We start from the raw sequence: 57,671 nt of genomic DNA, 5'->3' as shown, positions 1-57,671 counted from the left end.
ACCATCGAGCAGCTGCTGGTGGGACTGGATGAAAAAGTGCCGGTAGGCACGGCGCTCGCACTCTACCGCGGTGAGCACGAAAGCGCGGTCGAAGAATTTGCGCGGGAATGTGTACAACGCCCGAAAAAAAATGACAGCACCGAACCGTCCGCATTAACCGCGAAAACAAAGCACCCGCCACTTGAAGCACCCGCGCGCAAGCGCGTTTCGCCCGCGGCGCGCCAGCGCGCCCGCGAACTGGGTGTGAACCCGGATACCCTACACGGCAGCGGTCCCGGCGGTGCGGTGACACTGGAAGACGTTATCGCCAGCGCCGGACCGGCCGCGCCCGTTTCCAGTACCACGACAAATGCCGATGCTTCCGCAAGCGGTATGCGCCAGGCCATCGCCGCCGCGATGGCGCGCTCGAAGCGCGAGATCCCCCATTACTATCTTTCCACCACCATCGACATGACCCGCGCACTGGATTGGCTGCAGGCACAAAATGCCGAGCGCCCACTGCCCGAGCGCATGGTCTACGCCATCCTGCTGCTGAAAGCGGTGGCACGAGCGGTGAAAAAAATTCCGGAAGTGAACGGCTTTTTTGTCGACGGCCAGGCGCAATTAAGCGTACCGGTGCACATCGGCGTCGCCGTCTCCCTGCGCACCGGTGGACTTGTGGTACCGGCCTTGCATGACGTCAATGAACAAGCACTGGATCAGCTGATGCCGGAATTTTTCGACCTGGTGGACCGCGCCCGCAGTGGTCACCTGCGCGGTTCGGAACTGCAGGACGGCACCATCACCGTCACCAGCCTCGGTGAACAGGGAGTGGAAACGGTATTGCCGATCATTTTCCCTCCACAGCTGGCGATTGTCGGATTTGGCTCCGTGATCGAGCGTGTGTTGCCGGTCGCGGGCAAACCGGCCGTGCGTCGTGTCATCAACGCCAGCCTCGCTGCCGATCACCGGGTTAGCGATGGGCACCGCGGCGGTCTGTTTCTCGCTGAAATCGATCGCCTGTTACAGGAGCCGGAATCCCTATGAGTGCCGACGAAATCAGATCCGTAGTGCTGGAAAAGCTGCTACAGGTGGCGCCGGACATCGATCCTGTGCAACTGGATGCGCAAATGCCGATTCGCGATCAGTACGATTTTGATTCGATGGATTTCATGCACTTTGCCATCGCTATCGGACGTGAATTCCAGATCGATATTCCCGAGCAGGACTACACAAAGTTGCAGAGTCTCGATAGCACGGTCGACTATCTGGTGAGAAATTCCAGTGCCAGAACAAATGCAATCGGCAAGTAAGCCAGCAGAGCGCGATTTAGCCTACCTTACACGCCACCTGCACAAATCCCTCGCGGTCATCATCGCCCTGTTGCTCGTTGCGGGCGGCGTGGCCCGACTGCTGGACGCATCGCCTTCCCTGCCGTGGATTGTTGCCATCGCGCTCATGCTTGCGGTTGCCAGTGTGGAAAGTCTCCACGCCCTCGCCCAGCGCCGGGCCGGCGTCGATGTGCTGGCACTGTTGACCATGGTCGGCGCCCTGCTACTGCAACAGTACCTCGCGGGGGCGGTAATCGCGTTTATGTTCGCCAGTGGTCGCGCGCTGGAAGAATACTCGAGCGGGCGGGCGCGGCAGGCGTTGTCGGCGCTGCTTGAGCGCAGCCCGCGCATCGCGCATCGCCGCGTGAGCTCCGGGATTGAGGAGATACCGGCGGAGCAGGTGCAGATCGGCGATCAGCTGATCGTCAAATCCGGCGAAGCGGTTCCGGTGGATGGATTGCTGCTATCCGCAACCGCCGAGCTGGACGAATCCGCGGTAACCGGCGAATCGCTGCCGCGCCGACGCATGCGCGGGGATCAGCTGATGAGCGGCGTGATCAACGCCGGAGGCCCGCTGGATTTACAGGCACTGAAAACGGCGCAGCAAAGTACCTACGCCGGTATTGTGCGCATGGTGACCGAAGCCCAGGCCGCCAAGGCGCCCTTCACCCGTCTCGCCGATCGCTATGCGCTGTGGTTCATACCGGCGGCCCTGCTCGTTGCCGGACTGGCCTGGGCAATTTCCGGCGATGTATTGCGTGCACTGGCGGTACTGGTGGTCGCCACCCCCTGCCCGCTTATTCTCGCGGCACCAGTGGCAATCATCGCCAGCATTTCCCTCGCCGCCAAGCGCGGCATCCTGATCAAGAATGGCACCGCGCTGGAACAGCTTGCCAACGCAAAAAACCTGGTGTTCGACAAAACCGGTACCCTGACCACCGGGCGCCAGCAGCTGGTGGGGATCGAGACACCCCCCGGGTTCCAACCGGACGAGGTATTGCGGCTCGCGGCGTCACTGGATCAGGTTTCCCAACACAATACCGCCCAGTCCCTGGTCGCTGAGGCGCAGCGCCGCGACTTGGCGCTCTCGATTCCTGTGCAGGCTCAGGAAACCCCCGGCGAGGGTTTGCGCGGTCAGGTGGAGGGAAAAACCGTAGCTGTGGGCAGCCTGCCACTGGTATTGGATGGTGCTTCCGTAGACCACTGGTCTGAGACCCGCTTGCGCTACATGGCGTTGCGAGGCCTGTCCGGTGCGTTCGTCGCGATCGATGGCCAGATGGCGGGCGTGCTGTTGCTGGCAGACCAGCTCCGTCTGGATACCCCCCGGGCACTGCGGGAATTGCACCGCGCTGGCGTCGAGCGCACCGTCATGCTGAGTGGTGATCGCCAGGATGTGGCGGAAACGGTGGCGCTGGCTCTGGGTTTTGACGCGGTGCTCGCCGAGCGCACACCGGCGGACAAGGTGGCGGCGGTCAAAGCCGAGTGCGCGAGCGGCACCACCGCCATGGTCGGCGACGGCATCAATGATGCGCCGGCGCTGGCGGCTGCCGACGTGGGTATTGCCATGGGTGCTCGCGGTGCCGGTGCCTCCGCCGAGGCTGCCGATGTGGTATTGCTGGTGGATCGGCTCGACCGGTTGCCGGAGGGGTTACATATTTCCCGGCGCGGTCGCCACATCGCATTGCAGAGTGTGATCGCAGGTATGGGGTTGTCCGCGCTCGCGATGCTGATTGCCGCACTCGGATACCTGCCTCCTGTGATCGGTGCGCTGGTGCAGGAAGGTATCGACGTGGCAGTGATTTTCAACGCGCTGCGGGCACTACGCCCACCGCGACAACACCGCGCGGAAGCGGCCATGCCGGTAGAACTGGCGGATCGGTTGCGAATGCAACACAGTGAACTACAGCCAGTGCTGGATCGCCTGGAGCAAGCGTGCACCACACTCAATGGCGGATTGCACCCATCTACTTCCGATGAAATCAACGCGGTAAGCAGAGTGATACGGGAACAACTGTTGCCCCACGAGCGCGAAGACGAGGAACAGCTCTACCCGGCACTGGCGCCCATGGTACGGGGGTTCGATCCGATGGGTGCCATGAGCCATACCCACCGGGAAATTTTTCGCCTCGCACGCCGCTATGAGCAACTCGCCGACAACCTCGCGGGTGTGCAACCGGACGAACTTCAGCTCCAGGAACTGCGACGGCTGCTGTTCAGCCTTATCGCCATAGTACGCTTGCACTTTGCCCAGGAAGAAGAACTCTACTTTACGTTGAGTGATTCCCAGCCGTGACTCGCATTGGTCTTTACTCAAGGGTAAATGTGTAGAACCCAGTACCAATGACACACCATGACCCAGCGTAAAAGGCCAATCGGCCAATATCGTTCCCCGCCAATAGCGCATTCGCCGCTCTCGGTATTCCTGCGCACCATTGCGCCTTTCCTGCTGATGTTCCTGTTCGTGTCATTGGCCGCGGATGTAATAGCGGAAAAGCCATCTCAATCACCGCAGGTGCTCATCGTCTACGTGCGCGATGGCTGTCCCCACTGTGCGGACGCCAAGCAATATCTGCGCAAACTGGCCCGGGAAAAACCCAACCTGCGTATCGTGTACCGGGCCATCGACAAAGATCCCGCAGCGAGAGACGAGCTGGAGCGCTACTCCCGCGAGGCCGGTGAGTGGCCGCCCGGTGTGCCCACCTTTGTCGTGAACGGTCGCGTACATGTGGGCTTTATCAGTGCGGAAGAAACCGGACCCATATTGCACCGGCTTATCGATGGCGGGAGCGCACCGCCGGGAAAGCCTGAAGAGGCCGGGTTCGGCCGGTTGAATGCCACCGAACTCGGCCTCCCACTCTTCACCCTTGCCCTGGGATTGATCGATGGTTTCAATCCTTGCGCCATGTGGGTACTGCTATTTCTGCTTTCGATACTGGTGCGACTGCAGGACCGGCGCCGCATGGCGCTGATCGCCGGAACCTTCGTGCTGGTGAGCGGCGCCATCTACTACGCCTTCATGGCCGCGTGGCTCAATCTGTTTCTGGTGGTGGGTATTTCAAACTGGCTGCGGTGGCTGTTGGCGGCCATCGCCATCGCCATCGGTCTGGTGAACCTGCGCGACTTCTTCAACCAGCGTCGCGATTACACGCTGTCGATTCCAGAGTCGGCGAAACCCGGCCTTTACGCCCGCATTCGCAAGCTCATGCACAACAACAGCCTGCTCACCTCCCTGGTGGGCGTCGCGGCACTGGCGGTACTAGTGAATTTTATTGAATTGCTGTGCACCGCCGGGCTGCCGGCAATCTACACCGCCGTGCTGTCACAGCACGAATTGAGCAAGCCCGCCTATTACGGCTATCTCGGTCTTTACATTCTCGCCTATATTGCCGACGACGCGCTGATGGTCACCCTCGCGGTAGTCGCGCTCGGCAGCCGCAAACTGTCACAAAGCACGGGACGCTGGCTCAAATTCATCAGTGGTCTGGTGATGCTGCTGCTCGGTGTGGCGATGCTGCTGTTTCCAGGATTACTCATATAGCGGCTCTCAAAAAGACATCAGCCAGTACCGGAACCTCCTGATGCGGCGCTGTCCGCATTGAGCAAAATCACCTCGATTTCCTCGATGATCTCCTCCTGCCGCAGTTGGTTTTCCCGGGTTTTGAGACTGTTGAGGCGTTTGTCCAGGTGGCGCACCGCGCCCTCGAGGTGCTGCATGCGGCGATGATTTTCTGCCATCAGGGACACGTAGAGTATTTCGTGGATCGCCGCGAACAGGTACTGGTCGACGAGATCCTGCATCAGCTGTGGCGGGGTGACGTTCAGCTGTGGGGGATAGGCAAATTGCGCTGGCTGGTCCTGCAGTTCTGCAAATGGCGGTAATAGCGGTCGCGCAATCACGCTCTCATCCGGACCGCCGTGATAAATCACGATCAGCGGGGCATCCCCTTTAAGCAGTCCGGCCAAACCATTGGCCAGACGGATCAGGGTGTCTTCCACTTCATCCAGCACCGTGGCGCCTTCAAAGGTTGCCTTCAGTTGCGGGTGGGTTTCCAGGTGTCCGCTCAGCTTGCGGCCACACGCCACCACGCCGGCGTTTTTGCCTCCGGTTTCAGCGAGGCACTGTTGCAGGGTCTGCAGCAGTGGATCATTGAAGTCTCCACAGAATCCGCGCTCCGATCCGAGCACCAGATACAGCGGGCTTTCCGCTTGCGCCACTGGCAGCAGTTCGCGGTGAAAGCCGAGCAGATCCTGCGCGGCGCGGTAAAGCCCGGCTACCACCTTCTGCTGGATCTCCATTACCTTGCGCAGGCGACGCACTTCGATAAACGCCAGCGACTGCATGGCGCCGATAATCTGGCGCGCCTCCGCCAGCTGGCTTTGGTGATGCAGCAGTTCGTGGCGGCGGCTCACCGCAGTTCGCCCTGTTTGTCCGCTTCGTGTTCACCGGTCCAGTCCCGTGCCAGTGCGGCCCACTGGTCCCGCCCGTCGTCCAGGGTCAGTCCGCTGGCGGCCACCTGCATTTCCAATTGCGCCAACATCTCCGGCAGTGCGCGCGGTTCGCGCTCGTCCAGCAGACCGTCGTTGAACGCAACCATCCACGCCAGTTGAAACTCGATTGGCAGCGGCGACAGGCGATCCTGCTTGAAAATTTCCCGCAGTACCCGACCGCGACGGATCACTTTTTCCATCCCCGCCTCCAGCTTGGCGCCGAAACGGGTGAACATTTCCAATTCGAGAAACTGCAGGTAATCCAGCTTCATGCGCCCCGCTTCCTTCTTCACCGCCGGATGCTGGGCGCGGCCGCCAATACGCGATACGGATTTGCCGATATCAATGGCGGGCCGGAAGCCGCCACTGAACAGATCGCGGTCCAGGTATACCTGGCCATCGGTAATCGAAATCAGGTTGGTGGGAATATAGGCCGCGATTTCGCCGAGTTTGGTCTCCACGATCGGCAGCGCGGTCATGCTACCTCCACCATTGGCGGCGTTAAGACAGGTCGCGCGCTCCAGCAGGCGCGCGTGTACGGAAAAGATATCTCCGGGATAAGCCTCGCGCCCCGGAGGCCGCCGCAACAGCAGGGAGAGCTCGCGGTAAGTCTTGGCGTGGGTCGACAGGTCGTCATACACCACCAGGGTGTGCCAACCCTGGCGCATCCAGTGCTCGGCAACGGTACAGCCGGCAAACGGTGCCAAATGCAGCAATCCCGGCAGTGCACTGGCCTCCGCCACAATCACGGTGGTGTATTCAAACGCTCGGGTCCTGCGCAGCAGCTCGATGGTGCCGATCACTGTGGAGCGCTTCTGGCCGATCAATACATACACGCAGCGGATGTTTTTACCCTTTTGATTGGTGACCGCATCCAGCGCCAGCGCGCTGCGCCCCAACCCCTCGTCGCCGATCAGCAACTGACGCTGGCCACAGCCAATCGGAATCATGGTGTCCAGCACCTTGCTGCCGGTGTACAACGGCTGTTGCACAAAATCCCGCTGGGCGATGGCCGGCGCGCGGCCTTCCAACGGACGCCAGCCGGCGCAGTCCGGCATCGCGCCGCCATCCAGCGGTCCGCCGAGCGGGTCCAATACGCGCCCCAACAGCTCATCCCCCACGGGGATACCAAGCGGCTTGCCGCGGCGTGTGGCACGGGTGCCGGCGGTGAGTGCGTCGGTTGCCTGCAACAATACGCCGCCCACCAAGTTCACATTCAGATCAAATACCTGTGCGCGGCTGCCGTCACTGAACTCGAGCACGTCGTCGATGGCTACGGTCGGCAACCCGGCGACCCACACGATGCCATCGCCAACGGAAACCACCCAGCCCTGCTCGGCGATCCGTACCTGTGGCTGGTATTTGTCGAGCCAGTCGGTCCGTTGCTGGATCAGGCTACCGGTCATCGCTTAGCCTCCGACGGAATCCGGGGCAAGCTGGGCAAATCCCTGCAACTCGTCACGCACGTTGAGCCCCATGGTCCAGGCGCCAATGGAAACCTGTACCCCGGCGATCAGTTCGGGGTCCTCCACAAAGTGGCAGGCCACTTCGCGAGCCAGGCAGGCCTCCAGCCCCCGTTCAATTTTTTTGCGCGTCCCGGCGTCCAAGGCATGCGCGCTCGATACCTGTAGCGGCGCTGTGTTCGCCGAATCGCGAATTTGCCCACACAACTGCAGCCGTTGCGCTTCCGGCATTTCCGCAAGGCTTTTGAGAAAGAGAGTAATCAAGCGGGTTTCTGTTTCGGGCCCGGCGCCCTGCTCAAGTAATTTCGCAGCAAATCGGCTGCCCTGCTCCATCGCCTGCAGTTCCAGCTGGCGACGCTGCTCGCTCTTCTGACGGGCATCCACTGCGGATGACCTTGCCCGCTGCTGCTCCAGGTCGTCCGCCAATAACTTTTCCCGCCGCGCCCTTTCACCGCGCAGTTCGGTTTCCAACGCTTCACGGGATTTTTCACGCTCGTTGCGCCACTCAGCCACCCGGCCTTGATAGTCTTTCTGCAGCTGCACCGCCTGCTGCTCTTTCTCACGGGACTCCGCCAGGCGCGCATCGATATCCTGCTGGCGGCGCGCAATTACCGACTGTATCGGACGATAGAGAAAGTGCTTGAGAATCCATACCAGCACAAGAAAGTTGAAGATTTCCAGCAGGAAGGTCGACCAGCTCAGCTCCACGGTGTGCCCCGGTCAGGATTTGGTGTTGAGTAGGTATTCCAACAACGGATTGCGGAACAGGACGATCAGCGCGATCACCAGTACATAAATTGCCAGCGACTCGATCATGGCAAGGCCGATAAACAGTGCTCGCAGGATCGACTTCTCCGCCTCCGGTTGCCGGGCGATGGCCTCCAACGCACTGCTGATGGCGCGCCCCATGGCAATCGCGGGCCCCAACACGCCAATACCCATGCCGATCAGTGCGGCGACGGTCGACAGGGTGGTAAACCAGGACAGATCATTCATTGCGGGCTTCCTGCCTCATTTGTTGGGTTTGCAGCCCACTGGCGATATAGATCAGGGCCAGCATGCCGAAAATATAGGCCTGCACCAGCCCCTCGATCACATGCAGCATCAGTATAGGAACCGGGGCGAGGAAACCGGCGACCAGCAGGATCAACAGCGCCGCCATTTCCAGGCTCATGATGTTGCCAAACAGGCGGACTGCCAGCGCCAACGTGCGGGTAATTTCACTGAGGATATGAAACGGCAGCAACACCGGCGTCGGCGAAAGGTAATGACGCAGGTAGGCCTTCAAACCCTGGTCGCGGATCCCGAACCAGTGCACCGACAGGAACACCAGGATGGCCAGTGCCGCCGTCGCCGACAGATCCCGGGTGGGTGAATGCACCCCGGGAACCAGGCCACACAGGTTGGCGACTACCAGGAAGATCCACAATGTGGCAATGAACGGCAGCAGCAGCGGCACATGATTTGGCGCTACTGCGCGGATCGCTTCTTCGATGGTAAAGACAATGCCCTCGGCCAGCGTCTGTGCCCGGCGCGGGCGCAGCTGCAGGCGCCGGGATACCAGCCAGGCCAGCAGCGCGAGCACCGCCATGATCACCCAGGTGGTCACCACCGTGGTAGTCACCTGCAGCGGCCCGAGGTGCAACAGCACCGGGAATGACATGGTGTCGCCGTGCATGCCCTATTCCCGTATCAACAGATAGACGTTAACGGCACCCACCACCACGCCGAGAAAAATCAGGCTCAGGGTCCAGCGGGTGGAGTAGCCTTCCACGAATCCATCCAGCCAGCGACCGAGATACGCACCGCCCACTACCGGCAGTACAAACACCAGCCCCAGGGTGCCGATATAGATGGTCTGGGCCAGTAGCGTTTCCCGTTCGCGCTCGGCCTTTTTCATCCGCCTAGCCTGGCGCTCCACTCGCTCACTCAATTGGTGATTGCGCAGTTGTCGGTCACGCTGCTTTTGATCACGATCATTCGCCATTTGGATGCCTGTTGTTCCCGCTATTCCCGACTCAGCTCCCACAACCGCCGCAGCATCGATTCTTCCATGCGCGCCAGGCTTTCCTTGGTTTCCACGAGACGCTGCTCCTCGGCGAGCAATTGCTGCTGCAGCAGCGCGGAGATGCGCGCGTAATCGGCGTCGATCAGAAAGCGGCGCGTGAAAATCTGCAGATGGTTGTCCAGAAAATAGAGCAGCCCGCCGGGCAGCGCCAGGTACTGCCAGCTTTCGCTACCGCGCCGGAAACGCGCGAGTCCGAACACCAGTGGTGCAATGGTACGGGTATGTCCGGCGAGAATGCCGAAACTGCCAGAGGCATCCTCGCCCACAAAGCGGGTTACGCCATCAAAGCGCTGCTGTTCCGTGGCCGATAGCAGTTCGAGGGTAAAAGTGTTCATGCACTTCCCTTCATGGTGCCCCGCATATAGCAGTCCTCCTCCTGCAGGGCGTCGTAATCCCCACGCAGGAATGCCTCGCAGTCATCCAGCGTGTCTTCAAGCCGCACGGAAACCCCAGCGATGCCGGTGTGCGAGGCGGTAACCATAAATGGCTGGGTGAGGTAGCGCTGTAACTTGCGTGCGCGCATCACCACAAGGCGGTCGGCGGCGGACAGTTCGCCGATACCGAGCATGGCAATGATGTCTTCCAGTTCGTGGTATCGCGCCAGATACTCACGCACACCTTCCGCTACCGCGTAATGCCGGTCGCCCAGGGTATGGCGATCCATCAGCCGGCTGGCGGATTGCAGCGGTTCCACCGCCGGATAGATTCCCTTACCCGCCTGTGCCCGGGACAGGACTACCGAGCTATCAAGATGGCCGAGGATCGCGTCCACCGCCGGGTCGGTCATGTCATCCGCAGGCACATACACCGCCTGTACCGAAGTCACCGCACCCTGCGGTGTGGAGAGAATGCGCTCCTGCATTTCCGCCACTTCACTGATCAGGGTCGGCTGGTAGCCGACGGTGGCGGGCATACGCCCGAGCAGACTGGAGATTTCACTGCCCGCCTGCACGAAGCGAAAAATATTGTCCATCACGAACAGCACTTCCTTGTGCAGCGAATCCCGCAAATACTCCGCATAGGACAGCGCGGAAAGCCCTACCCGAAAACGCACCCCCGGGGATTCATCCATCTGACCGAAGCACATCAGCGTCTGTTCCATGACCCCGGCCTCGCGCATCTCGTGCCACAATTCATGGCCCTCGCGAATGCGCTCGCCGACGCCGGCAAACACGGACACCCCGCTGTGCAGTGAGGCCACAGCGTGCATAAATTCCATCACCAGCACCGTCTTGCCCACGCCGGCACCGCCAAACAGCCCAGTCTTGCCGCCGCGCACAAAGGGGCACAGCAAGTCGATGACTTTGATGCCCGTTTGCAGAATATCCCCGGTGCCCACCGCGTCCCACAGCGCCGCCGGCGGCGTATGGATATTGCGGAATTCCTGCGCCTCAAGCGGTGCACCGCCATCCAGCGGCTCGCCGAAAATATTCAGCAGGCGGCCGAGGCAGTCCGGCGTCACCGGCACATGCAGCGGTGCGCCGGTATCAAACACCGGCAGGCCGCGACGCAGGCCCGCGGTGCGGTGCAGCGTGATTGCGCGGGCATGGTGCTGGTCCAGGTGCTGGTGGACTTCAAACAGATAGCTTTCGTGATCGATGGACGCACGCAGGGCCTGACGCAGCGGCGGAAGTTTGTCGCAGCGAATGACTACCACCGGCCCGTGCACTTCGGCAATGGTGCCAATGGGCGCGCACACCACGGTGTCATCCTGCGTGTTCGGCATGGCTTTTATTTCATGTCATGAGTTTCCTTCTAGAATAGAAGCAGTCAGCGGCCCCGTAGTGGGTTCTGCGTATTTGGCGAGAGTTCTACCGCCAGTTGCCAATTCGCAGCACAGCAATCAATAAATCCATGCAGTGAAATGGACAACCAAAGGAACTGGTGTCCGCCATGAATAGCGATAAGCCATCATCCAACCAGCAGGCAGCGATTCGCGCAGAAGGCCTGACCAAAACCTATGGCAGCGGTGAATCGACCGTGTATGCGCTGCGCGGAGTGGATCTCAGCGTACCCCGTGGTGAAATGGTGGTGCTGCTGGGCCCCTCTGGCAGTGGTAAATCCACCCTGCTGAATATTCTCGGCGGCCTGGATTCACCCACCGAAGGGCGCGTGTTTTTTGGCAGCGATGAACTCACCGCGTTCGACGATCGCCACCTGACCCAGTTCCGGCGCGAGTACGTCGGCTTCGTATTCCAGTTTTACAACCTGATTCCCAGTTTGACCGCGCGGGAAAATGTCGCGCTGGTAACGGAAATTGCGCGCGACCCGATGACACCGGAACAGGCACTGGAACTGGTGGGGCTCGGCCAGCGCATGAACCACTTCCCCGCACAGCTATCCGGCGGTGAACAACAGCGGGTGGCCATCGCACGTGCCATTGCCAAGCAACCGCGGGTGCTGCTGTGTGACGAACCCACCGGCGCACTGGACAGCAAAACCGGCATCGTGGTGCTGGAGGCCATTGCGCGGGTCAATCATGAACTGGGCACCACCACCATGGTGATCACACACAATGCAGCCATCGCCAGGATGGCCGACCGCATCCTTACCATGGCGGACGGGCGTATTCAGAACATCGAGCAAAATACAACCCCCTGTGCACCCGCGGAACTGAGCTGGTAGCAGGTGGTGATTGAATTCCTCGCCCCACTCGACCGCAAACTGCTGCGGGATCTCTGGGCCATCAAGGGCCAGGCACTGGCTATTGCGGTGGTGATCGGCTGCGGCGTGGGCATGTACCTGATGTCCAAGGGCATGCTGGCGTCCCTCGCAGAGACCCGCGCCGCCTATTACGAGCGCTACCGTTTTGCCGATATCTGGGCACCGGTAAAGCGCGCGCCCGAAGCGCTGCTGGAACAGATCGCCGAGCTGCCCGGAGTGCGCCGTGCGGAAACCCGTATCCGCGCAGGGGTGATTCTCGACGTGGAGGGGGCCGCCGCGCCCATCACCGGCGAGATACAGTCACTGCCGGCAATTCCCGGCCCGCACATCAACGACTTTGTTTTGCGCCGCGGGCGCTACCCGGATCCCGTGCGCGAAGAAGAAGTACTGGCCCTGGAGGCCTTTGCCGAAGCCCACCAACTCGAGCCGGGCGATCACCTGTATGCGATCCTCAATGGCACCAAGAAAAAACTTACCGTCACCGGTGTGGTGCTGTCGCCGGAATATGTATACGCGATTTCGCCCGGCGAAATCGTGCCGGACAAAAAGCGCTTCGGCGTGCTGTGGATGAACCTGGAAGCGCTGGCCAACGCCTTCGACCTGGATGGCGCCTTCAACGAGGCGGTGCTGTTGGCGTCCCCCGGCGAAAACACCGACGCCCTGCTGGAACAACTGGACTTGCTACTGAAACGCTATGGTGCCACCGGCGCCTACGGACGCGAACAGCAGATATCGGACCAGTTCCTCACCAACGAGATCCAGCAGCTGGAGACCATGGGACGTCTATTGCCACCCATTTTCCTGCTGGTGGCTGCGTTCCTGCTCAATGTGGTGATCGGCCGACTGGTGGATACGGAGCGGGAACAGATCGGGCTGTTGAAAGCGTTCGGCTACAGCAATGGGGCGGTGGCACGGCACTACCTGAAAATGATTGGCCTGGTCACACTGCTCGGCATCGTTATCGGTATTGCTCTCGGGCTGTGGCTCGGCCACGGGCTGGCGCGCATGTACATGGACTATTTCAAATTCCCGTTTCTGCTGTTTCGCGCGCCGCCGGACGTCTATCTTGTGGGCATAGGCTTCAGCCTGGTGATTGCTGCGGCCGGCACTTTCGGGGCGGTGCGCAGGGTCGTGCGGTTGGATCCCGCCGTGGCCATGGTGCCACCACCACCGCCGGACTACAGCCGCTCGGCCATTTGGCTTGAGCGACTGGCGCGCTGGATTGACCAGCCCTCGCGCATGATTCTGCGGCACCTGTATCGCTGGCCGCGGCGCGCAGCGATGACCACCATCGGCATCGCCATGTCGATGGGGCTGCTGATCGGCTCGAGCTTCTCCCTGGACGCCATGCTGTATATGGTGGACATCAGTTTCAATGTGATCGACCGCCAGGATGTGACAGTCAATTTTGTCGAGCCGCGCAATGTGCGCGCGGTTCAGGATGTGCTGCACGCACCCGGGGCCATGCATGCGGAGCCCTTCCGCGCGATACCAGTGGTGCTGCGCAACGGCACTCACAACCGCCGCGAAGCCATCATCGGCCTGCAACCCAACGCAGAACTGAGCCGGGTTGTGGATACCGAACTGCGCCCGGTGGTACTGCCGGGCTACGGGATCGTGCTGTCCGACAAGCTGGCGGAATTACTGGATATACGCAGCGGCGAATTCCTGCGTGTCGAGGTGCGCACCGGACGGCGCCCGGAACTGGATGTGCAGGTCAGCGGTATTGTAAAAACCTATATGGGCACTGCGGCCTACATGGATCTGGAAGTGATGAACCGGATATTGAAAGACGATATCGCGATTTCCGGCACCTATTTGCTGGTGGACCCGGATCTTACCGAAGAGTTTTATCAAGCTCTCAAAAACACACCGGTGGTGGCCGGTGTCAGCCTGCAGGAACAGGCCCAAGATGCCTTTTATGAAACCCTTCAGGAGAGCCTCGGTACCTTTGTGTTTTTTAATACTTTATTTGCCGGGCTGATTGCGCTGGGGGTGGTGTACAACAGCGCGCGCATTTCCCTGTCCGAACGGGGCCGTGAGCTGGCCAGCCTGCGTGTGCTCGGGCTTACCCGCGGCGAGGTGTCGTATATTCTGCTGGGAGAGCTCGCACTGCTCACCCTACTCGCCCTGCCGCTCGGTGCCCTGCTCGGCTACCTGCTGGCGTGGACCCTGGTGCAGTCGTTCAATACCGAGTTATTCCGTATTCCACTGATCATCAGTTCCTCAACTTACGGCTATGCAGTGCTGGTGGTCCTGCTCTCGGCGGCGGCTTCAGGCCTGCTGGTGCACCGGCGCATCCAGCAGCTGGACCTGATTGCCGTACTCAAGACCAGGGAGTGATATGGGGCGGAAACTGTTCAAACGCATCGTCGGAATAGTATTGCTCGCTGGCCTGCTGGGCTATCTGGTCTATGCCTTTACACCGAAGCCGGTGCCGGTGGATATGGCCCGGGTGAGCCGCGGACCCATGCAGCTGGCGGTAAGCGACGAAGGCTATACCCGCGTACACGATGTGTTTGTGGTTTCCGCACCGGTCACCGGTTACCTGCTGCGTATCCAGAGTGATGTGGGCGACACCGTCGAGGCCGGCACCACCACCCTCGCCGAACTGCTTCCCACCCATCCCCAGTTTCTCGATGAGCGCAGCCGCAACCAGGCGGAAGCCGCCATCCGCAGCGCCCAATCCGCCTTGAAACTGTCAGAGGCGGAACGGCGTGATGCCGAGGCCAAACTGGCGTTTGCCGAGGCCGATGCCAGACGCGCGCGCAAACTGGCAGAAAAAGGCCATATCTCCAAAGTGGAACTGGAGCGCACCGAGCTCTCTCTGGACAGTGCGAAAGCCGCGCTGGATACCGCTCGTGCCGCGGAACGCGTCAGCGAGAGCGAACTGGACAATGCCCGAGCAGCCCTGATCGAGCCCCAGCGCGGTACCCCCAAACTGGACGACGGCAACCTGGTCAAGGTCACCGCCCCCGTAGGCGGCCGGGTTCTGCAGCTGCTGCAGGAAAGCGAACGGGTGGTGCCCGTAGGCACCCCGCTACTGGAAATCGGCAACCCCGGCCAGCTGGAAATCGTCATCGACCTGCTGTCCCGCGACGCCGTTCGCGTGCAGCGAGGGGCCCCGGTCGCCCTCACCGCCTGGGGTGGCGACAAAACCCTGCACGGGCGCGTGCGGCTGGTGGAACCTTACGGCTTCACCAAGATTTCCGCGCTCGGGATCGAGGAGCAGCGGGTCAATGTGATCGTCGACTTTACCGATCCCAGGGAGGAATGGGCGCGGCTCGGCCACGGTTATCGCGTGGACGCCGCCATCCAAATCTGGCGTGCGGATGACGTGGTGCAGGTCCCGACCGGCGCCCTGTTCCGTCACCAGAAGGCGTGGGCGGTGTTCAAAGTGGTTGGCGATCGCGCGGTGCGCACGGAGGTTGAGATCGGCCACAATAACGGGCGTGTTGCGGAAATTCTGTCGGGCATCTCCCCCGGAGAAACCATTGTTCTGCATCCCAGCGAGCGGATTACCGACGGCGTGAAACTGACAGAGCGCGCGCTCTAAAAGCGCGAGGTAAACCGCTCATGCCAGCTTCGCAGATTCTACGGTGTGCACTCCGGTCTTGTGGTCGATTGCCGCGTTGAGAAGTGCCCGCGCGATGTTCTCCGCCGGGTTTATCCGCCAGCGCCGCGGCAATAACGGCCCTATGACCTTGAGAATTGCCGCCGCCAGACGTTCACCGGGGCGAAACTCATCACGCTGCCCGCCAATCAGTCCCGGGCGCACAAACGTCAACGATTCAAATCCCACCTTTTGCAGGTCTCGCTCAAGCTCACCCTTGGTGCGGTTATAGAAAATGCGCGATTCCGGATCGGCGCCGAGGGCCGAATTCAGCACATAGGTATTCGCACCGTGGGGATGGGCCAGCTTGGCAATCGCCAGCGGATAATCGTGATCCACCCGGGTAAAGGCCTGCCGCGAGCCCGCGGTGCGCATGGTGGTACCCAGTGCACAGATAACCCCGTCGACCCGCCACCAGTCGGCGTCTGCCGGCAAGCGATCGAAATCCACCTGCGGCGAAACCAGCTTGGGGTGCGCCGGAAGTGACCGGCGTGCGGGTGCAATGACCTGCTCCACCGCCCCGTGCGCAAGCGCAAGCTCCAGTACATGGCGGCCTACCAAGCCGGTGGCGCCGACAATCATCAATTTCATGCTTCTCGTTCAGCCATAGATTCAAACTTCGTGTGGTGGACGTAGCACTAGACCAGATGCAGGGTGAAAAAGGCCATTAACACAAACATGCTGCAGACCAGGGCCAACAGTAGCAGGTCGAAAGACCGCTCCTCGTCGGCATATTCCGTGCGCCTGTCAATCTGTCGCTGCTTGGCGCGCATCCGCAGGTAGGACAGTAATACGACCAGTCCACCGCTCACAAACAGCGCCACTTCCGTCCATGGGGAGGGAGCATGATTGCCCATGCGCCCGATCGCAACTCCAAAACCCACCACGGCGATGGCCGTTCGCACCCACGCGAGAAAAGTGCGCTCGTTGGCGGCATGTTCCCTGAAATTGCGAATCATAGCTGACTCCCCTCGGACGCCGTGGCGATGCTCCTGCCAGATTGTTGCGCAGACCCCTGCCGTCGAAGTCTAGACCGGGGCGCTCGCGGCATTTCGTTCCGCCATTCCCAACGAGGACGCGAATCGTGGGTCGCGTTCCCGTTTGTTCCGCTTGCCGAAGTGCTGTATAACCATCCAGCTTTATCCAGATAACATCGAACCACACCGTGTAATCCATGCCCGCCCCCGTTGAACTGGCACCAGACTATTACCTGACGAACTTCCTCGCTCTCGCAGACTTCGTGATGTCCCGTTACGAGGCCTTGCTGTCGGCGGACGAGCGGCGGTTTTACGCGGATTTTCACGCCCTGGATATGGACAGCCAGCGGCTGTATGTCAGGCTGCTGTCCCGCAAAGGGGTGCCCTCCACTGCCGGTTCACTTTTTCGCCAGCGCAAACTCGCCTATGCCGAGATTGGCGATCTGGCCGCTGCCGCCGATCGGCTGGTGGAAAGCGGTTTACTGCAGCGCAACCCGGTAATCGCAGCCACAGAACTGCTGCCGCTGTTCAGCAAGGCCGAGCTGTTGCCACTGAGTAGCGTCCCCCTGCCCCGATCCTTGAAGCGCCCGGAACTGGAACAGGCGCTGTTGCAACAAGGTATGGATACCTCGGCACTCACCGCCGCAGACCCGCTGCTCGCGGTGCAGTCGGCGCAGCACTTCGAGACTTTCAAGCTGTGCTTTTTCGGCAACCTGAACCAGGATCTCACCGACTGGGTATTGCGTGACCTGGGACTTTACCAATACGAACAGTACGCGCTCGACCGCGACCATCTCCCGTTTAAGAACCGCGCGCAGATCGAACGGCACCTCAGGTACTACGACTGTCTGTCCGTACTGGACGACACCCTCGACTCCGGCGCCGATGCGATTCTGAAACTGGCTGCGCAATTACCGGCCGCGGATACAGAAGACGCGACCCTGCAGCGCCGTCTCGACCGATTGCGACTCACCATGGCCCGGCAGCTCGAGCGGCTGGAAGCGCTGGAGGCCGCCGACCAACTGTACCGGCTGTGTGTCCGCCCACCCGCGCGGGAGCGCCGCGCGCGTATTGCGGTAGCACGTGGGGATATCGATGGCGGTTTGACGTTGTGCCGGGAGATTCTCGCGGCACCGCTGTGCGAGGCCGAAGAGGTGTTTGCGGAAAGCTTTGGCTACCGCACCGCCAAACGCGAGCAACGCCTGGACGGCTGGGCAGCGCCTTCGCGGTACCAGGCGCCCACCGAAACCGTAGCGCTGCCGCCGGCTGCCATGTGCGTGGAGCTGATTGCCGCAGCCTGGCTGGAAGTGGATGCCGGCGGCCCTTGTCACTACGTGGAAAACACCCTGTTCAACGGGATACTGGGGCTCTATGTGTGGGACATCGTATTCGCTGCGCGCCCCGGTGCCTTCTTCAATCCGTTTCAGGTGTCGCCCAGCGATTTCCGCACGCCGGACTTCTACCCGTTACGCCGCAAAGCGTTCGAACAGCGCCTAGCCGAACTCGACCGAGAAAATCTCGCCGCTCGAGTATGGAAGAACTTTGACCAGAAATACGGCATTGCCAACCCGCTGGTCGCCTGGGACGCGCTCTCTGAGCCATTGCTGACGCTCGCCCTGGAGCGCATACCCGCCGCACACTGGCAGGTACTGTTCCGGCGTTTGCTCGCAGATATCGCCAACCACCGCAGCGGCCTGCCGGACCTGATCCGCTTCCCCGATGCGGGCGGCTATGAACTGGTCGAAGTGAAAGGCCCGGGCGACCGCCTGCAGCAGAACCAGCAGCGCTGGCTGGCGTTTTTTGTCCGGCACCAAATTCCTCACCGGGTGCTGCATGTGGAATGGCAGGTATCGTGAGCGCACGGCAAATCCTGCGCTTGTCGGTGGGCGAACTGGTGTCTTTTGCCTGCCGGACCGGGGACCTCATCGCCGATGCTCCGAGCGGCCCCACCGCTGTTGAGGGCATTCGCGCCCACCAGAAACTGCAGAAAAAGCGCCCGCCCGGCAGCGAGGCGGAATACCGGCTGGAAGTGGAATACCCGCTTTTTGGTGAAACGTTTTTGCTTACCGGTCGCGTGGACATTGTGCACCCGCAATCGGATCTGCATCGCCCCGCACAGCTGGACGAAATCAAGACCACGTATTGCCATCCCCACCGGTTGCCGGATTCTGTGCGGGAACAGCACTGGGCGCAGCTGAAAATTTACGGCTTCTGTTATCTGCTACAGCACCAGCGTGACCGGGGGGCAGCGCCTGATGCCGAGGAGCAGCTGTCGCTGCAGATGCAGTGGTACGACCTCAAACAGCGAAAGTCTTATCCCGAGCGCCAGCTGTTCAGCTGGCCCGAGCTTGAAGACTTCGCCCACAAGGCGCTGAGTACCTACGTCGAATGGCACAGGGCATGGCAACAGCAGCGTGAGCGCGTGCGTGCAAGTGCGCATGCCCTGGAGTTTCCCTTTGCCAACTACCGGCCGGGCCAGCGCGAGCTGGCCATATCTGCCTACCGCTGCCTGCGCGACGGCGGTGAACTGGTGGCGGAAGCCCCCACCGGTATCGGCAAGACCGTGAGTACCCTGTTCCCGGCGATCAAGGCGCTGGGGGAAGGCCACCTGGACCAGCTGGTATACCTGACCGCAAAAAACTCCGGTCGCCAGGTGGTGCGGGAAACCGCCAGCCGATTACACGAACAGGGACTCGCCCTGAGCTTGCTGGAGATCCAGGCCAAGGACAAAACCTGTGCCTGCCGCCTGGGCCTGTGCAGCCCCGATGCCGATGGCATCTGTCCGCGCACGCGGGGGTTTTTCGACCGCTTGCCGGAAGCCCGCCAGCAGCTCCTCGGGCAGCCGCTACTGACACCGGAAAAAATAGCTACGGTGGCGGATGCACTGCAGTTGTGTCCATTTGAGCTGTCGCTGCAGATGCTGCCGTGGGTAGATCTGGTGGTGTGCGACTTCAACTATGTATTCGATCCCCTGGTGCGCCTGAACAGCCTGCAAAGTGACCAGCAACGGCGTGCGCTATTGGTGGACGAGGCCCACAACCTCGGTGATCGCGCCCGCGGCATGCACAGCGCGCAGCTGACCCGCCGTGGCAGCCGGCAGGCCGCCAGAGACTGCCGGGGCTATCCGACGTTGAAGCGCGCGGTGAATTCGCTGGTGCGGGCACTGGATCAGTGGGTTGAAGAAAGGCCCCGGGATGAACGCTTTTCCGCGGGACCGGCGGACGCGGCCGCCGAAACCTGGCTGACGCCTCTGGATACGACCACAACCAGCGACGTTTTCCAGGGCCCGGATGCTGTCATTGCGGCCGCGCACAAAGTCATGGCCGTCATCAGCCAGATGTGGGAACAGTCGCAATCCCCGCCCGAGGAAATTGGCGAGTGGCTGCATAGCCTGTACCGGTTCCTGACCATCGTCGGCATACTGAACGACCAGCACCGTTGCCTCACACGGCGCGAGAATCGGGACGCGCCCTGGCAGGAGCAACAGCTCAAGTTGCTGTGCGTCAATGCTGCGGACTTTTTGCAGCAGTGTTACCGCCAGTTCCGCGGGGTGATTCTGTTTTCCGCGACATTACGCCCGGCCCCCTATATTCAGCAGCAGCTGGGCGTGGCAGCGGAAGCCCCTTACCTGTCGCTGCCCTCGCCTTTCACATCCGACCAGCTGGGTGTATTTCTGTGCCCTTACCTGGACACACGCTACCGGGCGCGGGAGCGGGCGGCGGATACGCTGGTGGACATGATCGCGCGGGTGTACCACAGCCGCCCCGGCAATTATCTGGTGTTTTTTCCCTCCTACCGATTTCTGCAACAGGTCGCCGAGCGCTTTGCCGCACAGTATCCCGACATCGCCCTGATCCAACAGACCGCGGGTGCCAGTGAACAGGAGCGCGCGGCGTTTCTCGCCTGTTTCAGCGAAAATCGGCGCAGCCTCGGCTTTGCCATCATGGGCGGTATATTTGGTGAGGGTATCGACTATGTGGGGGAACAACTGGTGGGATGCATCCTTGCAGGCGTCGGACTGCCACAAGTCAGCGAGGAGCAGGAGTTGTTGCGACAGGCCGCGGCAACCTGTGGCGACAAGGTTTTCTCCAATGGTTTCGATATCGCCTATCGCTATCCCGGTCTTACCCGGGTGCTGCAGGCCGCGGGCCGCGTGATCCGTACCGAGACAGACCGCGGTGTGGTGATTCTCGCAGACGCGCGCTTCGCCGAGCCGTTTTACCCGCCGCTGCTCCCCGGGCACTGGCAATTGCAGCACTGCGCCAGCGGCGAGGTACTATCGAGCGCCCTGGGTAATTTCTGGGGCACAGAGACGTAGTTAAAGAGTTATGGTTTCAAAACGACAGTTCTACCGCCGCGGCCCGGTTCAGCGCGACAGCGACAGCGTGAGCTTTGTGGATGTGCGGCGAAAATTCGGTTTCCGTGCCATCAGTATCGGCCGCTGGGTGACCGCAGCCGAGCGCGACACGGCCGCCGGCCTGTTCTACGACGCGCTCGCGGATCTGATGTCGATCCTGCGCGGGCCGGAAATTCTGATTTCCCTGCGCGAGACGCTGGCGTTCCAGTACGGGATCGGCGGGCGCCCGGGCACCATGGCGTTTTACGAACCGGCCACACGTACGTTTTCCCTGGCGAAAAATGCAGGGCCAGGCTCCATCGCCCACGAGTGGTTTCACGCGCTGGATCACTATCTCGCGGACAAGGCGTTCAGCGATGTCGTCGGCAACAGCGACACCCGACATATCTATGCCTCGGACGCCTGGTTGCGGGATGCGACGCCAGTGCCTCACCCCATTAACGATTTGTTGTTCGCCTGCTTCCGCGCCATCATGCTGGATGAAAGTGGCGAAAACCCCAGTGAACTGTTTCGTATTTCCTGCGCGGCGGACAAGGCGAATGGTTGCGTGTATTACAGCGACCCGGCGGAAATCTGTGCGCGCGCGTTCGAGGCCTTCGTGCAGGACGCGAGTATCAGCAACAATTTTCTGGTCGCTGGCACCAAGGCCAGCGAGGAAGCGCGTGTGGGGTTGTACCCGTCAGGCGCCCATCGCCAGGCGATTAACAGCGCATTCGAGCGCTATTTTTACCGTCTCGGCAGCGCACTGCGCGCAGATCAACTGCGCACCGGTTAACAACCCTCGCGCACAACGGCAGCGAAGGTTGCGGCTATTTCATCCGATCGGCTACACTGCCGCCGCATTTAACCCACCTTAGCGCATCCCGCGCCATACTCATGATTGCAACCCGGCGAATTACAGCTGTGCCAGGAGAGCATCATGCGAATGGCGGCGCCTGTTTCCGATTACAGTATTACCGAGCCTTTCATGAGCAGTGATTTATTACGCCAGTTATTGCACAACCAATTGGTCTGGAGCGTCCTCCTGATTTTGGGTGTGATGCTGGTGAAATATCTTCTCGCACAGATTTTCAAGAATTCGGACTGGGCGCGACAGGACGTACGCCGACGGATCCACATGCTGGATAACATCGGCAATCTGGTCATGGTGGTTGGGCTGTTTGCTATATGGGTATCGGAACTGCGGGATTTTGCCCTGTCGATCGCGGCGTTTTCCGTTGCCATCGTGATTGCCCTGCGCGATGTGGTTCAGTGCCTGGTGGGCGGCATCTACCAGACCAGCATGCGCTCTTTCACCGTCGGTGACTGGGTGCGGATCGGCGATCAGTTTGGCGAGGTCATCGACAATAACTGGTTGAGCACCACTCTGCTGGAAATCGACCCCCACGGCCTCGGCAACGGCTACACCGGCACCACGCTGTATGTCCCGAATGGTGTGTTCTTCTCCCAGACGGTGAAAAACCTCAATTATATGCGCCGCTATATCGAGCACACCTTTGTCATCGTGCGCGAGAACAAGGGGCAGAATCCATTCGTGATCAAACAGTTCATTACCGACCGGGTATTGCAGTACTGTGAGTCTTTCAAGGATGTCGCCGAGCGCTACTGCAAACTGATCGAAAACCGCATGGGTGTGGAACTCGCCAGCGTGGAGCCGAAAATCCAGTTCAGCACCAGCGATATCGGCCACGATGTACTCACTATCACTCTGTTCTGCCCGCGCGAATCCGCCACCGAGATCGAGCAGAAGGTGACCGAGGACTTCTACCATTTCTGGTATGGCAATTCCGGCGGCAAGGCCGAGTCCAGCCATCCGCTAGCGCCACAGGTCAGCTAGCTCGCTGCCGCCTCTGGGTAATATGGTCCCACTGGCGCCGGAATTTGCACTTGCTCTGAAGCGCTATTTGCCCAAATATACAGCGATAAAATAGGCGACTTACTGGGAGGCTTTGGTGCACGGTTCGCATGTGAGGGCGGTAGTTGCGCGCGTATTACTGCTTTTCCCGCTGTTTTCCACTTTGCCCACCCAGGCTGACGAACTGACCCTTGCGGTAGCCTCGAATTTCACCGCCCCAATGCAGGAAATTGCCTCACGATTCGAACAGCACAGCGGGCATACGGTAAAGCTGGCATTCGGCTCGTCGGGAAAGTTTTTCGCACAGATCAGCCATGGCGCCCCCTATCAGGCGCTATTTTCCGCAGACCAGACGAAGCCCGCACAACTGGTGACGCTGGGCTTGGCAGACGCCACCAGCCGCTTCACCTACGCCGAAGGCAAGCTGGCGCTCTGGTCCAGCAAGCCCGGTTTTGTGGACGCCGAAGGCGAAGTACTGAAGCGCGGCGACTTCAACAAACTCGCTATCGCCAATCCGAAGCTCGCGCCATACGGTGCGGCGGCAGTGGAATTGCTGCAACAGTTACAGCTGGAAACACAAACCCGCGCGCGCTGGGTACAGGGGGAGAATATCTCCCAGACCTATCAGTTTGTGGCCAGCGGCAATGCGGACCTGGGGCTGGTGGCACTGTCGCAGATCTTCAAAGATGGAAAAGTGGCAGAGGGCTCCGCGTGGATAGTACCGGCGCAACTCTACAGCCCCATCCGCCAGGATGCGGTGGTGCTAAAACACGGTGAACATGTTCCCGCAATGCAGGAATTTTGGGCGTTTATGCACAGTGCCGAGGTGAGCGCGATTATTCGCACTTACGGCTACGGCAACCCGTCCTCGCACGGGGGTGACAATGCTCAGTGACGCCGATTGGGGCGCCATCTGGCTGACATTGCGCCTGGCCACTACGGTGACAATTTTGCTGTTGTTGCTGGGCACTCCACTGGCGTTGTGGCTGGCGAAAACCCGCTCGCGCTTCAAGGGGCCGGTGAGCGCACTGGTGGCAATGCCATTAGTTCTGCCTCCCACGGTGCTCGGTTTTTACCTGCTGATTTTCATGGGGCCATCTGGTCCCATGGGCAAATTCACCGAGTTACTCGGGTTGGGCACCCTTCCCTTTACCTTCTGGGGCTTGGTAGTGGCCTCGCTGCTCTATTCCCTGCCGTTCGTGGTACAGCCGATCCAGAATGCCATCGAGGCACAGGGCGCGCGTCCGTCCGAGGTGGCGGCAACCCTGCGATCCGGCCCCTGGGATCGCTTCTGGCATGTGACACTCCCACTGGCCAAGCCCGGCATCCTCACCGCAACTGTGCTGGGGTTTGCCCACACCGTGGGTGAATTCGGCGTGGTGCTGATGATTGGCGGCAATATTCCCGGTGCGACCCGGGTGGTTTCGGTACAGATCTACGACCACGTGGAAGCGCTGGAATACACCCAGGCCCACTGGCTCTCTGCAGTAATGATCGGATTTTCATTTCTAGTGCTGCTGCTTCTGTACCTTCTGCAGCACCGCAAATCGGCGGCGGGAATACGCTATGGCATCTGAGCGCGATTTTCCGGACTCTGCCCCTCACCTTCCCGCGCGGGGTATCGTCGGGCATTTTCACCTGCCCATGCAGAACGATACTGGCGACCGGCGGTTTACCCTGGATGTGAAACTGGACCTTCCGGGACGCGGGGTGACCGGTATTTTCGGCCCTTCCGGTTCCGGCAAAACCACCCTGCTGCGCTGTATTGCGGGTCTGCAGTCCTGTGACAACGGCAGCCTCTCTGTAAACGGGGAACCCTGGCAGTTCGCACACAACCCGCGCAAAACGCTGGCGGTACACCGGCGCCCGCTGGGGTTTGTATTCCAACAACCGAGCCTGTTCCCGCACCTGAGCGCGGAGCAAAATCTGACCTTTGCGCGCAAGCGCGCCTGGCAAAAGGTCTCGCCGACGGAATACGATCAGATCATCGCCCTGATGGGGATTGAACATCTGCTCCGCCAGTACCCGGCGGCCCTCTCCGGCGGCGAGCAGCAGCGTATCGCCATCGCCCGCGCGCTGCTGGTCAAACCCCGCCTGCTGCTGATGGACGAACCGCTCGCGTCTCTCGACCAGATGCGCAAGCGGGAAATCCTGCCCTACCTGGAAAAACTCCACCGCGCGCTGGATACCCCGATCATCTATGTCAGCCACTCGGTGGAGGAAATTGCCCGTCTGGCGGACCATCTGTTACTGATGGACAGCGGCAAGATCCAGCGCCAAGGTCCGGCAGCCAGCATCCTTTCACGCACGGATTTTCCCGTACAACTGGGTGACGATCTGGGGGTTTTGATTCAGGCACGGATTGCCGAGCGCAACAGTGAATGGCACCTGGCGCGGGCGGAGTTTGACGGCGGGCACTTGTGGCTGCGCGACAGCGGTGAGGCGGCCGGAGAGTTCATCCGCGTGCGTATTCTGGCCCGCGACATCAGCCTCACCCTCAATGAGGACACCCGAAGCAGTATCCTGAATCGCCTGCCGGTAAAGGTGCAGGAAATCAGTGCAGATCGCGATCCGGCGATGGTGTTGCTCCGCCTGCAACCATCGGGAGATCAAGCAACGGTGCATGGCGAGTCGCACCTGATTGCACGCATCACCCGCCGATCACTACAGGAACTGGCAATCACTGAAGGTAGTGAACTCTGGGCGCAGATCAAATCCGTGGCGATCGTTCGTTAGCCCACTCCAGCAAAGATTTTGGCAGCGCGAAATCCGCCAGACCACAGCCACACCAGCAAATTCCAGAAACAAAAAAGGCCGGGCTGCACATGCATTACCCGGCCAAGGTTTACAGTCTGTTCAATTCCGTTATGCGGGTTCGGTCCGCCGCTCGGATGAATTGCTGTCCAGGGCGAGCTTGTCGGCGAAGTTTTCTGTATTCGCCGCCGCCTTTTTGCCACCGAACATTTTCTGCACCACCACAAAAAACAGCGGGATGAAGAAGATACCCAGCAGTGTGCCCACAATCATGCCCCCCAGAACACCGGTACCGATGGCCTGCTGCGCGCCGGAACCGGCACCAGAGGCAATCGCCAGTGGCAGTACGCCGAGACCGAAGGCCAGCGAAGTCATGATGATTGGACGCAGGCGGTCGCGCACAGCGTGCATGGTCGCCTGAATTAGCTCCATACCCGCTTCGAGGTTCTGTTTGGCAAACTCCACGATCAGGATCGCGTTCTTGCTGGTCAGACCCACGGTGGTGAGCATAGCGACCTGGAAGTAGATGTCCCGGTCAAAGCCGCGCAGGTTGCTGGCCAGTACCGCGCCGAGAATACCCAGCGGGGCTACCAGTAGTACTGCGGTGGGTACGGTCCAGCTCTCGTAGAGTGCCGCCAGGCACAGGAACACGATCAAGATCGACAGCGCGTACAGCAGCGTGGTCTGCGAGCCCGCCTGCTGCTCCTGGTAAGACAGCGCGGTCCACTCAAGGCCGAAACCTTCCGGCAGCTGGCTCACCAGGCGCTCCATTTCCGCCATGGATTCACCGGAGCTGACACCGGGAGCGCCCTGCCCCTGGATCTGCACCGCGGGCACACCGTTGTAGCGCTCGAGGCGCGGCGAGCCGTACTCCCAGTCAAAGGTGGCGAAGGACGACACAGGCACCATCTCGCCGCTGCTGTTGCGCACGGACCACAGGCGAAAATCTTCCGGGTTCATGCGGAACGGCGCATCCGCCTGCATGTACACGCGCTTGATGCGGCCGCGGTCGATAAAGTCGTCGATATACTGGCCGCCCCAGGCAACGCCAAGGGTGCTGTTGATATTGCCGATGGACACGCCGAGGGCGGCGGCTTTGGCATTGTTCACTTTCAGCTTGAACTGCGGCGTATCTTCCTGGCCATTCGGGCGCACCCCGGTCAGCAGCGGGCTCTGCGCGGCCATGCCCAGCAGCTGGTTGCGCGCATTGATCAGCGCCTCATGACCGAGATTGCCATTGTCTTTCAGATACATGGCGAAACCGGCCGAGGTGCCCAGCTCCGGCAGTGCCGGCGGGGAAAACGCATAGGCGATGGCGTCCTTGATCTGGCTCAGCGCGCCCATGCCGCGCATGGCGACGGATTTGGCCTGCTCGGACTCCTCCTTACGCTCGTCCCAGTCCTTCAACTTGATAAACGCCATGGCGTTGTTCTGCCCGCTACCGGCAAAGCTGAAGCCCTGCACCGAGAATACGGACTCCACCAGTTCGCTTTCATTGTTGAGGAAGTGATCTTCCAGTTTCTGCACCGATTCCATGGTGCGCTCCTGGGTGGCCCCAACCGGGGTTTGTACCAGGGAGAAAAGCACACCCTGGTCCTCTTCCGGCAGGAACGAGCTCGGCGAGCGCACAAACAGGAACACCATCACCGCGGTCAGCAGTACAAACAGCAGCATAAAGCGACCGCTGCGGGCGAGAATGCCGCGCACACCGCGCTGGTAGGTTGCCGCACTGCGATCAAAATTACGGTTGAACCAGCCGAAGAAGCCGTTCTGGCTGCCGTGGGAGGCCGGCTTCAACATGGTGGCGCACAGTGCTGGTGTCAGCACGATGGCAACGAGAACCGAAAACGCCATGGCGGCAACAATGGTGGCGGAGAACTGGCGGTAGATCACCCCGGTAGAGCCATCCATAAACGCCATGGGTACGAACACCGCCGACAGCACCACACCAATACCAATCAGGGCACCGGTAATCTGTTTCATGGATTTTTTGGTGGCTTCCTTGGGTGAGAGGTTCTCCTCGTGCATCACCCGCTCCACGTTTTCCACCACCACAATGGCATCGTCCACCAGCAGACCGATGGCGAGTACCATCGCAAACATGGTCAGCATGTTCACGGAGAACCCGAGCAGCGACAGCACACCAAAGGTGCCGAGCAGTACTACTGGCACGGCAATGGTGGGAATGACTGTCGCGCGAATGTTCTGCAGGAACAGCAGCATCACCAGGAATACCAGGATCACCGCTTCCACCAGCGTCTGCAGCACACCCTTGATGGACACCTCGACAAACGGCGTGGTGTCGAACGGGATCACGGTCTTCAGGCCGGTGGGGAAGCCGGAGTTCATTTCCGCGAGCTTGGCCTTTACCGCATCCGCGGTTTCCAGTGCATTGGCACCGGTGGCCAGGGAGATGGCAATACCGGTGGCGGGCGCGCGGTTGTAGCGGGTCAGGAAATCGTAGCTCTCGGTGCCCATTTCTACCCTCGCCACGTCACCGAGCTTCAGCACGGAACCATCGGGATTGGCACGCAGGATCACGTTGCGGAATTCTTCCGGCGTCTGCATACGGCTCTGGGCAGTAATACTCGCCGTCAGTTGCTGGCCCTCAATTGCGGGGGTGCCGCCGAGACTGCCAATCGCCACCTGTTGGTTCTGGCTGTTTACCGCCGCGATAATATCGGTGGGGGTAACCTTGTAGGCATCGAGCTTGTTCGGGTCCAGCCAGATACGCATGGCGTACTTGGAACCGAACACCTGGATGCCGCCCACACCGGGCACGCGGCTGAGCGGGTCGACCACGTTGGACACCACGTAATCCGCGATGTCTTCCTTCTTCATGCTGCCATCGGTGGAGACGAAGCCCGCCACCATCAGGAAGCCCGCGCGGCCTTTACCCACGGTCAGCCCCTGGCGCTGCACCGCTTCCGGCAGCAGCGGCATGGCCAGCTGGAGTTTGTTCTGCACCTGTACCTGGGCGATATCCGGATCGGTGCCGTTGGCAAACGTAAGGGTGACCTCAGTGGTACCAATGGACTGACTGGTGGCAGACATGTACAGCAGGCCGTCGAGCCCTTTCATGTTCTGCTCGATCACCTGAGTAACCGTGTCTTCGATCACTTTGGCGGAGGCGCCGGGATAGGCACCACTGATGGAAACCACCGGCGGCGCGATATCCGGGTAGCGCTCTACCGGCAATTTGGTAATCGCGAGGCCGCCAAACAGCATCACGACGATGGCAATCACCCACGCGAAGATCGGGCGATCAATAAAAAACCCTGCCATTGCTGTTACCCCTCGCTGGCGTCGCTCTGTGCTTGTTCGGATGCATTACTTGCGGATTTGCCGGCAGACGGGGCCGGCAGATCGAGCGGCGCCTGCGCGGCCACTTCTCCGGCGTTAACCACCACGCCCGGACGCACCTTCTGCAGCCCCTCGACGATCACGCGGTCGCCTGCCTTAAGGCCACTTTCCACCAGCCAGGCGCTACCCACGGTCTGGGACACCCGTACCGGGCGTACTTCTACGGTGTTGTCCTCAGCAACCACCATCGCGGTGGTGTTGCCCTTGGGATCACGGGCAATGCCCTGCTGCGGTACCAGAATGGCGTTTTCACGCTGGCCACTTCCCACGGAGGCACGCACATACATACCCGGCAACAGCAAATGGTCCGGATTAGGTACGACCACACGCAGGCGCACACTGCCGGTGGTCGGTTCGACGCTCACCTCAGAGAATGCGAGTTTGCCAGCGTGGGGATAGCGACTGCCGTCCTCCAACAGAATGGTCACCGGCAGATCGTCGGTGCTCTCCATCGTGCCTGCCGCCAGTGACTTGCGCAGGCTCAACAGTTCGCTGACCGATTGGGTCAGGTCTACATAGATAGGATCCAGCTGCTGGATAGTCGCCAGTGCTGTGGCCTGATTGGTGGTGACCAGAGCACCCTGGGTCACGGAAGAGATACCGATGCGACCGCTGATCGGCGCACTGATGCGGGCAAATTCCAGCGTCACTTTGCTGCGCTGTACCGCCGCTTTCGCCGCGGCCACGTCCGCCTTCGCCTGTTGCAGTGCCGCTACCGCGCTGTCGTTGTCCTGTTTGCTCACTGCACCGGTCTTTACCAGCTCTTGGGTACGATCCGCCTGCAGCTTTGCCACATTCAGGGTGGCCTGTGCCCGTTCCAGCGAGGCGCGCGCACTGTCGTAATCCGCGCGATAGCGAGCATCGTCCAGTTGGTACAGCGCACCACCGGCCTGCACGAGCCCGCCCTCCTTGAACAGCTGATCCTTGACGATGCCATCTACCTGCGGGCGCACTTCCGCCACCTTGAACGGGTTGGTGCGACCGGGCAGTTGACGAGTCAGGGTGACGGGTTCGGCAGCCAGGGTGACGACGGTGACCTGTGGCGTATGTCCTTGCATCGCCTGCTGTTTTTCTCCGCAGGCTGACAACAGCGCTACGGCAAGCAACAAGCTGCCGGAGATCAACGACTTCTTCTTTTGCAACATGACGACCTCGTTATTGCATCCATACCGGTACCTGGAGCGGCACCCTGGCGATTGAATTCTTGAAAAAAACACCGCTCCCGGAGACCTCCGGAAGCGGTGCACTCAAGCGACTGTGACGGGCTGACTGAGTACCCGGTCAGTTCGGTAAGTAGATGGTGTCAACCAGACAAATCTGACTTATCTGTCGACTTGGCCAGAATTTAAATACATTCATGAATGAATATCAACTATTTATTCACCCGTGAATGTAAAGTAAAATCAACGCAGTATTGAACGGACTCCCGTCCGCTGAGTCGGGGGCACCCACACCGCGCGATATGCCGGCGCTCGGTACTTCCAATGAATTATTCAGGTAGCGATGATGGCGAAACGTACAAAGGAAGATGCACTGGAAACCCGCGAGCGGATTCTCGACGCGGCAATTGAAGTATTCGACCAGCGTGGCGTTTCCCGTCCCTCCCTGACCGAAATCGCTGAATTGGCGGGCGTTACCCGCGGCGCGGTGTACGGGCACTTTCAGAACAAAACAGATCTGTTCGGCGCGCTTGCCGACCGCATCCAGCTACCGGATGAATCCCTCTGTCAGGCACCGCAGCATTCGTGTGATCCCCTGGGTGAATTGCGCAAGCGCTGGGTCTTCCTCTACCGCGAGGTGATGGCGAATGAACAGTGGCGCAGGATCTTCGCGATCATCCTGCTGCGCTGTGAATGGGTACCAGAAAATGGCGAGATCAATCAGCGCTGTGTGCAAGGGCATTCAGAGGCCACTATGCGCCTGCGGAATCTGATCGAAAACGCCGTTTCCGTTGGGCAGCTCCCCGCAGACCTGGATATCGACATCGCTGTACCGGTGATACACGCGGGTATTGTCGGCTTGCTGCAGGAGTGGCTGATGAACCCCGAGGCGTTCAATATCGCTGAGGTCGGCGCCCGTCACGTCGAGGCCATGCTGGAAATGCTGCAGACCTCCCGGCACCTGTGCAAGCAGATTGAGAATACCTGACTGACTCGCCCGAATAACGCCTCAAGCGTGCATCCGTCGCAACAGACAGTCGATTGATCGAATTTCAACCGGAAAAGCGGCAAAACATCGGAATGACTTGAAGGTGTCGCGGGAAAGTAGAGCAAATTTCCGCCAATCTTAGGGCGGTGACGGGTAAAACGTTTTACTGATCACCGCAACCGGGACACCTTTCACCTTGTATTGGAAGCATTACATGCCTTTCGGAGCTTTCAGCCTTTATACTTGTCCTAAGCTATAAGTCGCCACTGCCCGGAAGCCCGCTTCCGGCTCATACAGACAGTGGGGCGCCTTGAAGTAGGACGTATAAAGAGACTCCTTATGCTTAGCCATCGAATTGCCGCACTCGCTTCCGGCCTTTCCTTTTCACTGCTGGTCCTCCTCTCGCCAATCGCTCTGGCAGAAGTTGAAGATCTCAAACCCCACCAGGACCAGGGCGGTACGGCCCGTGAGATCGTCAGCAAGCTAGAGATGCTGCACTACAACAAGCTCAAGGTGGGCGACGAAATGTCCGCCGGGCTGTGGGATGAGTACATCGACAGCCTCGACCCGAGCAAAAGCTACTTCCTGTCTTCCGACATCAGCGAATTCCGCCAGTGGCGCACCAAGCTGGACGACGACCTGAAGGCGGGCAATGTGGATCGCGGCTTTGAGATCTACAACCGCTACCGCCTGCGGGTATCCGACCGTCTCAACAACATTATTTCCCAGCTCGATAACGGCCTGCCCAAGTACGATTTCAACGTCGAAGAATCCCTTGAACTGGATCGGGAAGACAGCGACTGGCCTCAATCCATTAGCGCTGCTGACGATCTGTGGCGCAAGCGGCTGAAAGGCAGTGTGCTGAGCCTGCGTCTCACCGGTAAAAGCGATGAGGAAATCGCCGATCTGCTGTTGCGCCGCTACAAGGGCCAGCTCAAGCGCCTCGGCCAGCAGAATTCAGACGACGTGTTTGAGCTCTACATGAACTCCCTCACCCGCCTTTACGACCCGCACAGCAACTACCTGTCTCCGCGTTCGCTGGAGAACTTCAATATGAGCATGTCGCTGTCGCTAGAAGGTATCGGCGCCGTGCTGCAGATGGAAGATGAGTACACCAAGGTCGCGCGCCTGGTTGCTGGCGGCCCCGCTGACCGCACCGGCAAGGTCAAGCCGAACGACAAGATCGTTGCCGTCGGCCAGGACAAGGAAGGTGAAATGGTCGACGTGGTCGGCTGGCGCCTGGACGATGTGGTGGACCTGATCCGCGGAACTGCGGGCAGTTACGTTCGCCTGGAAACCATTCCCACTGGCGGCGATGGCACCCACCGAATCATTACCATCCAGCGCAGCAAGGTGAAACTGGAAGATCAGGCGGCGAAGAAAGCCGTGTTTGAATTCAGCGAAGGCGACCAGACCTACAAAATCGGCGTGATCAACCTGCCGACCTTCTATATCGATTTTGAGGCCTACCGCCGCCGCGACCCAAACTACAAGAGCACCACCCGCGATGTGGCAAACCTGCTGGAAGAGCTGCAGAAAGAAGGTGTTGATGGCGTAATTCTCGATCTGCGCAACAATGGCGGCGGCTCCCTGCAGGAAGCCACCATGCTCACCGACCTGTTTATCGACCAGGGTCCGGTAGTGCAGATCCGTCATGCGAATGAACAGATCTCCCGCCACAACCGTTCACGCTCCCGCGCCATGTACCGCGGGCCGCTGATGGTGCTGATCAACCGCCTGTCCGCCTCCGCATCGGAAATTTTTGCCGGTGCCATCCAGGACTACAACCGCGGTCTGGTGGTCGGCAACCAATCTTTCGGCAAGGGCACGGTACAGACCATGGCGCCGCTCAAAGAGGGCCAGCTGAAAATTACCCAGTCCAAGTTCTACCGGGTTTCCGGCGATAGCACCCAGCACGCAGGCGTATCACCGGACATCAGCATGCCACAGCTGATCGACAGCGAAACCGTGGGTGAAAGCGCCTACGATACCGCCCTGCCCTGGGACCGTATCCACGCCGTGCGCCACGCGAAGTATTTCAACCTGAAAGAGATGGTGCCCGAGTTGTCGCGCAAGCACGAAAAACGGACCGAGACCGATCCGGACTTCGTGTTCCTACGCGAGCAGTTCAAGTACCAGATCGATCACGCCAAGCAGAAAACAGTGTCTCTGAATGAAGCTGCGCGCGAGCAGGAACGTGCGCAGATGAATCAGGAAATGCTGGACATGGAAAACAAGCGTCGCCTGGCCAAGGGACTGGAACCTTACGCCAGCTTCGAGGCTCTGGAGAAGAGTGAATCGGAGGATACCGCACCAGTCGGCGGCCCCGTGGATATCACCCTCGAAGACGACCCCGTGCTTAACGAAGCCGGGTTCATCATGGCGGATTTCATTGGCCTCAACAAACGCACCAGCCCGCCTCAGGTTGCCAATTTTGATTGAGCACTGAGCGATAGTTAGAACAAGTGGGCCGGATTAAACCGGCCGTCAATGACACCTGGCCCGGCATTCGCGCGACGAATCCCGGGCTTTGGTTTTTTATGATTTACGGGGAGGGAAGAAATTGAAAGTCATCTCGTTTAACGTCAACAGCATCCGCGCGCGCTTGCATCAAATGGAAGCGCTTGTGCAAAGCCACTCGCCAGACATCATCGGCCTGCAGGAAACCAAGGTCACCGACGAGGAATTCCCTCTGGATGTAGTCCGGGACCTGGGCTATGAAGTCATCTACTTCGGCCAGAAAACCCACTACGGCGTCGCCCTGCTCTCGCGTTATCCGTTCCTGAAAAAGCAATACGGCTTCCCCACCGATGCCGAAGACGCCCAGCGCCGCCTGGTCGCCGGTCAGTTCGATATCGGCGCAGACAAACCATTGACCGTCATCAACGGCTATTTCCCTCAGGGGGAAAACCGCGAGCACCCGGTCAAGTTCCCCGCCAAACGCAAATACTATGCAGATCTCGATGCCTACCTGAACACCAGCTGCGACAAGGACGCGCCGGTACTCGTGGTGGGCGATATGAATATTTCCCCCACCGATCTCGATATCGGTATTGGTGAACCTAATCGCAAACGCTGGCTGAAAGATGGTAAGTGCAGCTTCCTGCCGGAAGAGCGGGAGTGGCTGGAAAAACTGCAGGGCTGGGGGCTGGTGGACACCTTCCGTGCACAGAATCCGGAAACCCACGACCTGTTCAGCTGGTTTGATTACCGCAGCCGTGGCTTCGAGCGTGAACCGCGCCGCGGCCTGCGCATCGACCTGATTCTCGCCAGCCAGTGCCTTGCGGAGAAATGCGTGGCCACCGGTATTGATTACGATATCCGCGGTATGGAGCGCCCTTCCGATCACGCGCCCGTATGGGCTGAATTCAAGATCTAATCGTTTTTTAGAAAGGATCGGCGCTATCGCAGGTTGTGCGATAGCGCATTCTTTACAGCGGACACCTTGTCGCTTAGTGAATACAGCTCGACGAGCCAAAATTCTCGCTAACGTTGTGTAGAGACACGACTAAAGAATCGACATAGGGGTGACGTGTAATATTGTTTCAGAGGAAAAGTCGAAAATACCTGAAACGACAATCACCAAGGAGATTGCGCTTCTGACACCTCACGTTTCGTTCACGTCGAAGATTTAGAAAGACGCAACGGCCTGTCATTGACAGGCCTTTTTTTTTAACTGAACGGAATGAGGCTACTCGCCGAGCCACCGTTCCAGCGTTTCCGCCAGACTATCCTTGCTTAGCGGCTTGGTAAGGAAGTCATCCATTCCCGCCGCAAGGCAGCGACCTTCAAACTGCTCTTCGGTGGTGCTGGTCAAGGCGATCACCGGCAATCGATCGTCGGGAGAGTATTCGCTTTCCCAGTGGCGCAGCCGCTCGATGATCTCTGCGCTGTGCGAGGTATTTTGCTGGCAGTCCACCAGCAGCAGATCGTAACTGTTGTCGGGCAGCAGACCGAGCGCAGCCTCCACCGACGGTACCACCTCCACCTGATAGCCGAGTGCCTGCAACATTTCCTCGGTGACGCCCTGATGCTGACGTGACTCCTCGATCAGCAACAGCTTGCGCTTGCGGTTAACCTCCACGCTAGTGCCGACCACGCGACGACTGGTTTTCTTGATGCCACCGAACAGACGCACAACCAATGCATCGTGGAATTCCTTGCGCGTCAGCGGGCGCGACAGGTACTGCGCCTCCGGATCTAGTGCCGCGAGGGGCGCAAAATGTTTTTTGTGTCCGAGGCTGCCCACACAAAGCAGCGGGAACTTAGCCGGCGTATGACGCACGGCAGAGCTAATCACCTGCGTAACCTCGCTGAGCAGCCGCGACTCACCCATCGCCGGCGCTAGGATTACCAGCTGACCACGGCCTATGGATTGCAGCAGCTCATCGGTAGGCTCGGTGCTGCCGTCAGCCCAGTTCTTGCTGGTCACGTTCATTCCGAATGATTCCAGCACTTGCACGATACCGCTGACGAACAGCCCCTTCTGGTGCAGCACCAGTACATCGGTATCCTGTAGGCGGCGATCGGGCTGCAGATAGATTCGCTGATTGGGCTCGATTTCGAACTTGATCACCGCAAGATAGCGGTTGCCATCGTCCGAGGAGTGCAGCTGCAGGAAACCGCCCATGGCTTCGGCCAGCCCTTTGGCAATATTCAGGCTGAGCCCAGTGGTTACCTGGGTAGTATCCCGACGCGAAAAAGCGCCGAACAACTCGGATTCGTCCGGCAGGATTTCACCGCAACCATTGTCACTCAGCTTGATAGTGAGCTGCCCTTCCCCGGCACCAATTTCCTCAAAGATGACGTCACCCCAGAGCTCGCCGTTCTGGGCGATGATGGTGGCGGAATCCACCAGATTGCGAATCAGCTGTGCGGTCTTGCGGTTGTCCCCGGTCACCATGACCGGAAGATCTTCGTTGATCTGGAAATTGAACTCGAGGCGCTGGCGCTGTGCCGCTCGGGCCGCCACCTTGAATGCTTTTTCCAATGTGCGCACCAGGTTGAACGGTGCCTGGCGCAGATGGATATCCTTGCGCGCCACCCGGGTGAACATTCCCACGTTATCCACCAGCTTCAATTGCTGATTGCTGGCGTACTTCGCCAGCTTCAACCACTCCCGCTGGCGCTCGGTCAGGCGATCCCCCTCAAGCAGAGCCAGTGCGCCCAGGGAATCGGACAACTGACTGCGGAACTCCTGCCCCACATTGGCCAGGAACTCGTTGGTGACTTCCACTGCAGCATCGGAACTCTTGCGTGCGGCAGCAAGTTTGCTGGCCTTTTGTTGCAGCTCTTGCATGGCCGCCACACGATCCCAGTAATTTTCCGACTCGCGACGGGCCTGGTGGGCCATCAACCACACGAACGCCAAAGTCAGCGCCCCGTAAATGGCCCCCAGAATTTCACCGGTTAGTACGCCTTCCACGGCGGCCGGCAACAGGGAGGCGGCAAAAAACCAGGTCAGAAAACGGTAATAAGGTGCGAATACCGAAGCCACACTCGCACAAAATACGACCGTATACAGCCAAAGGAACTGTGAGGATGGCGAAAAACCCAGCAGGAATACGTGGCAAAATACAATCACGCCCCACCAGATGGCTCCGATGGTGGATGCGAGGAAATAGCGATGCCGCCAGCGTTTGGGACCGGTGGCATAGATATGCTCAAAACGGAAAACGTAGTAACCCCGCACCAGGGTTACCAGCACCAGACCAAGTGCCAGCACCAGCACAAGCCTCGGCGCCATAGTGCGCAGCTCGCCAATAGCGATGGCGATGGCAAATGCCGCCAGACTGAACAGCAGTCCGCGCCGGCTGTATTTTGCGATACGAGTATCGGTATTGCGGCAGACGCGACGGTCCTTCTGGACCTTCAGCTCGGGGTGATCAAATAACGGCATAAGACGATTCCGGCGAACGCTCCCTGTATCCGACTCGCGCTAGCAGCGGGTCAGGAGTCACTGAGACCTTACTGGCCCACACCCATGACTTCAACCAGTACGGTTTTCACCACAAAACCCAGTAAGCCCAGGCCAAGGGCGATAAACAAGATAAAGGTGCCAAAACGTCCGGCTTTGGACTCCTTGGCCAGATTCCACACGATAAACATCATGAATAGGATCAGACCGCCAATTCCCAATAACAGGGAGTACTCTTCAAACAACTCAAAGCTCATGGCACAAATTTTCCGCGTCGATTCTCGGGCTTAACACCACACCCCGACGTCCAGTAGCCGGAGAAAAATTGGCGCGTATTGTATAGGAGCTATGGGTGCGAAACCACGAGTTAGCGGCAGATGGGCTGGGAATCCACCTATGTATTTACGCGCCTTGATAGTAGTCGCTGTCGTCGATACGGGTGCCACACTTGATACGGCGGACTTCCCGGTCGCGGTAGCGGCTGTCGTGCCAGCAGCGCGGCAACGCCTCCCCAGACAAGAAAAGCAATTGCGATTTGTCGAATACCTCAGGGTCTTGCACCTCTTCTCCCCAGAGATACCGACCGACCACGGTCAGCTCATAGGGGTTCGAGAGAGTGACGATATCGGCGACATCGATAAGGTGGTTGGATCCAGCATCTCTTAACAGCATTATTGGGCCCCTGTTTCTCATCAATACCCTTGAGTATAGGGAGAATCTGGCGCCATCTCCGACGTAATTTCATCCCAATTTTGCGCGCTTTCGGCGCCACACCAAAGACTGGAGAAGAGCTAAAAATTTACAAAATCGAATCCGTGAGATATCTTTTTCTCAAATAAAACGAATAATCAGAAAGATCGAGCAAAAAACACCCTCAAATAGTGCAAGCTGGACAATCTTCAACAGCCCCTTAGACCACACTTCTATTCACGCTCGGCACCGCGAGTAAAACCCCTCGTCGACTGCCGGTAAAACCCCAATAAGACGCCGCCGGGGATCCGGAATAAACAGACTGCCGCCGTCTAAATTACCGCTCCAGTGTCAATCGCGCCGATACCATCCCCTCCTCCGCCAGAGCATCGACACTGACCGAACGGATGATAAAGCGCTGCTGCAGCAGGGTATTGAGCCAGGGCTGCAGATCCTGATAGCGCGCTTCGTCGATCCAAAGGCGGATGCGACCGTCCCCCTCGGGTTCAAACCGCTTGATCGTGACCTTGTGATTATTGGCTGCCGCCGTCACCCGCTGTAGCAGGGTGCCCTGGGCCTGAGACTGGCTACCGCTGGTGCGCTGAATGCGCTCGAGCTGCGGGCGCTGTTTCTCAATCCACGCCACCAGCTCCCGCGACTGCTCGGCCTCAGCACGGGCATTGTCGAAGAACGATTGCGCCGGCTTAAACAGGCCAAACACAACGAATACCGCACCCAGGAACAACCCCAGCATTCCAAGCGCGCGCTGGTCATTTGCTGGCAGGGCTGCCCATTTCCGGCGCCACTGCTCTATCGTCTGCTTCATATTCGGTCGATGATCTATCTGGTTGTTATCTAAACGGGCACTCAGCCCACTGATTATCTGGCCCGCAGGCTTCAGCGCAGCCGGATTCGCCCCGACACTCCGTCTTCCAGTTCGTTGGCGGCGAGCAACTCGGCTTTGAATTGGCTTCCATCGTTGAGCTTGCCAACCACCGCATCAAGCTGACCCAGGTTGGCCGCGCGCAACTGCAGTACCAATTCGCCGCGATTACCATCGAAACGCAGGGATTGCAGTTTCAGCTCGCCCTGTTTGCCCGTAGTCCAGACCGCGCTCAGTTGTTGCAATTGGCTGGCAAATTCACCTCCGCCACCAGAGGACTGATTCAGGTAGCCATTTACCTGGCGGCGCAGATCAATGCCCGGTGAATCGCCAGGGAAGATTTCGCTGAACAGGCTGCGGGCTGCCTCATCGGCCTTGCCCGCCTGGATCTTGTAGTAGATCCCCGCGCCCGTGAAAAACACCAACTGCAGCGCAAAACAGGCGGCAGCCGCGATCGCCGGCTTTCTCCACCAGGGGCCTGCGTCAGTTTTCAGGGAAATCTGGTAATCACCGCTCAGCAAGTTCCCGGGGATATGGGAGCCCTGCGCCTTCAGCCATGCCGCCTCGGGGCCAACTTCCACAACTTCGACACTCCCGAGCTGTTGGAAGGTCGCGAGTTCCAACTCGGTAACATCGCCATATAAGCGCATGGAGGCTTCCCGGTCACCGGATACAGCCTCGTCGTCTTCGTCATCGCAAGCAAAAAGACTTTCCGCAATGATGCCTGCGAGCGGACGACTGACGGTAAGACCCCGCCCGGAACCCTGCCAGAAATGTGCTTTATCCCGTTCCAGCCAGACAGATGAGCCGGCCCCATCGGCGAGCACACGGTATTCAGGAATGGCGGCAATAACCGGCCAGCCCAAGCGCTCAATCTGCTGCTTGAGCGTATCCAGCTTGGCGCTGGCAATGGCCATCACACAACAGAGGTCGCCATCGACCGGGTCGCAAACAAAGTGGAGGTCTTCCACATCTTCGGCCAGCTGGTCTTCAACCATATAGCCCAGTGCACTGCTCTGGCGCCGCGCGGCACGAGGCACCGTCTCCAGCCCGCTCCACACCCAGCTGCCAGGCACGATGAGCACGGCGCGCTCGCCGGGCTCGAATGCGAGCTCCCCTGCTTCAGAGGGTTCCGAGCTAGCAGTTTCACCCTGGTTATCGCCGCCGACTGCCGTCTCTTCGGCGCCTTCCGCGGTACCCAACGCCGCCGCTTCTTCTTGCCCATGCATCGACTCGGAAGCATCCGGCGCAAACGCGCGCTGGAAATTGCGGCCGGTAACGACAGGATGCCAACCGTCCGCTTGCCAGTGCTGCAGGAGTACACTGCCGGCGGGCAACTCCCGGTCGCCGGTATACGCTCCGGCACCCGGCTCCCACAGGCGCAATAATTTCAGTTCCTGGCTCAATTAATCCCCCAGTAATTCCTGCAATAACTGCCCGGAAAATTCACGCCGCTGGCGTTGTATTACTTTGACTCGACCGGTTCTGGAATCCAGCTTGAGAATGGACTCCCAATACTGGCGATGCTCCAGGCCCAGCTGCACGGCGATATGCGCGACATAATACGCGCTGTTGAATTCCACTTCTCCCCCGCCACTGATGCCGAACCCCGACAGGTCCGCCATCTGTGCAAAGGGGGTACCGCTCTCACGCTGCGTGATCAATCCGGGAATGTTCGCACTCGGGAACACCGCTGCCAGCAGCTCCTGGGAGGCGGTATTTACATTGATTCTGGTGCCGACCTCCGGCAATGCGCACAGTTGCGGCTCAATACGCTGCCACTCCTCCGCATCAATGCCCTGCACCACACTCAGCTCAGATACATCGGTAATCAGGGTGTCTGGGGTCCGGTGTGCCAGCTCCCGCCCGAGATAGCCGCTGTCTTCGGTGTCTGAAGCAAGTGGTGTATCGCCCGGATCTAACCAGTCTTCGATGGCGAGCGCGCTCTCCGGGTTGCCGCCGAGATTGCGCACCAGCCGCTTCAGGATTTCGCTGTTTTCGTTGGCCCCGTTGCCAGCTCGAGGCTGGGTTAAATTATTTACATTAAAACAAGACTGCAAGTCATTGATCTGTATGCGGATTTTTCCATTTCCCGGATTGAATTCCGCAAGTCGCTGGGCCCAACCTTCCATCAGGTTGTCGCTGGCGTTACCCGCAACCCGATCTTCCTCAAAGTCCCTCTCCAACGCGATGATGGCCCAGGCTTCGGCCCCCTGGACGAACTCGGCCAATTGGGTGTTGGCGAGAATGGCGCTGGTACGAGAAATCGCCAGGCGATTGCGTGTCACCGCATGGGTAACTGCGGCAATGGCTATCACCATTACCAACAGCACGGTAATCAGGGCGACGCCCCGCTGTTGCTGGAGACCGGCGCGGATCACTGAGACTCCCCCGAATCACCTTTACCGCCATCGCCGTCGTCGTCGCGGCTGCCGGGATCATCGCTTTTGCGTCCTTCACCTTCGCCTGCGTCCTCATCTTCGCCGCCACTGTCGCCGCCGTTATCGCCGCCGTTATCGCCGCCGGAACCAGAGCCACCACCATATTCGATCGTATATTCAGGCAGTGAAAACACACGCCGTATTTCGCCAGCACTGCGGGTTACTAGGGTGATCTCGATCGCTTCCGGCAGGCGCAGATCCACCTCACCCGGTGTCATGGTGGAAGACGCCGGCGGCCACTGGGCCAGCCACACCTCGGTATCTCGATCGTAGTAGCGCAGATTCAGATCGATGATGCCGTCCAGAATGGGCTCAGCGACCGGCTCCGAATCAGGGCCGCGATCAAGTATGCGCCAGCGGCTGCGCAACAGCAGCGTGGTGTCGTCACCCTGATCGCGCTCCCGCCCGCGCACCGAATCCTGTTCCGGGTAGCCGATCCCATAATGCAGGCGCAAGAGGTTGCCTCGGGGTTCACCGGTCAGGTTGGCCGCCCCCAGGCGGGTAAATTCGAATTCATTGGATACGCCCTGGAATGCCGGCTCATAGCCGCTGTAGGCATTTTTGACTGGACGTACCGTCAGCTGGCGCAGGTCGTCATCCAGCCGGTACATGGCCATCGAGAGACGACGCATTTCCTCGGCACGGGCCGTGAGCACACGGTCGGTGGTGAAAAACGATTCCAGCAGTGAATAGGAGCCGATGCCGATGATCGATACGATCACCAGCACTACCATGATTTCTATAAGTGTGAAGCCGCGGCTGCGGCTGAATTGCGAGCTACTCATGGACTCACCGCGGTGGAATCTGCCTGTGCCACCCAGGAATCGATGGTGAGGATTGGCGGCTTGTCCGGCCAACCCACTTGCACAACGATATGACGCATTCTCGGCTCGCTAGTGCCCGTCACTTCGGCGCTCACCTGCCACTCACGTTCAGACAGGGTCAGCTTTTCAGTCTTCTTTCCCAGTGGCGGCCACTCGGTACGCAGGCGAATTTCGGCGAGAGCCTGTTGCGCAACCCAGTTGGCAGCGAGGCGCTCTTCCAGCGCTGTCTGCTGCCGCACGCTGTCCTGCATGGTCTTGAGGACGCTGGCGGCAATCACCCCGAAAATGACCAGCGCGACCAGAACCTCCACCAGGGTAAAGCCCTGCTGCCCGGCAGCCATTCGTCGTGGGGCAACTCGGCACTCAGTATTCATCGGCCTGCCACTCCAGTTCCTTACCATTCAGGGTGCTGTAGGAAATGATCGCGCCCCGGCCGTCTTTGCCATCCTTCAGCAAAAAAAAGCCAATTTCCACCGGCAGAACCTCACCACTGGAGAGCGCTGCAAACTGGGGTAACCGCTCCTCTTTACCTTTGCCACCACGCGAACCACTGCTATTGCGATTACCGCCAAAGCTCGATTGCTGACTGGTGGCACCAGGCATTTCAGTCTGCGAGAGCACCTCGATACGCATATTGGGCGGAAGCTCGTGGGCGGCAAAACGGCGGGCATTGGCGACATTCGGCGCCGCGGAAAAATCGATTTCCTGCCATTTCATGGCGCTGGAGTCGTAGCGAACCACCTGATAACTGCGCTCTTCAAAGACCACCCCGTAATGGGCTTTATCGATGAGCGCGCGGTCCGCCACCAACTGTAGGAGGTTACCGAGCCGCTGGACCTCACCAGTCCACTTGCGGCTGTCGGTATTGTTCAGGGAGAGCGTTGCCATGCCCGCCAGTGAGGCGATGATGACAATCACCACCAGAAGTTCGATCAGGGTAAAACCCCGTTGGCAGCGGGCTGCAACGCGCATGGTTGTTTCAGGTCAGTATCAGAGTTCAGACGCAACCAGGTCGGCGGATTCGCCCTCTCCACCCGGTTTGCCGTCGGCACCCAGGCTGAACAGGTCATAGGGGCCGGAGCTGCCGGGGCTAATGTACTGGTACTGGTTGCCCCACGGATCTTTCGGCGCCTTCTTCAGGTAGGGCTCGGTCCAGTTCTTCGCTTCCGGAAATCCTGACGGCTTGGTCACCAGCGCCTCCAGACCCTGGTCAGAGCTCGGGTACACGAAATTGTCCATGCGATACATATCCAGCGCGGTGGAGATGGCACGCAGGTCGACAGTCGCGGCCTTCACTCGCGCCTCGCCGGTGCGGCCCATAATGTTCGGCACCACAAGTGCACCCAGCACACCCAGAATCACGATCACCACCATGATTTCGATCAGGGTAAAACCCCCGTTCTTACGCATGTTTCTCATTTTTCACCTCTTATATAAGCGATTGTGCGGCCAGCAAGCTTGATACTTTGCCGCATTGTTCATCTATTGAACAGGTCTGGCGGTCGTCACACCACCAACTGATTCATGCTCATGATGGGCATCATGATAGCCATCACAATAAACAGCACGATCCCAGCCATCACCAGCAACATGATGGGCTCAAACAGACTGACGAAGGCGGTGACCGCGCCCTGGAGATCGCGTTCCTGGTTTTCCGCCGCCCGCACCAGCATCTGGTCGAGGGTGCCGGAGGACTCGCCGCTGGCAATCATGTAGGTCATCATGGGCGGGAAGTATTCCACGTCTTCCAGTGCCCGCCGCAGACTGCCGCCCTCGCGTACGAATTTCTGCGCGACCTGCAGCCGCTCTTTCAAATAGTCATTTCCCATAACACCACTGGCGATGCCCATGGCCTGCACCAGCGGCACACTGCTCCCGGTCAGGATGGCCAAGGTGCCCACGTAACGCGCACTCTGGCCACCGCGCACCAGCCAGCCGACGACCGGCATATCGAGCAGCCGGTGATGGAAGCGATAGCGGAACCCGGGTTGGCGCAGCAGTAGGATCCAGCACACCACCAGCAACACGATTGCCGGAGGAATCATCCAGCCCCAGGCAGAAATAAAGTCACTGATGGAGACGAGAATCCGGGTAGCGAGGGGCAACTGCTGGCCGGTACCGGTAAACACTTCGATCACGTCGGGCACCACGTATACCATCAGACCGGTCACCACCAGCACACAGATGACCACCAGCACCAGCGGGTAAATCAGCGCCAGCTGCACCTTCTGCCGGAACACCTGCTGGTTTTCGGTGTAATCACCGAGACGCTCAAGTACCTCGTCCAGATGCCCGGAGTGCTCTCCGGCCTCCACGGTGGCGCGGTAGAGCTTGGGGAATGCGCGGGGAAAGCTGCCCAGCGCCTGCGCGAAACTGTGACCTTCAAGTACCTTGGCGCGGACCGCGAGTACAATGCGTCGCACCTTCTGGTTGCGGGTCTGGTTGGCGATGGCGCCAAGGGTTTCTTCAAGGGGGATGCCGGCACGTAACAGCGTGGCAATCTGCCGCGTCAGCAGTGCCAGCGCCTTGATACCAAGCCCCGGACTGCCGGAAAGCAGGTTGCCGGATGAGGAAGCGGCAGTGGAATCTGCCGCGGGAGTAACCTCCAGCGGAATTAGGCCTTTCGCCCGCAGCTGCTGACGCGCCGCCTTGGCGCTGTCCGCCTCGAGCGTGCCGCGATTTTTGCGTCCGCCATTGTTGAGGGCGGTGTACTCGAATGCACCCATCTCAGGACTCCTGGGTTACCCGCAGTACTTCTTCCAGTGAAGTGATTCCCGCCAGCACCTTGGCCATGCCGTCGTCGCGAATGCTCGGCCCCAATTTGCGGGCCTCCTGAACCAGTGCACTTTCGGAAGTGCGATCGTGGATCATCTGGCGCAGTCTCTCATTTACCGGCACCAGCTCATAGATACCGACGCGACCGAGATAACCGCTGTGGTTACATTTTTCACAGCCGCCGGGGCGGTAGATGGTGGCACGTGCGCCCTCCTCCAGACCCAACATGCGGCACTCGAAGGCATCGGCTTCATGGGGTTGGCGGCATTCCGGGCAGAGCACCCGCACCAGCCGCTGTGCCAGCACGCCGATGATACTGGAGGACAACAGGAACGGTTCAATACCCATATCCACGAGGCGTGTAACCGCGCCCAGCGCAGTGTTCGTGTGCAGCGTGGACAGAACAAGGTGACCAGTCAAACTCGCCTGAATGGCGATCTGCATGGTTTCGAGGTCGCGAATCTCCCCGACCATCACCACGTCCGGGTCCTGACGCAGGATGGCGCGCAGACCACGAGCGAATGTCATATCCGCCTTGGTATTCACCTGGGTCTGGCCGACGCCTTCCAGGTTGTACTCCACGGGATCTTCCACCGTGAGGATATTCTTCTCGCGGTTATTGATACTGGCGAGGCCCGCGTAAAGGGTGGTGGTTTTACCGGAACCGGTAGGACCGGTAACCAGCAGGATACCGTGGGGCCGCCCCAGCAAATCCATCATCACCTTGAGATCGCGCTCGGCCATGCCGAGATTGCGCAGATCCATCTTGCCGGCCTGCTTGTCCAGCAGGCGCATCACCACCCGCTCGCCAGCGGAGGACGGCATGGTGGAAACCCGCACGTCCACTTCGCGCCCGCCCATCAGCAGGGATATCCGGCCGTCCTGGGGCACGCGTTTTTCCGCGATATCCAGCTTTGCCATGACCTTGATGCGTGACACCAGCAATGGCGCCAGCGCGCGGCGGGGCTGCAGCACCTCCCGCAGTACACCATCTACCCGAAACCGCACCACAAGGCGCTTCTCGAAGGTTTCGATATGGATATCCGAGGCACCCTGCTTCAGGGACTCGGCAAAAATGGCATTGATCAGCTTGACGATGGGTGCATCGTCTTCCTGCTCGAGCAGGTCCTCAGTTTCCGGCAGGGAATCCGCCACCGCGGCCAGGTCCAGGTCATCTCCCAGGCTTTCCACGTCGGAAAGATTGCCACCCTCGCGGTTTTCATACTGCCGCTGCAGAGACTGCTGGAAGCTCTCCTGATCCACCGCGGCGACGCCCAGAGGCAGCTCGCACAGGCGCTGCACTTCCGCCAGCACCGACGGGGTTAGCGGCGCCACATATTGCAGCACCGGCGTGCCATCCACTTCCGCCAGCAGTACCTGATGGCGCTTGGCGAAGGCGTAAGGCAGACGTTTTACCGCTAGCGCCGTCATTATTTGAAGTCCTCAGGCTCCAAAGGCGGCACTTCTTCCTGCTGCTCATAGGTGGCAGCGGGGGGCAGTAGATCCGGCAGGACTTCACCGCGGTTCCAGTCCCAGACACGGCTGGTGTTGTCGCGCAGTTGCAGTTGCTTCTCCTGCATGTCGCGGTAGCGGCGGCGGGTTTCCTCGTAGCCGGCAATCTGATTGCTCAGAATGCGCGGGCGCAGGAATACCATCAGGTTGGTCTTGTCGACGGATTTGTCCGAGTTGCGGAACAGGCGACCGATCCCCGGGATATCGCCGAGCAGCGGTACCTTCTGGTTGATTTCCGTGACCTTGTCTTCGATCAAGCCGCCCAGCACCAGAATGGCGCCATCGTCGATCAGCACCTTGGTGCGGATTTCGCGCTTGCTGGTGATGATGTCCGCGGCCTGCCCGGTGACCGGAAGAACGTTCTCAACCTTCTGCTCGATCTCCAGGGTTACGGAATTGTTGTTGTTCACCCGCGGCGTGACCTTGAGGGTGGTGCCCACGTCCTGACGCTGAATGGTCGTGAACGGATCGTTATTGCTGCCGGACAGCAACTGTTCGCCGGTAATGAACGGAACGTTCTGGCCGACGAGGATCTCTGCTTCTTCGTTATCCAGCGCCATGATGGTCGGCGTGGACAGGATATTGGCGTTGTTCTCACTGGCCATGGCATTGACCGCAACCCGCACGTCAGTGCCGGTAAGGAAACCGAGGTTGAGACCGGAGCGCGCAAGGTTCAGCGGAGACAGTGAAAACGGATTGAATTCGGAGAGGACATTGCCGTCATCATCGATGATCGGGGTCTCCGCAAAATCGTTTTCAAACCCGGCGAAAACATCGTCGTTATTGCCGGCAATCCATTTCACGCCCAGTTTGTTACCGGTACCTTCGGTTACCTCGACAATAATCGCTTCGATCAGTACCTGGGCGCGGCGCACGTCCAGCTTGGCGATAACGCCCTTCATGGTTTCCAGCAGCGAGGGCGGCGCAGTGAGAACCAGCGCGTTAAGCTCTTCGTTGACCTGAATGCTGACCTCGACATCCGCAACCTGCTGGTCCTTTTCCGTCTTCTGGATGCTGCCACTCATACCCTCAAGGATCGGCTTCAGATCTGTGGCACTGGCGTACTGCACGTAAACCACCGCGGTGTTGCCCTCACCGGAGAGCGGCTGGTCAAGGCGCTCGATGATTTTTTTCAGCTGTTGACGGATAACCGGGTCGCCGGTCAGCAGAATCGCGTTGGAGCGCTCATCTACGGCAATGCGCAGCGGCTGGACATCGCTGCCCGCCTGCTTGCCACCGCCCTGCAGCAGCTCATTGATCACCTGCTTGACCTCTTTGGCAGAGGCGAACTCCAGCGGTACCAGCTCGATGTCAATGGCGCCAGCGCGATCGAGCTGTTTGATCAGGCGTACGATCTGCTCAATGTTCGCGGCGCGGTCGGCAACAATCAGGGTGTTGGTATCTGCATAGGCGGCCAGGTGGCCAGTCTGGGGAATAAGCGGTCGCAGCATGGCGATCAGCTGAGCTGCAGAAATGTTATCGATCTTTACGGTGCGTACAACCAGCGCTTCGCCGGGCGCGCGAGTCAGGTCATCCACCACCGGGATTGCCTGCTGCTTGGCAAGTGCATCCGGCACCACCTTCCAGGCATCGCCCTGCTCCACCAGGCTAAAGCCGTTGACCTGCAGCACCGACATGAACACGTCGAATGCCTGCTCATGGGTCATCGGGTCACCGGCGACCACGGTAACCTTTCCCTTAACATTGGGGTGGACGATGATGTTCTTGCCGGTGAAGTCCGCCGCCCAATTGATCAGGTCGCGAATATCGGCGTTATCCAACGAAAGCGTTACCCGCTCAGGCGTGCTCCGCACCCTCTCCGTGGACGTCTGAGCCAGCACCGAAAACGACAACAAAAAACTCAGGGCGACTGATACCAGTCGTCGGTGAAACACGCGAATCATTATAAATCTGGCTCTAATTCTTATCTGTTCAGTTGTGATGGTCTTAAATATTGCGCCCAATCCCCCTCGGGCGCTTTAAACCGGTTCAGTTCGCAGATCGCGCGCCCTGCCGGTCCCTCGCCATTTCACGCAACTGCTCAAGGCGTTCGCGAATTGACTGTTGCTTGTCCGCACGGTCAGACGCCGCATTGGCACTGATGACCTCGGCGGCCTGTTGCGCGTAACTGGCGTACTGTTTTGGCACTGTGGGGCGCCCATCAGCATCCGGATAGGTCAGTTTTTCCATCTGCCCGTTGCGACGAAGAATAATATGATCGACCTCAACGGAGTAGACTTCTGCGCCACCGGGCAGCTTGTGCCCCACATAAACACGCTCCGCGGGCTTACCGCGCTCAGATACGAGTGCACTGGCACGATCATTGACGCTGCTACTGAGCACGCCGGAAAGTACCAGATTCAACTGCGTAATGGGAATGTTGGCGAGGTCAATTTCGGGCACGGCTTCCGTTTTTACGGCAGCAACACCGAAAAACGCGGTGGCCGGCAGTGAAACCGCGGCATTGGTACCAACACTGCGCGTGCTGCGCTCCGCGAGCAGGCCACTATCGGTATCAGTCGGAACGGCGAGATGCCCATAGGCCAGAAGGTTCACCGCAAACCAGCCGCCGATGACCGCGGTGGTTGCCAGCAGACTACGTTTTGCCGTGTTGGCCCCCGCTGTGGCGGCGGAACCCTGCAGAGCGGATGTGATTGTACGCTTCACTAAAGACATGACTAGACCCGCCTCTAATAGATGGCTGCCGTACTACAGACAGCTCTTATTCTTTATTGGGCGCCTATTCTCGTGGCTTGAACCGAGAAAGGCAACGTTACCGCCCACATAAGAACAAAACTTAACCACTTCAAAACTATTGCAGCACAGGCCCCAATGCTCCGCATCAATAAAAAAGGCGGCTTGCGCCGCCCTTTCACTGATCCCAGTATATTTCTTACCAGTTACAGTTTTGTTTCAAGCTCAGGTACCGCATCAAACAGATCCGCTACCAGGCCATAGTCCGCCACGGAGAAGATGGGCGCTTCTTCATCCTTGTTGATGGCGACGATCACTTTGGAGTCCTTCATACCAGCCAGGTGCTGGATGGCTCCGGAAATACCTACTGCAATATACAGATCCGGGGCAACGATCTTGCCGGTCTGACCGACCTGCATGTCGTTGGGCACGAAGCCGGCATCAACCGCAGCGCGGGATGCACCAACCGCTGCACCCAGCTTGTCGGCAACCTTGTACAGCAGTTCAAAGTTGTCGCCATTCTGCATACCGCGACCACCAGAAATGACCACACGCGCGGCGGTGAGTTCCGGACGGTCAGATTTCGCCAGTTCTTCGCCCACGAATTTAGAGAGGCCGGCGTCATCGACGATGCTCACCTGCTCCACTGCTGCACTGCCACCTTCCGCCGCAACCGGGTCAAATGCAGTGGTACGCACAGACGCCACCTTGATGGCATCAGAGCTCTGAACGGTCGCAATCACGTTACCGGCGTAGATCGGACGCTTGAAAGTGTCCGGGCTTTCTACCGCGATGATGTCAGACAGCGGCTGCACATCCAGCAGCGCCGCCGCACGCGGCAGCATGTTCTTGCCAGTAGTAGTGGCCGGCGCCAGTACGTGGCTGTAGTTCTTACCCAGGTCCGCCACCAGTTTGGCCACATTCTCTGCCAGCTGATGCTCGTAAGCGGCATTGTCCGCTACCAGAACCTTGCTCACGCCATCAGCCTTGGCGGCAGCTTCAGCTACTGCGCCACAGCCGCTACCGGCAACCAGCACGTCGATATCGCCACCGATGGCCTTGGCCGCAGCGATAGTATTGAGAGTTGCGCCTTTCAGCTCGGCGTTATCGTGCTCTGCAATTACAAGAATGCTCATCAGATTACTTTCGCCTCGCTTTTCAGTTTTTCCACCAGTTCTGCCACATCGGCAACCTTGATGCCAGCCTGACGCTCGGCCGGCGGCTCGACTTTCAGGGTTTTGGTGCGCGGGGCAATGTCCACACCCAGCTCATCCGGGGTGGTGGTATCAAGCGGCTTTTTCTTGGCCTTCATGATATTGGGGAGAGAGGCGTAGCGCGGCTCGTTCAGGCGCAGGTCGGTGGTGACTACCGCGGGCAGTTTCAGCTCAACGGTCTGCAGGCCGCCGTCGATTTCACGGGTTACCTTGACTGAAGCGTCTTCAACATTCACCTCGGAGGCAAAGGTGCCCTGCCCCATACCGGTGAGCGCTGCCAGCATCTGGCCCGTCTGATTGTTGTCGCCGTCGATGGTTTGCTTGCCGAGAATGACCAGTTGCGGTGCTTCTTTTTCCACCAGCGCCTTCAAACACTTGGCAACCGCCAGCGGCTGCAGTTCGGCATCGGTCTCGACCAGGATACCCCGATCGGCACCCAGTGCCAGCGCAGTGCGAATCTGTTCCTGACACTGTTTTGGGCCCATGGAAACAGCGACGATCTCGCTGACCACACCCTTCTCTTTCAGGCGAACCGCTTCTTCAACCGCGATTTCGCAGAAGGGGTTGATGGACATCTTCACATTCGCAATGTCCACATCAGAACCATCCGCCTTGGGGCGGACTTTCACGTTGTAATCCACAACGCGTTTCACAGCTACAAGAACTTTCATGAAAATCCCGTCTCAGTAGTCTACTTGGAAGTTGCGAGCCCGCAGCCATCACAGCGCTGACGCAACATGGGTAACTCGGGCAGCCTCCCGGCCGAGTACATGGCGGCCCAGCCTATCCCGCCTGCAGCGGGAGAAATCAGGCACCTGCGGGCCCCCCGCAAGTTCAAACAGTTGTTTGAGCGGCGTGTATGTTGGCCCTTTCAAAAGGCAAAATCAATAGTTGAATACTAAGCCTAGCAGCCATTCACAAGATCAATTTCAGGCCATAATTCAGGTATATTTTCATGACCGAAACGCTCCGGTCTGCACTGCTTTTGCCAGCGGAATTGAAAAATCCTGCAATTGGTAGGCTTGTTCGATGCTCTATATAATGCATCGGTTTAAAAAGGGCCGGCCATAATTCGGCGGCTGAATAACTACATATGCTGAGGAGTGACCTGTGGAACGCGAGTCAATGGAATACGACGTAGTGATCGTGGGCGCCGGCCCCGCCGGACTTGCCGCCGCGTGCAAACTGCGTCAGATCAATGAAGACATTTCCGTTTGCGTAGTGGAAAAAGGCTCCGAGGTGGGCGCGCACATCCTGTCCGGCGCAGTATTTGAACCAACCGCCCTGAACGAACTCTTCCCGGACTGGAAAGAGCGCGGAGCGCCACTGGAGACTGCCGTCAAGGGCGACGACATCTACGTACTGCGCGGCCCCGAAGCGTCACTCAAAGTCCCCAATGCACTGGTGCCGAGCACCATGCACAACGAGGGCAACTACATCATCAGCCTGGGCAACCTGTGCCGCTGGCTCGCTGAACAGGCCGAAGCTCTGGGCGTCGAGATCTTCCCGGGCTTTGCCGCTGCCGAAGTTCTGTACAATGAAGACGGCTCGGTCAAAGGTATTGCCACCGGCGACATGGGCGTCGGCGCCAACGGCGAGCAAAAAGACAGCTACATGCCGGGCATGGAGCTGCACGCCAAATACACTCTGTTTGCCGAAGGTTGCCGCGGCCATCTGGGCAAGCAGCTGATCGCCAAGTTCTCCCTGGATGCCAACCGCGATCCCCAGCATTACGGTATTGGTATCAAGGAAATCTGGAAGGTCGACAGTGCCAAACACCAGCAGGGTCTGGTGGTCCACACTGCCGGTTGGCCACTGGATGAATCCGGCTCTGCCGGTGGTGGCTTCCTCTATCACCTGGAAGACGACCAGGTAGTGGTTGGCCTGATTACCGACCTCTCCTACAGCAACCCGCACGTTAGCCCGTTCGACGAATTCCAGCGCTACAAGCACCACCCGGTGATCAAGCAGTACCTGGAAGGCGGTCAGCGCATCGCCTACGGCGCCCGCGCTATCGTCAAGGGCGGCCTGCAGTCACAGCCGAAGATGACCTTTCCCGGCGGCCTGCTGATCGGCGACGATGCCGGCACCCTGAATTTCGCAAAGATCAAGGGCAACCACACCGCGATGAAATCCGGCATGCTGGCGGCGGAATCCGTTGCCGAAGCACTGGCGGCGGAGCGCGCGAGCGACGAACTCACCGATTACAGCGAGCGCTACAAAAACAGCTGGGCCTGGAAAGAGCTGCACATGCAGCGCAACTTCGGTCCGGCACAGCACAAGTGGGGCAACATCATTGGCTCCGCCTATGCATTCATCGACATCAACCTGTTCAAGGGCAAACTGCCCTGGACCCTGAGCGACAGCAAAGCGGACCATGCCCAGCTGAAGCCCGCAGCCGACTGTAAAAAAATCAATTATCCGAAACCGGATGGCAAGCTGAGCTTCGACAAGCTCTCCTCGGTGTTTATTTCCAACACCAACCACGAGGAAGACCAGCCCTGCCACCTGACCCTGAAGGACAGCGACATTCCGCTGAACCACAACCTGCCGATCTACGACGAACCCGCGCAGCGCTACTGCCCTGCCGGGGTATACGAAGTGATTGAAGAAGCCGGCAGCAAACGCTTCCAGATCAATGCGCAGAACTGCGTACACTGCAAAACCTGCGACATCAAAGATCCCACCCAGAATATTGTGTGGGTGGCACCGGAAGGCGGCGGCGGCCCCAACTACCCCAACATGTAAATTACTGAAGCAGTCAGTTATTCAGGGCACCAATGGTGCCCTTTTTTATGCCCGATCTTTATCAACCGATTTCGGAACAGGTGACAGGCCAATAAAAAAAGCCAGGTGCCGTTGCCGGCACCTGGCGTATCAGCAATCCCTAGTGGTTTGTGGCCCTCAGGAATTCTTACCGTTTTTTAGAATTGGTACTGTGCACTCAGCGAGAATGACTGACCGGGCTTCTCTTCAAACACGATTACGCCAGCACGCTCAATCTCAATAGCCTCATCCAGCAGGTTCTGCATCTTGGCCTTGACGGTGATTTCCGATGTCGGATACCAGGAGTAAGTCAGGTCCAGCGAGTGGAACGGCTGTTCGTAGGCATCCGGCGCACCATTACGGCCCGCCAGGTACAGACGATCACCAAACATGTTGTAGCCCAGGGTTGCCGAGTGGTTGCCGTCCGGTGAATCAAAGCCAATCAGCATGTTCACCACATAGTCGGAGGCACCTGTCATATCGCGCACCGGATTGGTCGGGGCGTCCGCTTCGGATCCAGCTTCCAGCTCGGTCTCCTGCACCGTCAGGTTGCCCTGCAGGAAGAAGCTATCCATGAATTCACCCATGAAGCCAAGCGTCTTCAGACCCTCGATTTCAATGCCAGTGATCTCACCGGATTCCGCATTAATGATTTCACGCGCCACGTTGGTATCACTGGATGCCAGCTCGAAGAATTCGATCGGGTCCGCGATATCTTTGTAGTAAGCAGAGATTGTCAGGTTATCGCCATTATCAAAGAACCATTCCCCGCGGAGATCGATATTGGTAATTTCAGACGGACGCGCATTGGGGTTGCCCTTGATCTGCTCATCGGTAATCGGGTCAATGTAGATTGCGTCGGTAATCTCGCGCAGGTCCGGGCGTACGGATGTTTTACTGGCACCGAAACGGAGCTGGAAGGTTTCCGCCCACAGCGAACCCATGTACGTCAAAGATACAGACGGGTAAACCGCATCTTCTATATAGGTAGCTTCACGCAGCTCTTCCGGATCATTGGTGATCTGCGGATCGTCCAGCGTGTAGCCGTAGGGGTTCCAATCCAGCGCCACCTGGTTGTACTCCTCCCAGCGAGCACCGGCGGAAAGACGCCAGGTTTCGTTTAGAGTCCAATCAACCTTGCCGAAGGCGGCATCCGTCAGGGTCGCAGCAATATAGCTCTGGTTGTTCGCACCCGCGCGGTCGAACACGTAGTTGTTTTCCCCATTGGTGATCTGGTCATCACCGAATACATCACTCAAGCTGCCACCCAGTGAGCCGGAGTCAGCTACGGTAAGCGCACCGAGGCGGAATTCAGTCTGCTTGTACGTACGCCCCTTCTCGGTACGCGCGTATCCGCCACTCAGCTCCAGGGTTGAACTGGAAAATTCAACAGGCAGAGTAGCGCTCCAACCGTAATTGGTGACCTGGTCTTTCAGCTCAGTGAAACGGAACGCAGAACTGTTAACGCCAGTGCTCACGGCAGAAGTGACCACCTCGCCAGCGGCATTGGTGATGGTATCAGCACTGATACTTACTTCATTGGGAATATCGGTTTGCGCGGTTGCATCGGAATAGAACCAATCTACAACCAATTCTTCTGGAGCCCAGTTCAACAGGCCACCCGGCACCAGCGCCTTGCTGGCCGGCCCCATCTGGTGACTACCTTTGACCTGGTTGAGCATCAAATCACGCTCTTCGTACTTGAGCGCGTACTCGCGGAATCCACGGCGGTCGGAAACTTCCCGGTTTTCATTGAAGTAATCGCGAATGGAAGCATCGTCATCCGTATTGCGCAGATAGAGGCTGGTAAAGGTGACCTCCTGCTCATCTGCATAACGCACGCCCAGGTTCACGTTAGCACTCAGATCCACTGAATAAGTTGAAGTGTTTTCGGTATCAATGCGCTCTTCCGGGAAACCGTAGGCGCGCTTGATGGTCTCCTCTTCACGCCAACGGTTCTTGTAAGAACCTCCAGCCAGAAATCCAATTTCCCAGTCATCGCTGAGAATAAAGCTATTGCCGACACTGGCTTTCACGTCCATATCAGGCTTGCTGGACTCTTCTTCCAGGCTTACGTCGCGATTCAGATTCAGGGCCAATTCACGATTAACCTGCTGGGCCGCAGCGATCGCTTCCGAGGCAGAGTCATAAACGTTGCCTTCCGCCTCAAGCACCTGGCGAATATCCTGAACCCCCAGACGGCCCTTAAAGCGCTGCAGCGCTGCCTGCAGTTCCGCCGGCATTGCGCGGGTACCATCGTCGGTACCGAAATCATCATCGCCACCGCCGTTATAGCTGAGCACGTTACCGTCGGTTTCGGTATTCATACCGCTGCCCAGTTCGAAGGAGTAGGTCAACGAATCGGGGATACTCTTGGTACGGATATCAACGTTACCACCGCCAAAAGTGGCCGCCTGATCGGCCGAATAGGATTTTTGTACGGCCAGGGAGTCCACTACGGAAGTCGGGAAAATATCCAGCGGAATCACGTTCCGGGTCAGATCGGGTGAAGGCACCGTTGCACCATTCAGGGTAGTGCTGGAGTAACGCTCACCGAGACCGCGGACATATACAAATTTGTCATTGACCAGAGACAGGCCCGATACCCGGCGCAATGCTGCAGCAACGGTAGAATCGCCCACACGGCCAATCATTTCGGAACCGAGAATATCGGTCACCACTTCGTCATCCAGGCGCTCCATGACCAGCGTTTCCGCAGAGTCCTTCAGGCGCCCTTGAACCATGACTTCTTCAATTTGCTGCGCTTGCGGGCCAGCGATGCTATCCATCGCCACTTGCGCAAATACATTAGGAGCAATGACGGAGGCCGTGGCGATAGCCAGTACCAGCGGCGCTCGTTGAAATTTTTCGTGCTTAATCATTTCCCAGGCCTCTTACCGTTCCTGCTTGTTGTTCTGCAAGCTTGATCTGAGTAATAAATAGATCTTCCAATTACTTACGTCAGAATCAAACAGGGCGCCGTCCCCATTGCTTGAGGGCGGCGCCCTTCAAGATCGGGAGGTTCAAACTCCCGATCTCACCCAGCCATTACTGCTGCTCAAACCAAAGAGCTTGCGCGCGGCTGCCTTCATGAAGACCGTAGGTCCAACCCTGGGTCCAGTCGCTGCCACCAGTGCTCAGGGCGCCGAAGAAAGCACGCTCAACCGGAGAGATGGTGATCGCAGCATCGTTCACCATCATGCTGCCAGTGGCGATGGAGAAGATTGACGGAGTACCTTCGAGTACCTGGAAGCCGGTGTCAGCGGCCGCAGTCGGGTTCAGAGCGGCATCAGCCGGAACGTTGGCGAAAACGTTGCCGTTAGCTTCCGCCCACGCCTGCAGAGTATCCACGCCGATCGGACCACCCTTGGTTTTGTCGGTACATGCAAAGATGTTGGAAGTGATCGCTGCATCGGCACCCGCTTCCAGAGCCGCGATCGTCTCGTCGCTCTCTACGCGCAGACAGTAGTTGCTGCCGTCAGCACCTGTGCCATCAACATTGAAAGAGCCGATCACCATGGAGTTGGTGATCATCGGGTAGATACCCTCACGGAAGCGCCAGCCGGCACTCGGATCGTGGGTAACGGTGTCTGCGCCAGCACCAGAGATGATGCAGGTAAGACCATCAATCACCGGACGGCTGTTCAGGCCAGCAGCGATCAGTGCGGAGTAGTCATTAGCAGCGTCGTAAGATCCAATACCGTCGGACTCGATACAGTGGTTACCGTCGGTTGCACTCTGGATAACCAGGGCATTGGTAATAGAACCGCTCCAGCCTTCGTCGATATCAATGGAATCATCGCGTACGTACAGGGCAACGTAGTTTTCAAAACTTACCGCACCACCGAACATTTCGATGCCGTCATCGTAAGTGGAGTACACCTGCAGGTTCTTGACGATGGTACCGCCACCAACCGCGCCAAAGCTGATACCGTTCAGCTCGTCACCGTTAGACACTTCTGCACCGGTGTGTTTGACACGAACGTATTCCATTTGACCGGAACTGTCGTTGTTGTTGTCACCACCGTAGTTCGACTGATCTTTGCCAGCAGAACCTTCCGCCAGAACGTGGCACTCAGAAGTTTTCAGTTCCGCGTCGTAGGAACACTTGTTGGTGATACCGAAACCGTTAATAACCATACCGCCCCACTGCTGCACATCTTCGGCACCAACAGTGCCTTCAACGTCAGAAAGGGAAGTAAAGGTGATGGGATCTTGCGCAGTGCCAACCGCAAGCAGCTGGGAACCACGGTTGACCACCATAAACTTGGTACTATTCGGGAAAGCAACGGTGGCACCGGCCTGAACCGTCAGCTTGGCACCGTCACCGCCTTCAGCGATGCCGGCAGCAGCCATGGTGGTATCGTCGTCGTAGTTGTTACCGACGAACAGACTGCCCTCAAAAATGTGTGCGCCACCGTTTTCCAGTGCCGGAATAACCAGATCAACGGTCAGTGGGTTACCGGAGTCAACGAAGCTTGCGTTGTAGGTACAGTTTCCGGTAGCAGAGTTGAAGGCACCCTGCTTAACTTGACCGGCTTTTTCATAGGAAGCACACGGATTGCTTTGATTGCCACCGTTGTCGCTGCCACCAGTAGAGTTGTCTACAGAATTATCTTCGTTAACTGGAGCAATATTGATACCGCCGCTGTCACAGCCAGCCAGCAGACCAGTGATAGCAGCCGCAAGCAGCAACTTCTTGGTTACAAGTTTCATGGATCCCCCTAACAAGGATGAAGTGAATTAATCCGTGACTATTTTTTTGGGCCAAAGCAATTTGGACGAGGGGGAGTCTAGGAAGGGAGTGTTGCGAAAATGTTACGAATAACAGCAGTGAAACAAAAAACGATTCGAATACGGCAAAAAAATTTCAATATGAAAGATTAATTACAAAT

48 protein-coding genes (1 of these 48 running past the window's edge) are annotated in these 57,671 nt (G+C 59.0%); 18 read left to right on the top strand and 30 right to left on the bottom strand.

Going from position 1 to position 57,671, the window contains the following annotated elements; genetic code table 11:
- The 4 genes in view from VIL80_RS09410 to VIL80_RS09395 are tightly spaced (at most 57 nt apart) and all read left to right on the top strand, a layout consistent with a single transcriptional unit that may run on beyond the window.
- Positions 1-1,026, top strand: the 3' portion of a protein-coding gene (locus VIL80_RS09410; RefSeq protein WP_332035855.1) for a dihydrolipoamide acetyltransferase family protein. Its footprint begins 159 nt before the window's first position; only the last 1,026 of its 1,185 coding nucleotides appear in the window; its start codon lies off the left edge, out of view; the stop codon is at positions 1,024-1,026.
- Positions 1,023-1,292: an acyl carrier protein gene (locus tag VIL80_RS09405; RefSeq protein WP_332035854.1), complete on the top strand. Its 270-nt coding sequence runs from the start codon at positions 1,023-1,025 to the stop codon at positions 1,290-1,292. Before VIL80_RS09410 ends, VIL80_RS09405 begins: the two co-directional genes overlap by 4 nt.
- Positions 1,276-3,603: a heavy metal translocating P-type ATPase gene (locus VIL80_RS09400; RefSeq protein WP_332035853.1), complete on the top strand. Its 2,328-nt coding sequence runs from the start codon at positions 1,276-1,278 to the stop codon at positions 3,601-3,603. The genes VIL80_RS09405 and VIL80_RS09400 overlap by 17 nt, the downstream gene beginning before the upstream one ends.
- A 57-nt stretch (positions 3,604-3,660) precedes the next feature.
- On the top strand, positions 3,661-4,848 hold the full coding sequence (locus VIL80_RS09395; protein ID WP_332035852.1) for a glutaredoxin domain-containing protein: 1,188 nt from the start codon (positions 3,661-3,663) through the stop codon (positions 4,846-4,848).
- Positions 4,849-4,865: 17 nt separating this feature from the next.
- Here the strand turns inward: VIL80_RS09395 and VIL80_RS09390 are convergent, their stop codons facing one another.
- The 8 genes from VIL80_RS09390 to atpD are packed head-to-tail and all read right to left on the bottom strand — an operon-like array spanning position 4,866 to position 11,055.
- Positions 4,866-5,720 (bottom strand): F0F1 ATP synthase subunit gamma, encoded by an 855-nt coding sequence (locus VIL80_RS09390; protein WP_332035851.1) that lies wholly within the window; start codon positions 5,718-5,720, stop codon positions 4,866-4,868.
- The gene (locus tag VIL80_RS09385; protein WP_332035850.1) at positions 5,717-7,204 is read right to left on the bottom strand and encodes a F0F1 ATP synthase subunit alpha; all 1,488 of its coding nucleotides are present in this window, start codon (positions 7,202-7,204) and stop codon (positions 5,717-5,719) included. Before VIL80_RS09385 ends, VIL80_RS09390 begins: the two co-directional genes overlap by 4 nt.
- 3 nt (positions 7,205-7,207) lie before the next feature.
- On the bottom strand, positions 7,208-7,969 hold the full coding sequence (locus VIL80_RS09380; RefSeq protein WP_332035849.1) for a F0F1 ATP synthase subunit delta: 762 nt from the start codon (positions 7,967-7,969) through the stop codon (positions 7,208-7,210).
- A gap of 12 nt (positions 7,970-7,981) precedes the next feature.
- The gene (atpE, locus tag VIL80_RS09375) at positions 7,982-8,257 is read right to left on the bottom strand and encodes an ATP synthase F0 subunit C (RefSeq protein WP_332035848.1); all 276 of its coding nucleotides are present in this window, start codon (positions 8,255-8,257) and stop codon (positions 7,982-7,984) included.
- The gene (locus VIL80_RS09370) at positions 8,250-8,939 is read right to left on the bottom strand and encodes a F0F1 ATP synthase subunit A (protein WP_332035847.1); all 690 of its coding nucleotides are present in this window, start codon (positions 8,937-8,939) and stop codon (positions 8,250-8,252) included. Before VIL80_RS09370 ends, atpE begins: the two co-directional genes overlap by 8 nt.
- A 3-nt stretch (positions 8,940-8,942) precedes the next feature.
- Positions 8,943-9,248 carry an AtpZ/AtpI family protein gene (locus VIL80_RS09365; RefSeq protein WP_332035846.1) on the bottom strand — a complete coding sequence of 102 codons (306 nt, stop codon included), beginning with the start codon at positions 9,246-9,248 and terminating at the stop codon, positions 8,943-8,945.
- A gap of 20 nt (positions 9,249-9,268) precedes the next feature.
- Positions 9,269-9,664: a F0F1 ATP synthase subunit delta/epsilon gene (locus tag VIL80_RS09360; RefSeq protein ID WP_332035845.1), complete on the bottom strand. Its 396-nt coding sequence runs from the start codon at positions 9,662-9,664 to the stop codon at positions 9,269-9,271.
- Complete coding sequence (gene atpD, locus VIL80_RS09355) at positions 9,661-11,055, bottom strand: F0F1 ATP synthase subunit beta (protein WP_332035844.1); 1,395 nt, start codon at positions 11,053-11,055, stop codon at positions 9,661-9,663. The genes VIL80_RS09360 and atpD overlap by 4 nt, the downstream gene beginning before the upstream one ends.
- A 167-nt stretch (positions 11,056-11,222) precedes the next feature.
- Between atpD and VIL80_RS09350 the strand changes: the two genes are divergently transcribed.
- Genes VIL80_RS09350 through VIL80_RS09340 form a run of 3 tightly spaced genes read left to right on the top strand, consistent with a single transcriptional unit; the run spans position 11,223 to position 15,549 of the window.
- Entirely contained in the window at positions 11,223-11,954 is a 732-nt protein-coding gene (locus VIL80_RS09350; RefSeq protein WP_332035843.1) for an ABC transporter ATP-binding protein, read from the top strand.
- A gap of 6 nt (positions 11,955-11,960) precedes the next feature.
- Positions 11,961-14,336 (top strand): ABC transporter permease, encoded by a 2,376-nt coding sequence (locus VIL80_RS09345; RefSeq protein WP_332035842.1) that lies wholly within the window; start codon positions 11,961-11,963, stop codon positions 14,334-14,336.
- Position 14,337: 1 nt separating this feature from the next.
- Positions 14,338-15,549, top strand: a complete 1,212-nt coding sequence (locus VIL80_RS09340; protein WP_332035841.1) for an efflux RND transporter periplasmic adaptor subunit — start codon at positions 14,338-14,340, stop codon at positions 15,547-15,549.
- Positions 15,550-15,567: 18 nt separating this feature from the next.
- Here VIL80_RS09340 and VIL80_RS09335 read toward each other — a convergent pair whose 3' ends face one another.
- Together VIL80_RS09335 and VIL80_RS09330 are read right to left on the bottom strand one after the other, a co-directional pair.
- Complete coding sequence (locus VIL80_RS09335; protein WP_332035840.1) at positions 15,568-16,197, bottom strand: NAD-dependent epimerase/dehydratase family protein; 630 nt, start codon at positions 16,195-16,197, stop codon at positions 15,568-15,570.
- Between the two features lie 47 nt (positions 16,198-16,244).
- On the bottom strand, positions 16,245-16,565 hold the full coding sequence (locus VIL80_RS09330; protein ID WP_332035839.1) for a YidH family protein: 321 nt from the start codon (positions 16,563-16,565) through the stop codon (positions 16,245-16,247).
- A 215-nt stretch (positions 16,566-16,780) separates the two neighbouring features.
- Here VIL80_RS09330 and VIL80_RS09325 point away from each other — a divergent pair, with 215 nt between their 5' ends.
- From VIL80_RS09325 to modC, 7 genes are all read left to right on the top strand, one after another.
- Complete coding sequence (locus VIL80_RS09325) at positions 16,781-18,439, top strand: VRR-NUC domain-containing protein (RefSeq protein WP_332035838.1); 1,659 nt, start codon at positions 16,781-16,783, stop codon at positions 18,437-18,439.
- Entirely contained in the window at positions 18,436-20,901 is a 2,466-nt protein-coding gene (locus VIL80_RS09320) for an ATP-dependent DNA helicase (protein ID WP_332035837.1), read from the top strand. The genes VIL80_RS09325 and VIL80_RS09320 overlap by 4 nt, the downstream gene beginning before the upstream one ends.
- Before the next feature lie 10 nt (positions 20,902-20,911).
- Positions 20,912-21,715 carry a CLCA_X family protein gene (locus tag VIL80_RS09315; RefSeq protein WP_332035836.1) on the top strand — a complete coding sequence of 268 codons (804 nt, stop codon included), beginning with the start codon at positions 20,912-20,914 and terminating at the stop codon, positions 21,713-21,715.
- A gap of 144 nt (positions 21,716-21,859) precedes the next feature.
- Complete coding sequence (locus VIL80_RS09310; RefSeq protein WP_332035835.1) at positions 21,860-22,777, top strand: mechanosensitive ion channel family protein; 918 nt, start codon at positions 21,860-21,862, stop codon at positions 22,775-22,777.
- A gap of 115 nt (positions 22,778-22,892) precedes the next feature.
- Positions 22,893-23,690: a molybdate ABC transporter substrate-binding protein gene (modA, locus tag VIL80_RS09305; protein WP_332035834.1), complete on the top strand. Its 798-nt coding sequence runs from the start codon at positions 22,893-22,895 to the stop codon at positions 23,688-23,690.
- Complete coding sequence (gene modB, locus VIL80_RS09300) at positions 23,680-24,372, top strand: molybdate ABC transporter permease subunit (RefSeq protein ID WP_332035833.1); 693 nt, start codon at positions 23,680-23,682, stop codon at positions 24,370-24,372. Before modA ends, modB begins: the two co-directional genes overlap by 11 nt.
- On the top strand, positions 24,362-25,531 hold the full coding sequence (modC, locus tag VIL80_RS09295; protein ID WP_332035832.1) for a molybdenum ABC transporter ATP-binding protein: 1,170 nt from the start codon (positions 24,362-24,364) through the stop codon (positions 25,529-25,531). Before modB ends, modC begins: the two co-directional genes overlap by 11 nt.
- 129 nt (positions 25,532-25,660) lie before the next feature.
- Here modC and VIL80_RS09290 read toward each other — a convergent pair whose 3' ends face one another.
- Positions 25,661-28,834 (bottom strand): efflux RND transporter permease subunit, encoded by a 3,174-nt coding sequence (locus VIL80_RS09290; protein ID WP_332035831.1) that lies wholly within the window; start codon positions 28,832-28,834, stop codon positions 25,661-25,663.
- 5 nt (positions 28,835-28,839) lie between these two features.
- Positions 28,840-30,057, bottom strand: coding sequence for an efflux RND transporter periplasmic adaptor subunit (locus tag VIL80_RS09285; RefSeq protein ID WP_332035830.1), 1,218 nt, complete (start codon positions 30,055-30,057; stop codon positions 28,840-28,842).
- 361 nt (positions 30,058-30,418) lie between these two features.
- Between VIL80_RS09285 and VIL80_RS09280 the strand changes: the two genes are divergently transcribed.
- The 3 genes from VIL80_RS09280 (at position 30,419) to xthA (ending at position 34,439) form a co-directional block, all read left to right on the top strand.
- Positions 30,419-31,060, top strand: a complete 642-nt coding sequence (locus tag VIL80_RS09280; RefSeq protein WP_332035829.1) for a TetR family transcriptional regulator — start codon at positions 30,419-30,421, stop codon at positions 31,058-31,060.
- 339 nt (positions 31,061-31,399) lie between these two features.
- Positions 31,400-33,502, top strand: coding sequence for a carboxy terminal-processing peptidase (locus VIL80_RS09275; protein WP_332035828.1), 2,103 nt, complete (start codon positions 31,400-31,402; stop codon positions 33,500-33,502).
- Positions 33,503-33,623: 121 nt separating this feature from the next.
- The gene (gene xthA, locus VIL80_RS09270; protein ID WP_332035827.1) at positions 33,624-34,439 is read left to right on the top strand and encodes an exodeoxyribonuclease III; all 816 of its coding nucleotides are present in this window, start codon (positions 33,624-33,626) and stop codon (positions 34,437-34,439) included.
- Positions 34,440-34,751: 312 nt separating this feature from the next.
- Here the strand turns inward: xthA and VIL80_RS09265 are convergent, their stop codons facing one another.
- The 16 genes from VIL80_RS09265 to VIL80_RS09190 form a co-directional block, all read right to left on the bottom strand.
- Positions 34,752-36,959 carry a hybrid sensor histidine kinase/response regulator gene (locus tag VIL80_RS09265; protein ID WP_332035826.1) on the bottom strand — a complete coding sequence of 736 codons (2,208 nt, stop codon included), beginning with the start codon at positions 36,957-36,959 and terminating at the stop codon, positions 34,752-34,754.
- 68 nt (positions 36,960-37,027) lie between these two features.
- On the bottom strand, positions 37,028-37,234 hold the full coding sequence (locus tag VIL80_RS09260) for a DUF2788 domain-containing protein (RefSeq protein ID WP_318954046.1): 207 nt from the start codon (positions 37,232-37,234) through the stop codon (positions 37,028-37,030).
- Between the two features lie 145 nt (positions 37,235-37,379).
- Positions 37,380-37,649, bottom strand: coding sequence for an acetyltransferase (locus VIL80_RS09255; protein ID WP_318954045.1), 270 nt, complete (start codon positions 37,647-37,649; stop codon positions 37,380-37,382).
- 355 nt (positions 37,650-38,004) lie between these two features.
- Positions 38,005-38,493 carry a type II secretion system protein M gene (locus VIL80_RS09250; RefSeq protein ID WP_332035825.1) on the bottom strand — a complete coding sequence of 163 codons (489 nt, stop codon included), beginning with the start codon at positions 38,491-38,493 and terminating at the stop codon, positions 38,005-38,007.
- Positions 38,494-38,564: 71 nt separating this feature from the next.
- Complete coding sequence (gspL, locus tag VIL80_RS09245; protein ID WP_332035824.1) at positions 38,565-39,956, bottom strand: type II secretion system protein GspL; 1,392 nt, start codon at positions 39,954-39,956, stop codon at positions 38,565-38,567.
- Positions 39,957-40,931: a type II secretion system minor pseudopilin GspK gene (gene gspK / locus VIL80_RS09240; RefSeq protein WP_332035823.1), complete on the bottom strand. Its 975-nt coding sequence runs from the start codon at positions 40,929-40,931 to the stop codon at positions 39,957-39,959.
- Positions 40,928-41,776, bottom strand: coding sequence for a type II secretion system minor pseudopilin GspJ (gene gspJ / locus VIL80_RS09235; protein WP_332035822.1), 849 nt, complete (start codon positions 41,774-41,776; stop codon positions 40,928-40,930). Before gspJ ends, gspK begins: the two co-directional genes overlap by 4 nt.
- Positions 41,773-42,156 carry a type II secretion system minor pseudopilin GspI gene (gene gspI, locus VIL80_RS09230; RefSeq protein ID WP_332035821.1) on the bottom strand — a complete coding sequence of 128 codons (384 nt, stop codon included), beginning with the start codon at positions 42,154-42,156 and terminating at the stop codon, positions 41,773-41,775. The genes gspJ and gspI overlap by 4 nt, the downstream gene beginning before the upstream one ends.
- A gap of 22 nt (positions 42,157-42,178) precedes the next feature.
- The gene (locus VIL80_RS09225; protein WP_332035820.1) at positions 42,179-42,787 is read right to left on the bottom strand and encodes a type II secretion system protein; all 609 of its coding nucleotides are present in this window, start codon (positions 42,785-42,787) and stop codon (positions 42,179-42,181) included.
- Positions 42,788-42,805: 18 nt separating this feature from the next.
- Positions 42,806-43,234, bottom strand: coding sequence for a type II secretion system major pseudopilin GspG (gspG, locus tag VIL80_RS09220; RefSeq protein WP_332035819.1), 429 nt, complete (start codon positions 43,232-43,234; stop codon positions 42,806-42,808).
- Between the two features lie 86 nt (positions 43,235-43,320).
- Positions 43,321-44,541, bottom strand: a complete 1,221-nt coding sequence (gspF, locus tag VIL80_RS09215) for a type II secretion system inner membrane protein GspF (protein ID WP_332035818.1) — start codon at positions 44,539-44,541, stop codon at positions 43,321-43,323.
- 1 nt (position 44,542) lies between these two features.
- On the bottom strand, positions 44,543-46,021 hold the full coding sequence (gene gspE / locus VIL80_RS09210; RefSeq protein WP_332035817.1) for a type II secretion system ATPase GspE: 1,479 nt from the start codon (positions 46,019-46,021) through the stop codon (positions 44,543-44,545).
- Positions 46,021-47,883 carry a type II secretion system secretin GspD gene (gspD, locus tag VIL80_RS09205; RefSeq protein ID WP_332035816.1) on the bottom strand — a complete coding sequence of 621 codons (1,863 nt, stop codon included), beginning with the start codon at positions 47,881-47,883 and terminating at the stop codon, positions 46,021-46,023. The genes gspE and gspD overlap by 1 nt, the downstream gene beginning before the upstream one ends.
- 208 nt (positions 47,884-48,091) lie before the next feature.
- Positions 48,092-48,778 (bottom strand): type II secretion system protein N, encoded by a 687-nt coding sequence (locus VIL80_RS09200; RefSeq protein WP_332035815.1) that lies wholly within the window; start codon positions 48,776-48,778, stop codon positions 48,092-48,094.
- Positions 48,779-49,002: 224 nt separating this feature from the next.
- A complete protein-coding gene (locus VIL80_RS09195; RefSeq protein WP_332035814.1) occupies positions 49,003-49,932 on the bottom strand; it encodes an electron transfer flavoprotein subunit alpha/FixB family protein in 930 nt (309 codons plus the stop codon).
- Positions 49,932-50,681 (bottom strand): electron transfer flavoprotein subunit beta/FixA family protein, encoded by a 750-nt coding sequence (locus VIL80_RS09190; protein ID WP_332035813.1) that lies wholly within the window; start codon positions 50,679-50,681, stop codon positions 49,932-49,934. Before VIL80_RS09190 ends, VIL80_RS09195 begins: the two co-directional genes overlap by 1 nt.
- A gap of 454 nt (positions 50,682-51,135) precedes the next feature.
- Between VIL80_RS09190 and VIL80_RS09185 the strand changes: the two genes are divergently transcribed.
- The gene (locus VIL80_RS09185) at positions 51,136-52,758 is read left to right on the top strand and encodes an electron transfer flavoprotein-ubiquinone oxidoreductase (protein WP_332035864.1); all 1,623 of its coding nucleotides are present in this window, start codon (positions 51,136-51,138) and stop codon (positions 52,756-52,758) included.
- Between the two features lie 176 nt (positions 52,759-52,934).
- Here the strand turns inward: VIL80_RS09185 and VIL80_RS09180 are convergent, their stop codons facing one another.
- Positions 52,935-55,658, bottom strand: a complete 2,724-nt coding sequence (locus VIL80_RS09180) for a TonB-dependent receptor domain-containing protein (protein ID WP_332035812.1) — start codon at positions 55,656-55,658, stop codon at positions 52,935-52,937.
- Positions 55,659-55,824: 166 nt separating this feature from the next.
- The gene (locus VIL80_RS09175) at positions 55,825-57,492 is read right to left on the bottom strand and encodes a beta-helix domain-containing protein (protein WP_332035811.1); all 1,668 of its coding nucleotides are present in this window, start codon (positions 57,490-57,492) and stop codon (positions 55,825-55,827) included.
- Between the last annotated feature and the right edge of the window lie 179 nt (positions 57,493-57,671).

The sequence above is a fragment of the Microbulbifer sp. genome (assembly GCF_036563125.1).
Taxonomy (GTDB): Bacteria; Pseudomonadota; Gammaproteobacteria; order Pseudomonadales; family Cellvibrionaceae; genus Microbulbifer.
This window is presented reverse-complemented; position numbering and strand designations above follow the sequence as displayed.

Coding starts and splice junctions, on each gene's coding strand:
- VIL80_RS09405 (WP_332035854.1), top strand. CDS start 1,023: ATGAGTGCCGACGAAATCAGATCCGTAGTGCTGGAAAAGCTGCTACAG.
- VIL80_RS09400 (WP_332035853.1), top strand. CDS start 1,276: ATGCAATCGGCAAGTAAGCCAGCAGAGCGCGATTTAGCCTACCTTACA.
- VIL80_RS09395 (WP_332035852.1), top strand. CDS start 3,661: ATGACCCAGCGTAAAAGGCCAATCGGCCAATATCGTTCCCCGCCAATA.
- VIL80_RS09385 (WP_332035850.1), bottom strand. CDS start 7,204: ATGACCGGTAGCCTGATCCAGCAACGGACCGACTGGCTCGACAAATAC.
- atpE (WP_332035848.1), bottom strand. CDS start 8,257: ATGAATGATCTGTCCTGGTTTACCACCCTGTCGACCGTCGCCGCACTG.
- VIL80_RS09370 (WP_332035847.1), bottom strand. CDS start 8,939: ATGCACGGCGACACCATGTCATTCCCGGTGCTGTTGCACCTCGGGCCG.
- VIL80_RS09365 (WP_332035846.1), bottom strand. CDS start 9,248: ATGGCGAATGATCGTGATCAAAAGCAGCGTGACCGACAACTGCGCAAT.
- VIL80_RS09360 (WP_332035845.1), bottom strand. CDS start 9,664: ATGAACACTTTTACCCTCGAACTGCTATCGGCCACGGAACAGCAGCGC.
- atpD (WP_332035844.1), bottom strand. CDS start 11,055: ATGCCGAACACGCAGGATGACACCGTGGTGTGCGCGCCCATTGGCACC.
- VIL80_RS09350 (WP_332035843.1), top strand. CDS start 11,223: ATGAATAGCGATAAGCCATCATCCAACCAGCAGGCAGCGATTCGCGCA.
- VIL80_RS09340 (WP_332035841.1), top strand. CDS start 14,338: ATGGGGCGGAAACTGTTCAAACGCATCGTCGGAATAGTATTGCTCGCT.
- VIL80_RS09335 (WP_332035840.1), bottom strand. CDS start 16,197: ATGAAATTGATGATTGTCGGCGCCACCGGCTTGGTAGGCCGCCATGTA.
- VIL80_RS09330 (WP_332035839.1), bottom strand. CDS start 16,565: ATGATTCGCAATTTCAGGGAACATGCCGCCAACGAGCGCACTTTTCTC.
- VIL80_RS09325 (WP_332035838.1), top strand. CDS start 16,781: ATGCCCGCCCCCGTTGAACTGGCACCAGACTATTACCTGACGAACTTC.
- VIL80_RS09315 (WP_332035836.1), top strand. CDS start 20,912: ATGGTTTCAAAACGACAGTTCTACCGCCGCGGCCCGGTTCAGCGCGAC.
- VIL80_RS09310 (WP_332035835.1), top strand. CDS start 21,860: ATGCGAATGGCGGCGCCTGTTTCCGATTACAGTATTACCGAGCCTTTC.
- modB (WP_332035833.1), top strand. CDS start 23,680: ATGCTCAGTGACGCCGATTGGGGCGCCATCTGGCTGACATTGCGCCTG.
- modC (WP_332035832.1), top strand. CDS start 24,362: ATGGCATCTGAGCGCGATTTTCCGGACTCTGCCCCTCACCTTCCCGCG.
- VIL80_RS09290 (WP_332035831.1), bottom strand. CDS start 28,834: ATGGCAGGGTTTTTTATTGATCGCCCGATCTTCGCGTGGGTGATTGCC.
- VIL80_RS09285 (WP_332035830.1), bottom strand. CDS start 30,057: ATGTTGCAAAAGAAGAAGTCGTTGATCTCCGGCAGCTTGTTGCTTGCC.
- VIL80_RS09280 (WP_332035829.1), top strand. CDS start 30,419: ATGGCGAAACGTACAAAGGAAGATGCACTGGAAACCCGCGAGCGGATT.
- VIL80_RS09275 (WP_332035828.1), top strand. CDS start 31,400: ATGCTTAGCCATCGAATTGCCGCACTCGCTTCCGGCCTTTCCTTTTCA.
- VIL80_RS09265 (WP_332035826.1), bottom strand. CDS start 36,959: ATGCCGTTATTTGATCACCCCGAGCTGAAGGTCCAGAAGGACCGTCGC.
- VIL80_RS09260 (WP_318954046.1), bottom strand. CDS start 37,234: ATGAGCTTTGAGTTGTTTGAAGAGTACTCCCTGTTATTGGGAATTGGC.
- VIL80_RS09255 (WP_318954045.1), bottom strand. CDS start 37,649: ATGCTGTTAAGAGATGCTGGATCCAACCACCTTATCGATGTCGCCGAT.
- VIL80_RS09250 (WP_332035825.1), bottom strand. CDS start 38,493: ATGAAGCAGACGATAGAGCAGTGGCGCCGGAAATGGGCAGCCCTGCCA.
- gspJ (WP_332035822.1), bottom strand. CDS start 41,776: ATGAGTAGCTCGCAATTCAGCCGCAGCCGCGGCTTCACACTTATAGAA.
- gspI (WP_332035821.1), bottom strand. CDS start 42,156: ATGGCTGCCGGGCAGCAGGGCTTTACCCTGGTGGAGGTTCTGGTCGCG.
- VIL80_RS09225 (WP_332035820.1), bottom strand. CDS start 42,787: ATGCGCGTTGCAGCCCGCTGCCAACGGGGTTTTACCCTGATCGAACTT.
- gspG (WP_332035819.1), bottom strand. CDS start 43,234: ATGAGAAACATGCGTAAGAACGGGGGTTTTACCCTGATCGAAATCATG.
- gspF (WP_332035818.1), bottom strand. CDS start 44,541: ATGGGTGCATTCGAGTACACCGCCCTCAACAATGGCGGACGCAAAAAT.
- gspE (WP_332035817.1), bottom strand. CDS start 46,021: ATGACGGCGCTAGCGGTAAAACGTCTGCCTTACGCCTTCGCCAAGCGC.
- VIL80_RS09200 (WP_332035815.1), bottom strand. CDS start 48,778: ATGTCTTTAGTGAAGCGTACAATCACATCCGCTCTGCAGGGTTCCGCC.
- VIL80_RS09195 (WP_332035814.1), bottom strand. CDS start 49,932: ATGAGCATTCTTGTAATTGCAGAGCACGATAACGCCGAGCTGAAAGGC.
- VIL80_RS09190 (WP_332035813.1), bottom strand. CDS start 50,681: ATGAAAGTTCTTGTAGCTGTGAAACGCGTTGTGGATTACAACGTGAAA.
- VIL80_RS09185 (WP_332035864.1), top strand. CDS start 51,136: ATGGAATACGACGTAGTGATCGTGGGCGCCGGCCCCGCCGGACTTGCC.
- VIL80_RS09180 (WP_332035812.1), bottom strand. CDS start 55,658: ATGATTAAGCACGAAAAATTTCAACGAGCGCCGCTGGTACTGGCTATC.
- VIL80_RS09175 (WP_332035811.1), bottom strand. CDS start 57,492: ATGAAACTTGTAACCAAGAAGTTGCTGCTTGCGGCTGCTATCACTGGT.